Here is a 56,578-nt window from a genome sequence, read left to right on the forward strand (position 1 = left end):
CCTCCGGCACGCGCACTTGCAGCGTGCCCGCTTCCGCATCCAGCACGACGATATCGCCATCGCGCACACGTGCCAGCGGCCCGCCGTTGAGCGCTTCCGGGGTGATGTGGATGGCGGCCGGCACCTTGCCCGACGCACCCGACATGCGGCCGTCCGTCACCAGCGCGACCTTGAAGCCGCGCTCCTGCAGCACCGACAGCGTCGGCGTGAGCTTGTGCAGCTCGGGCATGCCGTTGGCGGCCGGGCCCTGATACGGCAGCACGGCCACGAAATCGCGTTCCAGTTCGCCGGCCTTGAACGCGTTGATCAGATCGTCCTGCGCGAGGAAGACGCGTGCCGGCGCTTCCACAAAACGATGTTCCGGCTTGACCGCCGACACCTTGATGACCGAGCGCCCGATGTTGCCGTCGAGCACCCGCAGGCCGCCGTCCGACGAGAACGGCTCGGCCACGCCGCGCACGATGTTGGTATCGAGCGAGGCGGCGGCGCCATCGCGCCAGACCAGCTTGTCGCCTTCCAGGAAGGGCTCTTGCGCATGACGGCGCAGGCCCTTGCCCATGATCGTCGTCACATCGTCGTGCAGCAGGCCGGCGTCGAGGAGTTCGCGAATCACGATGGACAGACCGCCCGCGGCCTGGAATTCGTTCACGTCGGCCTTGCCGTTCGGGTAGACCCGCGCCAGCAGCGGAATCACGCCCGACAGATCGTTGAAGTCGTCCCACGTGAGCAGGATGCCGGCCGCACGCGCCATCGCCACCAGGTGCAGCGTGTGGTTGGTCGAGCCGCCCGTGGCCAGCAGGCCGACGATGCCGTTGACGAACGCGCGCTCATCCAGCACGTCGGCAATGGGGGTGTACTGGTCGCCGCTGAAGACGAGCTTGAGCGCCTGGCGCGCCGACTCACGCGTGAGCGCTTCGCGCAGCGGCGTGTTCGGGTTGATGAAGGCGGTGCCCGGCAGGTGCAGGCCCATGACCTCCATCAGCATCTGGTTGGAGTTGGCCGTGCCGTAGAACGTGCACGTGCCCGGGCCGTGGTACGACTTGGATTCGGCTTCCAGCAGGTCGGCGCGCGAGAGCTTGCCTTCGGCGTACAGCTGGCGGGTGCGCGCCTTTTCATCATTGCTGATGCCGGTGGTCATCGGGCCGGCCGGCACGAACACGGCGGGCAGGTGGCCGAACGACAGCGCGCCGATCACCAGCCCCGGCACGATCTTGTCGCACACGCCCAGGTACAGCGCCGCGTCGAACATCTGGTGCGACAGCGCCACGGCCGTCGACAGGGCAATCGTGTCGCGCGAGAACAGCGACAGCTCCATCCCGTCCTGCCCCTGCGTCACGCCATCGCACATGGCCGGCACGCCGCCGGCAAACTGCGCGGTGCCGCCGGCCTCCAGCGCAGCCTGCTTGAGCCACGCCGGAAACGCCTCCAGCGGCTGATGCGCCGACAGCATGTCGTTGTAGGCGGAGACAATCCCCAGGTTCGGCCGCTCCAGCGCTTTCAGGCGGATCTTCGCTTCGCCCGGCATGGCCGCAAAACCGTGGGCGAGGTTCGTACACGAGAGCAGCGTACGCTCGACCTTGCGGCCGGCATTCTTGCGGGTCACGTCCAGATAGGCCTGGCGGGGGCTGCGGCTGCGGTCGATGATGCGTTGGGTGACGGCGGCCAAAGTGCGGTGCAGGGCCATGCGGGTTCTCCTGGAGGGGGTAGGTCCGGGCGGGACGGAATGCTGTAATTTTCCTACAAATGGGCCGGATGTGGTGCAGGGTTTTCCACAGGTACCGCATCCGACGCAGCGCCGGTAACACGGCCGAGCACGCGAATTGCGTGCCAGAAGGCGCGCGGGAGGCCATGCTTCGGCGCAAAAGATTTGCCGGAAACGCTTGCCGGGGCAGTTTCACGAACGTCTTGCTCGCGATGTAGTAATACTACAAAATGAGCTGAAAAGACGTGGCTTTGCTAGTCAGCTAGGCTAGCCTAATCGATGGCTCACACACAGGAGATGACGATGTCGGTGCCCGCATTCGACATGGTGTTGTTCGGCGGTACGGGCGATCTTGCCCGCCGCAAGCTGATTCCGGCCTTGTTCGATGCGCATCAGGGCGGCGAACTGCACCCGCGCGGGCGGATCTTCGCCATCGGCACGCAGCCGCTGGAGACAGCTGGCTACCTGGCGTTGCTGGAGCGCGAAACGCGCCCGACCATGCGCCTGTATTCCGGAGCGCCCGTCTCCGACGACGCCTGGGCCTCGTTTGCCGAGCGCATCGTCTACCAGCAGGTCGACGCCCGCAAACCCGAACAGTTCGACGGGCTGGCCGCCGCGCTGGGTGAAGACCGGGCGCCAGTGACGGTGTGCTATCTGGCGACGGCGCCGGGCTTCTTCATCGACATCTGCAAGCAGCTCGCCCGCGTCGGGCTGAATACGCCCAATGTGCGGTTGGTGCTGGAAAAGCCGCTGGGCACGGATCTCGCGTCAAACGAGCGCATCAACTCCGCCGTGGCCGAGTTCTTTGCCGAAGACCAGATCTACCGGATCGACCATTACCTCGGGAAAGAATCCGTCCAGAACCTGATGGCGATCCGCTTCGGCAACGCGCTGTTCGAGCCGCTGTGGCGCCGCGAGTGGATCAAGGACGTGCAGATCACGATTGCCGAGCAGCTTGGCGTGGAAAAGCGCGGCGATTTCTACGACGGCGTCGGTGCGCTGCGCGACATGGTGCAGAACCACCTGCTGCAACTGCTATGTATCGTCGCCATGGAGCCGCCGTCGAGCCTGTCGCAAGACGCCATCCGCGACGAAAAGCTGAAGATCTTGAAAGCGCTCAAGCCGATCCCGCTGCAAGAGGTGCCTGAGAAGACCGTGCGCGGCCAGTATCAGGAAGGCGCCATCGCCGGGCAGCCGGTGCAGGGCTATCTGCATGAGCAGGGCATTCCGCCCGACAGCCGCACGGAAACCTTCGTCGCCATCAAGGCCGAGATTGCCAACTGGCGCTGGGCCGGCGTGCCGTTCTACCTGCGCACCGGCAAGCGCATGCCGCAGCGGTTGGCGGAGATCGTCGTACGTTTCCACGATGTGCCGCACGCGCTGTTTCCCAAGCCGCTGATCCAGTTTCCGGAAAACCGTCTCGTCATCCGCCTGCAGCCGGAAGAGAGCATCCGCCTGCAGTTCCTGACCAAGACGCCGGGTGCGGCGCTGGGCCTGCAGCCGTCCACGCTGGACCTGGACTTTACCGACCACGGCGGCGTGCGCCATGCCGGCGCGTATGAGCGTCTGCTGATGGACGCCGTCAACGGCAAGCTCGGCCTGTTCGTGCGCCGCGATGAACAGGCCGAAGCCTGGCGCTGGGTCGAGCCGATCATCGAAGCGTGGAACGAAGCACGCATTCCGCCCAAGGGCTACACCGCGGGCAGCTGGGGCCCCGCGGCATCGAGCGCGCTGCTCTCGCGCGACAACGCCGCCTGGCACGAGGAGATGTAATGGCGATGCGCTGGCACGCAGTTCCGGACGCCGCCGCGCAGGTGCAAGCGCTGGCTGCGGCCATTGCCAACACGCTCACGCATGTGATCGAGGAACAGGGCAGTGCGTGCCTGGCTGTGTCCGGGGGGCGTTCGCCCATTGCGCTGTTTGCTGCCTTGCGCGTGTTGCCGCTGCGCTGGGCCGACGTGTCGATCACCCTGGTCGACGAGCGTGCGGTGCCGCCCGGGCATGCCGACAGCAACGCGCGGCTCGTGCGCGAGCACCTTTTGCAGGATGCGGCGGCAGCGGCGCGTTTCTTTCCCCTGGTGTTGTCACCGCATGTGCATGGCGATTCGGTTGACGTGGATGCATGCGTGGCGACGGCCAACGATCCGTTTCAGCAACCCGACGTAGTGATTCTCGGCATGGGCGACGATGGGCATACCGCATCGTTGTTTCCCGACGCGCCTGAATTGGAAGAGGGCATCGATCGCACGCATGCGCCGGCGTATCTGCCGGTGCGGCCCGGCGCAGCGCCGCATCGGCGCATCAGCCTGAACCTGTCTGCGCTGTGTGCGGCGCGGCGGCTGTTTCTGTCGATCTCGGGGCCGGTCAAGCGCGGTGTGTTCGACGAGGCCGCGCAAGGCGGGGCACAGCGCGCGCTGCCGGTGAGCTATGTCATTCATCAGCGGGAGGTACCGCTCGATGTCTATTGGACTGCATGACGTGAACGCGGGCACCGTGGCCGACACGCTGGCCTACCCGCGGCTGGTCGCCGACGTGGGCGGCACCAACGTGCGCTTTGCGCTCGAGATGGCGCCCATGCGCCTGGCCCACATCGGTGTGCTGGCCGGCGATGATTACCCGTCGCTCGAAGCGGCCATGCGCGCGTACCTGGCATCGCTGCCGCCGGAAATCGCGGCGGCTGGCGTGCGGCATGCCGCCATCGGCATCGCCAATCCGGTGCTGGGGGACCAGATTCGCATGACCAACCGCGACTGGGCGTTCTCGATCGAGGCGATGCGCCAGTCGCTGGGTTTCGACACCTTCGTCGTGCTCAATGACTTTGCAGCGCTGGCGCATGCGTTGCCGTATCTGCCTGCAGATGAGCTGGAACAGGTTGGCGGCGGCGCCAGCCTGGCCGATGCGCCGCGGGCGCTGCTCGGCGCCGGCACGGGCCTGGGCGTCGCGTCGCTGCTGCCGACGGCGGAGGGCCGCTACATTGCCGTGGCCGGCGAGGGCGGCCATGTCGCCTTTCCGCCGATGAATGACGAGGAGGTCGTGATCTGGCGCTTCGCGCGTGAGCGCTTCGGCCATGTGTCGGCCGAGCGGTTGATTTCTGGCATGGGCCTGGAGTTGATCTACGAGGCGCTCGGCGCGTGCTTCGATCTCTGGCAGCAAGGCCCCACGTTGCGCCGCGCCGCCGACATCACTGCCATCGCATTGGGCGAGATGGAAGATGCTGCGGGCGACCACGCACGCTGCCGCTACGCCGTCGATACGTTCTGCGCGTTTCTCGGCACCATCGCGGCCAACCTGGCGGTCACGCTGGGCGCGCGCGGTGGCGTGTACATCGGCGGCGGCATCGTCCCGCGTCTGGGGCCGGCGTTTGCCAACTCGCCGTTCCGGCGGCGTTTTGAAGACAAGGGCCGTTTCTCGGCCTATGTGGCATCAATGCCGGTGTACGTGATTCATTCACCGTACCCGGGGCTGATCGGCCTCTGTGCTGCCATGGACCACGCGGTGGCCCAGGGACACTGACGCCGCGTCGGCGTCGGCATTGGCGTTATTCAGGTTGATCGGCGTGTTGGGGCGCGCTGCCCTTGCGCAGCGCAACTTCCAGCACCAGCGCATCGAGCAGCGCCAGGTGCAACAGGCGCGCGACCATCGAGCGGTCCGCCACGGCATCGTCCACGTCGGCGGGCAGCACCACATCGGCCAGTGCCGCGAGCGGGCTGCCAGGCGTGGTGACGGCAATCACGCGCACGCCGAGTTCGCGCACGCGTTCCACCGCCGTCTGCAGTTCGGGCAACGCGCCCGATTTTGAAATGGCGATCACCACGTCGCCCGCCTGCAGCACGTTCAGCGACATCGACACCAGATACGGATCGCTATACGCATTCGCGGGAATGCCGTAGCGGAAGAACTTCGTCTGCGCATCGAGCGCCACCACGCCGGAGCTGCCGAAGCCGTACAGGTCGATGCGATGTGCGCTGTCGACCAGCGCCACCGCCGCATCGAGCGTGCGAGCGTCGAATCGTTCTTGCAGCGTGGTGAGCGAATCGATGGCGTTCCGCAGGACGCGCGTGCCCGAGGGCGACGCGCTGCGCGCCGGTGCGGCATCTCGGGCGACGTTGCCTTGTGCGAGCCGCAGCTTGAAATCCGACAGGCCATGGCAGCCCATCGAGCGGCAGAAGCGGATGACGGTCGGCTGGCTGACGCCGGCCTCACGCGCGATGGCGGCCACCGGCAGGCTCAGCACTGTTCCGGCCTGGCGCAGCACCCAGTCGGCCACTTGGCGTTCGGCCGGAGAGAGCGACGGGCGCGCCGCGCGAATGCGCTCGCGCAGGTCGGTCGGTGCATCGGGTGTGGCGGAGGAAGTGGCTTGCTGGGCGCTCATCTGCGCGCGGGTTCGAATGGCGGACCGCATCACGATAAAGGCAAGCGCAGCCGTGCGCAACCGCCCGGCGAGGGGTTGCTAGATGCCGCGCGCTCCGACTGCAACTGACTGTTTTTGCACTGTTGCGAGGCGAGCGCGTTGGCTACGGTGAACGACGCCCACGTCGCCACAAGCGGCGTGGTCCTGCAACGTCGTACCCCTCAAAAGGACATCCGATGCTCCGTACTGCTCTCCCCCTGCAGCGCTTTTCCACGCTGTGCCGTCATCTGGCGTATGCCTGGCCGCTGGTGTTCGCGGCTGGGCCGCTGCATGCCGCCACCGACTGGGTCGATACCCACACCAAGGCGTTCGTGACCGGCCCGCAGCTCATGGCCCGCGGCGCCGCCAACGAGGTCGCACCTGGTCAGACCACCGATGTGCTGGTCAGCCTCAAACTGCGCAACGAGGCCACGCTGAAGGCGCTCGCGCACGATGTGAACGATCCGCGCAGCCCGCGCTACCGCAAGTACCTGACCAGCGAGCAGTTCATGGCCGACCACGCGCCCACGCAGGCGCAGGTGGACGCCGTGGTGGGCTATCTGCGGCAGAACGGCTTTATCGATATCGATGTGGCGCCCAACCGGCTGCTGGTGTCGGCGCGCGGTACGGCCGGCACGGTCAAGGCGGCGTTCAACACGCCGCTGGTGCATTACCAGTTGGCCGGCCGCAGCGGATTTGCGAACAGCGGCAAGGCGCAGGTGCCGCGCGCGCTGGGCGGCATCGTCGGCTCGGTGCTGGGTCTGCAGAACGTGGTGCGCGCGCGTCCGCTGCTGCGTGTGGGCGATGTGGCCGAAGCGCGCACGCTGGCAGCGGGCACCGCGACGGGCCACTACCCGAAGGAATTCCCGGCGCTGTATGGCGCGACCGGTGTGCCGACGGCGGCCGGCACCACAGTGGGCGTCATCACCATCGGCGGGGTATCGCAAACGCTGCGCGACTTGCGCACGTTCACGAGCAACAACGGTTACGCCACGGTGTCCACCACCACGATCAAGACGAACGGCACCAGCGGCAACTACACCGATGATCAGGAAGGCCAGGGCGAGTGGAACCTCGACAGCCAGTCCATCGTGGGCGCGGCCGGCGGCGCGGTCGGCAAGCTGGCCTTTTACATGGCCGATCTCAACGCGCCGGGCAACACGGGCCTGACCAAGGCGTTCAACAAGGCGGTGACCGACAACACGGCCAAGATCATCAACGTGTCGCTCGGCTGGTGCGAGAACGACGCCAGCGCCGACGGCACGCTCGATGCCGAAGAGGCCATCTTCACCACGGCCGCCGCGCAGGGGCAGACGTTCTCCGTGTCTTCCGGCGACGAGGGCGTCTACGAGTGCAACAACCGCGGCTATCCGGACGGCGGCAACTACAGCGTGTCGTGGCCGGCATCGTCGCCGCACGTGCTGGCCATTGGCGGCACCACGCTCTATACGAGCGGATCGAGCTTCGCCAGCGAGACCGTGTGGAACGAGGGCCTCGACGGCAACGGCAAGCTGTGGGCCACCGGCGGCGGCATCAGTCAGATCCTGCCGGCACCGAGTTGGCAGGGCGGCAATGCGCGGCTCTTGCCCGATGTGTCGTTCGACGCGGCGCAAAGCACCGGTGCCTACATCTACAACTACGGGCAGCTGCAGCAGATTGGCGGCACGAGCCTGGCGTCGCCCATCTTCGTCGGCTTCTGGGCGCGGCTGCTGGCGGCCAACGGCAACCTGGGCTTTCCGGCGGCGCGCCTGTACAGCGCCATTCCGGCCAACGCGTCGCTGCTGCGCTATGACGTGGTGTCGGGCAACAACGGCTACCAGGGCTACGGTTACAGCGCCGCCAAGGGCTGGGACTACCCGACGGGCTGGGGCAGCCTGAACATCGGCGCGTTGAACCAGTTGATCAAATCGGGCGGATTCTGATGCGGAGGTGAGTTTGCGGGCGGTTTCGCACAAAGCGCGAGCCGCCCGCGCGGCGGTTCTACAATGAGCCTTCCCCGGCTTATTTTTGATTCGTCATGCGCGTACTGCTCGTGGAAGACGACGACATGATCGGCGACAGCGTGCGCAAGGGTTTGCGCCACGACGGTTTCGCCATCGATTGGGTGCGCGACGGCGAGGCTGCCGTGCACGCCGTGACCGCCCCCGGTGCCGCGGGTGCGGAACCGGGCACCACCATGTTCGACCTCATGCTGCTCGACCTCGGCCTGCCCAAGCGCGACGGGCTCGACGTGGTGCGCGAGCTGCGCCAGCGCGGCATCTCCATCCCCATCCTGATCCTGACCGCGCGCGATGCGGTGGCCGACCGCGTAGCCGGGCTCAATGCCGGCGCAGACGATTACCTCGTCAAGCCGTTCGACCTGCAGGAGCTGGCTGCGCGCATGCACGCGCTGCTGCGCAGACAGGGCGGCCGTGCCGATCCGCTCATGCGCCACGGCGAGGTGCTGCTCAACCCCGTGACCCGCGAAGTGCTGCGCGCGGGTGTGCCGGTCAAGCTGTCGGGCCGCGAGTTTGCGGTGCTGCATGCGCTGCTCGCGCGGCCGGGCAAGGTGTGGTCGATCGCGCAGCTGCAGGACAACCTCTACGGCTGGGATGAAGAGGTCGGCAGCAACACGGTCGAGGTCTACATCCATGCGCTGCGCAAGAAGCTCGGCAGCCATTTCATCCAGAACATCCGCGGCGTGGGGTATGTGATTCCACGTGAGGCGCCGACGTCGCCTGCGGAACCTGCCGGCGGCGACGCGCACCAATAATCCATGCAATCCATCCGTAAAACCCTGCTGTGGTGGCTGGCCGGCGGCCTTCTGGCGGGCATCGTCATCGCCACCGGCCTGATCTACGCGCAGGCGCGCCAGGAAGCCAACGCGCTGTTCGACTACCAGATGCAGCAGGTGGCCGCCGCGCTGCCGAGCCAGTGGATCGACCCGCCGCCCCCGGCGCTCGCCGGCATTGCGCGTGACGACGACGTCGTGATCCGCATCTGGGACGGCACAGGCCGCAGCCTGTACCTCTCGCACGCGCGCCCCAATCTGCCGGACCAGGCCGAGTTGGGCTTTTCCGACGCGAATACGCCCGAGGGCCCGTGGCGCATCTACAGCGTTGCGTTCGGGCCTGCCGTGGTGCAGATCGCCCAGCCGTATAGCGCGCGGCACGAGGTGGCGGCGCGCATGGCGTTGCGCACCGTGGCGCCGTTGCTCATCCTCTTGCCGCTGCTGGGCTGGATCCTCTGGCTGGCGGTCGGGCGCGGGTTGGCGCCGCTGGGCTCCGTGGCCAAGCAGGTGCAGGCGCGCGACGCGGCCGCGCTGTCGCCGTTGCCCACGCACGATTTGCCGGACGAGATCCGGCCGCTGACGAACGCATTGAACGATCTGCTGGCGCGCCTCGGCACCGCACTGGCGCACCAGCGCGCGTTTGTCGCCGACGCCGCGCATGCGCTGCGCACGCCACTGGCTGCGCTCAAGCTGCAATTGCAGGTGGCCGACCGCGCCGAGAACGAAGATGAACGCCGCGCCGCGCATGCCGATCTGCATCGCGGTGTGGAGCGCATGATCCGTCTTGTTGGTCAGTTGCTGACGCTGGCGCGGCAGGAGCCGGGCGCTGCCGATACGCAGCGTGCAACGGTTGCGCTCGACGCCGTGGCGGCCGACGTGGTGGCCGAGCTATCGCCAGCGGCAGTGCAAAAGCGCATTGACCTGGGGATCGCGCCGGAGTCGCAGCCCGCATCCGTGATCGGCAATGCCGATGCGCTGCGCGTGCTGCTGGTCAATCTGGTCGACAACGCGCTGAAGTACTGCCCGGCCGGGGCGCGCGTCGATGTGTCGACCGCGCATACGCCAGACGGTGGCGCGCAGCTCGTGGTCGAAGACAACGGCCCCGGCATCCCCGCAGACGAACGCGAACGCGTGCTGGATCGGTTCTATCGGCCTGCGCAAGCGCCCACCGGCGGCAGCGGCCTGGGGCTCGCCATCGTCCGGGAAATCGCGCAGGCGCATGACGCAACCCTCGCACTGGAAGCGCGTGAAGGCGGCGGCTTGCGCGTGGTGTTGCGCTTTCCCTTCAAGGCCAACGCGTAGAAACACTTTGTTTCATGTGATGTCGGTGTGCGGCGCCGACCTTTAAGTCTCGATTAAGTCTGCCCGCCTACGATGCCCTCAACCGATGGGCACGGCAGGCGACTCCGCAGGCCGTGACCCTCGCGCTCAGCAAGAGAGAGGACACGACAATGACGCGTCAAACCCTGGCACGCAGTGCGGCTGGCCTGGCCGCCGTGGTCGCCGTTGCAGGCGGCTATGCCTATCTTCAGAAAGACATGATCTCGCGCGCCGTGGCGGCACCCGTGGCCACCGCGACGGCAACCACCGCGGCAGCCCCGAGCACGGCGCCGATGGCTGTGGCGACGCCAATGGATTTCTCCGGCATCGTCGATCGCTACGGCCCCGCGGTGGTCAACATCAGCACCACCGCGCATGCACAGCGCACCAGCATGCAAGGACTGCCGCCCGGCATGAGCCCGGATGATCCGTTCTCCGAATTCTTCAAGCGCTTCATGCCGCAGATGCCGCAGCAGCGGGGCGACCAGATCGTGCGCGGTCTGGGCTCCGGCTTCATCGTCTCGGCCGATGGGCTGATCCTGACCAACGCCCACGTGGTGGACGGCGCCCAGGAGGTCAATGTCAAGCTGACTGATCGCCGCGAGTTCAAGGCCAAGGTGCTGGGCGTCGACAAGCAATCGGACGTGGCAGTGCTGCGCATCTCGGCCAAGAACCTGCCGGTGGTGCAGATCGGCAGCCCCGCCAACACCAAGGTGGGCGAGCCGGTGCTGGCGATCGGTTCGCCGTACGGTTTCGAGAACACCGTCACGGCAGGCATCGTGAGCGCCAAGTCGCGCTCGCTGCCGGACGACACCTACGTGCCGTTCATTCAGACCGATGTGGCCGTGAACCCCGGCAACTCGGGCGGCCCGCTGTTCAACCAGCGCGGCGAGGTGATCGGCATCAACTCGCAGATCTACAGCCAGACCGGCGGCTACCAGGGCCTGTCGTTTGCCGTGCCGATCGATGTGGCGATGAAAGTGGAGCAGCAGCTTGTGTCCACCGGCAAGGTCACGCGCGGCCGCTTGGGCATTGCTGTGCAGGAGGTCGACCAGTCGCTGGCCGATTCCTTCAAGCTGCCCAAGCCGGAAGGCGCGTTGGTGAACTCGGTGGAAGACGGCGGCCCCGCGGCCAAGGCCGGGCTGCAACCGGGCGACGTGATCCTGCAGATTGGCGATGCACGTATCGACCGGTCGGGCGACCTGCCCGAGCAGGTGGCCGACATCAAGCCTGGCACCACTGTGCCGCTGCAGATCATTCGCCAGGGCAAGCCGACCACGCTGACGGTGACCGTCGGCGCCGCCAAGGACACCAAGGTGGCAGCCAGCGAAAAGGCTGCCCCGGACCAAGGCCGCCTGGGCCTGGCTGTGCGCCCGCTGCAACCGGAAGAAAAGCGTCAGAACGGTTTGCCCGGCGGCCTGGTGGTGATGGACGTGACCGGCCCGTCGGCCAAGGTCGGCATCCAGCCGGGCGACGTGATCCTGTCGCTCAACGGCACGCCGGTGTCGTCGGTGCAGGAGTTGCGCACGCTGGTGGATCGCGCCGGCAAGCACGTCGCCCTGCTGGTGCAGCGTGACGATACGAAGATCTTCGTGCCGGTGGACCTGGGCTGACGGGGCCTGCTGACGACCTACTTTGACATGCCGCCCTGGCCGGAAGGGCGTAACGGCAGACGCCAGAGGTCGTAACGTTCTTCGCCGGCCTTGACCATGCCCGCGAAGTGCAGGTTCAGGCGGCTGGCAGTCACCACCAGAGCGCCGTCGGGAGCGATCGTCGGCGTATCGGGCCAGGAGACGTCTTCATCGGTCGCTACCAGTGCCATCGCCTTCGTGGCAGGGTCGTACCGCACGATGCCGTTGCGTGTGACGTCGGTGATGTACAGCCGGCCGTCGGCGCCGGTGGCAATGCCATCCGTGTTGCCGCCCACGTCGCCAAGGTGTTGCACGGCGGCGGCGACCTCCGCGCGATTGGCCTTCGGGTTGCGAAGCACGTGCGTGGCAATCGCATGCGCGTGCCGGCCCGTGGTGACGGTCCAATACAGCGTGCGGGCATCGGGCGAGAGCGCGATGCCGTTGATGCCCAGGACCAGCGGCTTGCCTGGCCAGACTTCCGTGCCGTGCGACATGACCTTGGCGCCCGGTTCGGGCATCAGACTCGGATGCCGATCGAGCAGGCGGCGCGCACGGCCCGACGTGAAATCCACGACGATCAGCGCCGCCTGGTTGGCGGGTGCACTGCGCAGGCCGCTGTCCGACACGTAGGCGACCTTGCGGGCTTCATCGACGACGATGTCATTGAGGAAGCTCGCCTTGCGGTCTGCCACGGAATCGAGGCCGATACGCTTGATCAGGCGGCCGGTGTCGAGGGCATACACCATGATCTTCTGCGCGCCTGCGGGGGCTTCGGTCTCGCCGGCCACGAAGCCCTGGTCCAGGGCCCACAGCCAACCGTTGCGCCGATCGATGTAGAAGCCGAGCACGTTGCGAAGGTGCTGGTCCGGCGCACCGGCCACGGCATTGCCCTCGGTGGACGGAAACGCCGTCAGCCGTGCCGGCCCCGAGGCGGTGCGGGTGTCCAGCACGCTCAACGTGGCCGGCGCATCCGCAGACACCAGCCGTGGCGTGCTGACAAACGCGCGTCCTTGCACGTCGAAGTGGATGCCTGCAATCGGTGCGTTGACCGAGCCTGCATCGGCTGCGGCGTTGCCCTCGTCGTCGGCAGCGGCCCAGGTCACGCCCGTATAGCTGCGCCAGCGTTCAAGCGATGCACGCTCGGCCGCCTGCGCGGGCTGCACCGCCGCGGCTGCCGTGCTGCAGGCGAGCGCTGCCAGCAGCGCGGCAGCCAGGGTGAGGCGATAGCGATTCATGTTCGATATCCAGGAATGGGTGGGTGGGGGGCGTTCAAAGAATCGAGCGGAAGCTGCCGCCTTCTACACGCACCGCCGCACCGTTGGAGGCCGCGCCCAAGGGGCTCGCAAGCAACGCCACCATGGCCGCCACTTCATCTGCCTCGATCATCCGGGCGATCAATGAACTCGGGCGGTACGTCTGGAAGAAATGCGCCTCGATCTGTGCGTCGGTCATGCCGGGGCGCGGCGCGGTCTGGCGCAGGTACTCGACGATGCCGTCCGAGCGGGTCGCCGCAGGCAGCACGCTGTTGACCGTGACGCCGGTGCCCTTCGTCAATTCGGCCATGCCGCGCGACACCGCCAGCTGCGCAGACTTGGTCACGCCGTAGTGCACCATGTCCGGCGGCGTGAATGCGCCGACCTCGCTGGAGATGAAGATCACCCGTCCCCAGTTCCGTTCCAGCATGCCGGCAAAGTAATGGCGCGACAGGCGCACGCCTGACATGACGTTGATTTCGAACATCTGGCGCCAGTCTTCGTCGCTGATTTCTGCGAAGGCCTTGGCTTCGTACATGCCCAGGTTGTTCACCAGAATGTCTGCGTTCGGCTGCGCTTGTATGACCGCGGCGGCGCCCTCAGCCGTGCTCAAGTCGGCGATGACCGGCGTGAGCTGGGCGCCCGGCACGGCGGCAACGATGTCCGCGATGGCGGTATCCAGCTTGTCGCGGTTGCGGCCCGTCATGGTGACGGCCACGCCTTCATTGGCCAGGGTGCGGGCGATTGCCAAGCCGATACCGGCCGTGGCCCCCGTCACGATGGCGGTTTTTCCCTTCAACTGCAGATCCATCTCTTGTTTTCCTTGTGAGTGAGCGCGCTGTGGCGCGTGGTGTCATTGCTGGCCGTGCGGGCGAAGCAGGAGGTCGCGCATGGCCGCACCCACGCCCGCGGCGGACTGCGGGTTCTGGCCGGTGACGAGGCGCCCGTCCACGACAACGTTGGCCGTCCAGTCCGGCGCCGGGTGGTGCGTTGCGCCGCGCTGCACGAGCGTGCTCGCGAGCAGGAAGGGCACCACGTGGTCGAGTTCAACCGCGCGCTCTTCGTCGTCGGTAAAGGCGCTGACGTTCTTGCCTGCCACGAGGTAGGCACCGTCGCCGAGCTTGACGTTGACGAGTGCCGCGGGGCCGTGGCAGACGGCGCCCACCACACCGCCCGCCTCGTAAATTGCGCGCGTGACGCGCGACACGGCGGGGCTGTCCGGGAAGTCCCACATCGCCCCATGGCCGCCGGCAAAGAAGATGGCCGAATACCTGCTCGGCTCGACGTCGCCCAGGCGCCGGGTCTGGCGGACGGCGCTGCGGAAGGCCGTGTCGTTCCAGTAGCGGGCGTTGACGGGATCGTTCAGGTCGAGGCCGTCCACCGGCGGCTGGCCGCCCTCGATCGAAGCGAACTCCACGGCAATGCCGGCGTCCTGGAGTTCCGCCAGCGGGTGCGTGACTTCGCCCAGGTAATAGCCGGTCGGCTCGCCCGTGCTCCCCTTGGTTCCGTGGCTGGTAAGCACGAAGAGGACGGGCCGGATGGCGGGGTGAGTGTGCATGGTTTGAGTCCTGGCTTGCATGGGTTGGATCACACTGTATTGCTGACCCACATGGCGATAAACTGCCGGCACTGACAATCATTTGTTCTTCAAGAGACAAAATGGGCCGGAAGTTTGATTACCTGGGCGATGTCGAAGCGTTCCTGGCGGTCGCCGAACACGGGTCGTTTACGGCGGGAGCGGTGGCGCTGTCGACCACGCCGTCGGTGCTGAGCCGTGCCGTCACCCGGCTGGAGGCGCGCCTCGGCAACCAGCTGCTGCGCCGGACCACGCGTCGCATCGGGCTGACCGATGCGGGCAGGCAATATCTGGAGCAGGCACGCGCCGCCTTTACGCTGCTCGACGAGGCCGAGCGCGAGGCCCAGGGGGAGGAAGGCGAACTCAAGGGCCGTGTGCGGCTGAGCGTGCCGACCACGTACGGGCACTACCGCCTGCCGCCGTTGCTGGCCCGGTTTGCGCAGAAGCACCCCCGCGTCCGTGTCGAACTGAACATCACGAACCGAAACGTCGACCTCGTTGCCGAGGGGTTTGACCTGGCCATCCGGCTCGGCCATCTGCCCGACAGCGGGTTGGTAGCGCGCAAGCTGGAAGATGCGGCCTTGTGCCTGGTGGCTTCGCCGGGTTACCTGCGGCGCTCAGGCTGGCCCCAAAGCCTGGATGCGCTCCAGCAACACGTCTGTCTGCCGTTCGTGATGCCGAGTACCGGCCGCATCGCGCCGTGGGTGTTCAAGGATGGGGGGCAGGATGTCGAATGGCTACCGCCCTCCACGCTTCAGGTTTCAGGCGACGTGTTGGGCGTCGTGTCGCTGGCGGCGCAGGGCGTGGGCATCTGCCAGAGCTACGACTTCGTCGTCCGCCAACAGCTCGAGCAGGGCAGCCTGGTCGAACTGCTGCCGGCGCTACGTGGGCGGACACGTCCCTTCTCGGTCGTCTACGCGCCGCATCGCAGGCAATCCGCTGCGACACGTGCGCTGATCGATCTGCTGACTTCGGGCGACCCGCATCGCGGCGCCTGAATGGATGCGCGACGGGCGCCGGCGCGCGGGCTCACTGCTTGACGCACAGCCGCGCTGTCGCGCGGTCCAGTGCAATGCGATGCAGCGTGTCGAGCGACTGCTCCCGCGTGACACGCTCGACTTCCTTTGCCACCTGCACCGGGCAATCCGCGCGGCCGCGTGCCGGGGCCGCGTCGCGCAGCGCCTGCAGGATGGATTTCTGCAAGCCGTCCAGCCTGGGCCGGATGACGTCGCGCAGGCTCTGCCGCTGCGCTTCGGGTGCGGCCCCGGCCCGGCGCCAGTCATTGAGCAGGGCGTACTGCACTTCCTTGTTGGCTTCGATCTGGTCGGCAAATACGTTCCCCACATCGGCGGGCGCCAGCCCGTATGCCGGCGCTTCGCCCGAGACATTGGCAATGACCTGCGCTTCGCGTGCCCCGTCGTAGACGGGTTGGCCGCTGTCCCATTTGCTCAGCGCGACCTGGTCTGCGGTGACCAGGCGATCGGCCAGATGGCGGAGCAGTGGCGCGAAGGCGCCTTCCTGGGCGTGGACCTGGGTCGCGCAGCTTGCCGCCAGCAACAGGGCGCAGGCGATTCGGGGTGTCATCAACGTGTTAAAGGCGTTCTTCATGCTGGGTAACGGTCGATTGCCGCGTGTCATGAGACTGGGAGCGGCAATCATACCGAAGCGCGTGGTGTCGGGCGTGCGCAATGTTGTTCCGATGCCCGCCGTTAGGCCGTTTGCACGTGCCGTCTGCCATAAACCCAGGTATCATGCGGCCTACGCGCCGTGTTTGTCCGCAAAGCCTGCGGCGGCGCGGCTAGCTGAGCATACGACGATGGATTTCTACCCCGATCTGGAAGGTTTGCCGCTGTTTGCCAAACCCGCTTTCGGCTGGGAGGAACCGGCGTCGGCATCGTCGGCCGACAACGCCCCCACCAAACCCCGCCGCTTGCGCCGATGGCGCGGCCCAATCACCCATTGGGAACGCGGCTACCGCTCCCACTATTACCGCGACAAGCGCGGCAAGAAGCTCGGTGAAATCCACCTGAGCCCGCGCGGTCAGGCACCGCTGCTTTACCGCTGGCTGGCCGGTACGCTCTCCGGCATCGAGGGGTCGCTCACGCACGCTCGCATGCGGGTGGAAGAGGCGATCGGGTTCGGGATGCGCCAGATGGCGTTGTTCTGAGCGGCCCCCGTCCGGCGTGTCGCCGGGCACGGCCGATGCGTCAATTCTGGGTTCACCACGAGCAGAACCCCCATGCCGACCATCGTCCGCATCTTCACAGACCATGCTGCTGCCGAGGCAGCCCGCCAAGCCGTGTTGAACACCGGCCTCACGCTGGAGCGCGTCGCGCTGTCGCACCAGGGTGACGAGGCAGGTGCCTTGTGCGGCAACTTCCTCTGCGGCGACTACGAGCCCGGCGGCGAAAACGCCGAGACCTACGAGCGCAAATTCCAGAACGTCGTGATCGGCGGGCGTTTCCTGCTGACCATCGAAGCCGAGCCTTCGGAGGTGGATGCCGCCGAAGCAGCGCTGCACTCCACCGGCGGGCGCGCCGTCGACGACTTGGGCCCGCAGCGCTGAGGGCGGGGCGGCGGCGCCGGAGTGCAGCGATCGCACGAGACTGCCGCGAGCGCTGCGGCCGCTGCTACAAGGCCAGCAAATCCTCCGGCCGGCCGAGCAGCGGCGCCCCCGCGTGTCGCTGCAACGCGTCTGGCGCCGTGTATCCCCAGGCCACTCCCCGGAACGCGATGCCTGTGGCGCGCGCTGCATCGGCGTCGCGTATTTCGTCACCCACATACAGCACGTCTTCCGGGCGCACGCGCGTCGAGGCCGTGAGCGCCGCCAGCTTGCGCGCCTTGCCGAATACCGAGATGCCGCAGCTGTAGTGGTGGACCCACCGTGTTGCCGGGCCCAGCACGGCCCGCACGTTGTCCTCGGCATTGGATGTGGCGATGGCCAGACGCACACCACGCCCTGCGAGTGCTTCCAGCGTTTCGGCAACGCCGTCGAACAGCTGGGTTTGAGCGATACGCTCGCGCATCTGCTGGCGCATCTCGAGGGTGATGGCGGGGGCCTTCCACACCGGCACATCCAGCAGGCGCATGACGTCGCGCGCCGATGCTCCGCGCGCCTGCGCCAGCCGGGCACCTTCGAGCCGGTGGAATCCGTGTTTCGTCGCTGCCGCATTCAGTGCATCAACGAACGCGTCGAAGGAGTCAGCCAGTGTGCCGTCAAAGTCGAAGGCGATGAGTCGGTAGGGCATCCGTGCCGGTGTGAGAAAAGGCGGACGCCGATTGTAGCGGCCAAGCATGCGCTTGTGCGACGGCGTCCGTTGCGCCTCAGCCGATCTAAAACTTGCGCGCTGCCGATCCCGTAGCATTGCGTTCCCTCAAACAACAACGAGAGCGCATGCCATGTCCAAGACCCAGTACTACGCCGCCACCACCCTGGACGGCTTCATCGCCACGACGGATCACTCGCTCGATTGGCTGATGCAGTTTGGCTCGCTGGAAGGCACAAGCTACGACAGCTTCATTCGCGACGTCGGCGCGCTGGCAATGGGTGCGTCCACCTACGAATGGCTGCTGCGCGAACTGGCCAAGCCCGGCCCCGCGGGCGAAGCCCAGCCATGGCCTTACGTGCAGCCCGCGTGGGTCTTCACATCGCGCACGCTGCCGGCGGTGCAAGGTGCGGAGATCCGCTTCGTGCGGGGCGATGTGCGGCCAGTGCACCGCGACATGCTGGCCGCAGCCGGTGGGCGCAATCTCTGGATCGTTGGTGGCGGTGAACTCGCTGGCAGGTTTCTCGATGCGGGGCTGCTGGACGAACTGATCGTGCAGGTGATGCCCGTCACGCTAGGTACGGGCCTGCCGCTGTTGCCGCGCCGCATCGTGCAGCCTGCGCTGAAGCTGACTTCCGCCGTGCCCTACAAGAACACGTTCGTCGAGATGCGCTACGAGGTCGTGCGCGGCTAGTGCGGTTTGGCGCCAAACGCTCGCACGGGCGACCGAAGCATCGCCGCGCATCAGCAAGTTGCTTGCCCACAGAGCCCGATATGGCGCCATTCCTGCCGCTTGGGTATGCCGCCCTTTTGCGCAAAACCTGTCGATTTGACAACGCTGTCGGCGTCTCCTTTTCTGGACTGGCTTTCCGTCAACCAGGCAGGAGATGACGATGCATCGACAGGCTCACTTTTTGATCCGGCGCCGTGTGGCGAAGGTTGCCGCATGGCTCGCGTTTGGTTTGGCGGCCTCGTCGGCGTTGGCCGATGTGGGCGTGGGTGCCGCGCTGCCGCCGTCGCCCGACAAGCTCTACGGCGACTTGTTCGTGGCGGTGCAGACCGCGCAGGTGTATCCGGACCAGAAGACGTTTGTCGATGCGGTGCCCAAGGCCGCGCCCGCGGTCATCCTGCAGGCGTATCAGGCACAGAAAGGCGTGCCCGGCTTCTCGCTCAAGGCGTTTGTCGACCAGTACTTCACGCCGCCGGTCGATACGCCCGTGACGCCGCCCGCGGGCAGTCCTTGCGCGCGCACATCAACTGGCTGTGGCCGGCGCTCACGCGCACAACGACCACCGCGCCGGACAACAGCTCGCTCATTCCCCTGCCCAAGCCGTACGTGGTGCCGGGCGGCCGCTTCCGTGAGGGCTATTACTGGGATACCTACTTCACCATGCTCGGCCTGCAGGAAGCGGGCCGCGAAGACCTGGTCGATAACATGCTCGACAACTTCGCCTATGCCATCGACCAGTTCGGCCACATCCCGAACGGCAATCGCACGTACTACCTGAGCCGCTCGCAGCCGCCGTTCTTTGCGTTGATGGTGGAGCTGGCCGCTCAACAAGAGGGCGACGCGGCGCTCAAGCGCTACCTGCCGCAGCTGCGCAAGGAGTATGCGTACTGGATGCGCGGCGCGGCCACCACGCCTGCCGGACAGGCGAGCAGCAACGTCGTCGTCATGCGCGACGGCACTGTGCTCAACCGCTACTGGGACGACCAGGACACCCCGCGCCCCGAGTCGTATCTGCAAGACGTGACCACCGCGCAGCAGACACCCGCACGCCCCGCCAACGAGATCTGGCGCGACCTGCGTGCGGCGGCCGAAAGCGGCTGGGATTTCAGCTCACGCTGGTTTGGCGACAACGCTACGCTGGGCACCATCCGCACGACGTCGATCGTGCCGGTGGATCTGAACAGCCTGATGTTCCAGCTTGAGAAGACGATCGCGCGCGGTTGCACAGCAGCGCGCGATTTTGCGTGCACGGTCGAATACTCCGTGCGCGCCGGAAAGCGTGCCGTCGCCATCGAGCGCTACCTGTGGCACCCCGCCGGCTACTACGCCGATTACGACTGGCAGCTCGGCCGCGTGCGCGACAACAAGTCCGCCGCGATGACGTATCCGCTGTTTGTGGGTGCCGCCCGCCCCGACCGCGCGTGGAAGACATTGCAATGGACGCAGCAGGCGCTGCTGCAGGTGGGCGGGTTGTCCACCACGACCTTCAAGACCGGCCAGCAGTGGGATGCGCCCAACGGCTGGGCGCCGCTGCAATGGATCGCGTTGCGCGGCGCGCAGCGCTACGGCTGGCAGCCGCTTGCCCAGGCGATTGGCGAGCGCTTTCTCGGCAGCGTCGAGCAGCTCTATGCCAGCCAGCAGAAGCTCGTCGAGAAATACATCGTCGATGGAACGGGCACCGGCGGTGGCGGCGGTGAGTATCCGTTGCAGGACGGCTTCGGCTGGACGAACGGCGTCACCCTCAAGCTGCTGGATGCGTATGGCCGCGGGCAGTAAGCTGGTGGCCTTGTCCGCCACCCCGAGCCCTGCGCATGCCCATCGAACTTGACCGCGACGTCCGCGAAGCGGCCGTCCAATCCATCCAGCGCTACTTCACCGAGCAGTTGGACGAGCGCATCGGCAACATTCAGGCCGGTGCGCTGCTCAGTTTCTTTCTTGAAGAGATCGGCCCCGCGGTCTACAACCTCGCCGTGCAGGAGGCGCAGGAACGTCTGCAGACGCGCGTGGCCGAGCTGGACTACGAGTGCCACCAGGAGCCGTTCGGGTACTGGAAGAAATTCGACAAGCGCCGATAGTTCCCGGCTACCATGCCCGGATTCCATTCCGGCCGCTTCGTTTCCATGTCTTCCTTGCGCGCATTCTTCAGCACCGCCTTTCGCTGGCAGCGCGGCCGTCAGGGCACGGGCTACGACAAGATGCTGCTGGCCACCGCGCCGTGGCCCATCCCGTTCGACAGCTACCTGATCCGCTATCCGGAGGGTTCGGAAATTCCACCGCATACCGACCCCGTTGCCAACGGCCGGCACTATCGGCTGAACATCGTGCTGAAGTCGCCACGCGCGGGCGGCGAGTTTGTCTGCGCGAAGCCGATCTTCCAGACACGGCGCATCAAGCTGTTCCGCCCCGACGCGTGCGAGCACAGCGTGACGCGCGTGGTGGGCGGCAGTCGATATGTGTTGTCGGTGGGTTGGGTGTTAGGCCGCCGGGGCTAAGTGCGGGAACTGAATCGTGACGAACGCATTCGCCGCCAATCCGTGGTTCAGGAGCCTCCCTCCGCACGTTGCCGACGCGCTGCTCGAAGCGACGGCGCCGGTGCGCATCGGCGCGGGAGCATTTCTCTTTCGACAGGGCGATCCGATGGACGCCGGTTCGCATGCGTTCTTTGGCGTGGCGAGCGGTGCGCTCAAGCTTTCCGTCTTCAATGCCGAGGGCGACGAGGCGATCCTCACCTTGGTGGAGCCGGGCAACTGGTTCGGCGGGGTCTCGACGCTAGATCAGCAACCGCGCGGCCATTGCGCAATCGCACTGGAAGATTCGGACGTGCTGGCCGTGAGCGTGGCGCAATTTGAAGCACTGATGCGCGATGCTGCATTTGCCGGCGCAATCGCGCGGCTGGTGGCAACGCGCCTTCGCCTAGCGTATGGCTCGCTGGCGAGTGCGGCGCTGCACGGCACGCGGGCGCGCGTGGCGCGGCGTATTGCTTCGCTCGCGCACGGCGATGTGTCGCTTTCGGCAGAGGGGCGCGCGAGCATCTCGACCTCGCAAGACGCGTTGGCGATGATGCTGGGCATCAGCCGGCAGACGCTCAGCAAGGAGCTGCAGGCGCTGGTCAAGCTCGGTGCGATCCGCCTGCGCTATGGCCACATCGAGATTCAGGACATGGCCCAGTTGCTGGCTGCCAGCGAAGCCGGCGCCGACTAACCCGCCGCCCGCAACTCTGCCAGCAGATCGTTGCCCGACCAGCTCGGGCGTGTGGTGGCGGATTCGGCGGCATGCACTAGCGCACACAGTTGCGCATTCACCGTTGCGCGTTGCCCGAGGCGCTCCGCCAGGCGCACAACTTCTCCGTTGATCCAGTCGACCTCGGTCATGCGCCCGGCGGCCAGATCGTCAGACATGGACGATCGCGCGAGCGGATCCATGGCGAGCATCTTTCCGCCCAGTAGCGCAAACACCGCATCGGGCGTGGCGAGCAGGCGTGGAATCCAAGCGGGCGCTATCGGCGTCAGCTTGGCAGGCCGAATGCCCGCACGCGCCAGCAGCCGGAGCGCTTCTGTTTGTGCCAGCGCGAGGCAACGCCGGTACGCACGCTGCGACAGCTCTTCCTTCAGCGGCCGGTTGGCCAGTGCATTGATGGCGTTGTTCAGGTTGAGCAGCAGCTTGGCCCATTGCACGGCTGCCATGTCGGTGCGTTCCATGAGCGGCAGACCTGCGCGGCGGAAGTCATCGAGAAACGGTTGCAGCGCGGGCGATGCCGCCACTTCCAATTCACCGGCCGTGCCTTGATGAAAGGCGCCGGGCCCGGGCTGCATCACGTTGAAGGGCACCATGCCGGCCAGCACGATCTGCTGCGGCAGGGCGGCGCGCAGCACGTCGGCATTGCGCAGGCCGTTCTGAAAGCTGATGACGATAGCGCCCGCGCGCAGCACGGGCTTCAGTTCATCGGCGACAGATTGCGTGGCGGCGGATTTGACGGTCACCAGCACGAGATCGGCATCGGCGGCGGCGCTGGGCTCGGCCATGTAGCGGATCGCCGAAGGCGGCACGTGCCACCGGCCGTTGCGGTAGTCCGTCAAGGTCAGGCCGTGCGCGCTGAGTTCGTTGCCGATGCGTGCGCGGCCCACGAGCGAGACATCGGCACCGGCCGCCAGCAGACGGCCGCCCAGATAACAGCCGATCGAGCCGGCCCCCACGATGCAGATTTTCGCCATGCGTCTCCTTGTTGTTGTGCTGACGCATCACGCCAGGCGCGGCACTTCGTACACCAAAGCCGGCTGCAGCGTATCGATGGCTTCCACCGGTTCCGGCGGGCGCCACATGAACAGCGAGAACGTCATCTTCTCGGGCGTCACGTCGATGATGGTAAAGCCGTTTTTCTCCGTCGGGCGCAACGCTTCCTGCATGGCGACCGACAACGCAGGCGTGGTTTCGATGCTGCGGAATGCCGAAGGGAAGGCGAGGTCGCCGGTGCCGAGTGTGCCGGTCATGACTGTGTGCACCGGGTGCGCGAACGCCAGATCGCCCGAACGCGACATCGACCCAGCCGCCGAAGCATGGAAGTCGCCCTGCACGATGACGGCTGCGCGTTGTTTCTGATCGGCGAGCGCAGCCACTAGGCGCTGGTGCTGTGCATGCCAGCCGCTCTGCCAGCCAGCCTTGGGCTCGTTGGCGATGAGGCGGCCGGTCTTCCTGTCGAGCAGGTCCGGATACCAGTCACCCAGCTTGCCTGACGAATACGCAAACGGCAGCGACGGCACGTGGAAGAAGTGCGTGGTGTCTTCAGCGCGGGTGCGCGCGACTAACCAGTCTTCCACCCATTGCGGGACCACGCGTGCGTGCACGCCCTTGTTGTCGAGAAAGCGTCGGCAGTCGTACAGCACGGCTTCGAGCAGCGCGCCGTAGCGCAGCGTGCCGAAGGCGCTGTTGGTGTCGCTGGGCATGCCGGCTTTGTCGCCACCAGGCAGCCACACGGGCCGGTTGGCGTCGGGCAGGAACTCCGGGTAGTAACGATGCTGTGTCAGCTCTGCGCCGACCAGGCCGTACGGCTCCGGCGGCAGGGTGGCGACCTTGTCGTCGAACTCGTCGTTCTCGAAGGTGTCGTGGTCGTCGGTCAGGAAATACGCGGGCGTGGAGCGCAGGGTGGTGCCGTACAGCCCGCTGATCTGGTAGTCGCACACGCGCGTGAAGATGGCTTCGTTCTTCGGGTGCGACATCGGCACCGATGTGTCGAGCGCGCCGCCAAACTTCGCCCACATCAGTTCGCGCACCTGGCGTGCGAACGGCTTGTTCTGCGAGGTTTGCAGATCCCAGTAGATGTGGTCGCCGTTGGCGATGACGGTGTTGGGCGCAAACGACATGCCGCGCGCGAGCAGCCGCCGGCGTGCGGTCATGTCGAGCCACGCGGTCTTGCCGGCCAGCGGCGGGCCGTCATAACCGCCGGCACAGGTGTAAGCCAGGATGCGCAGTCGCGCGGGCGTCGCATCCGGTGCCGGAAAGGTGCGCAGCGGCCAGGCGTCGGCCAGCGGCTTGCCGCCTGCGTCGACAATGCGCAGCGTGTATTGCGTGGCGGGCTGCAGGCCACGCGCATCGAAGCGCCAGAAGCGGCCTGCGGCATCGGTTTGCTCGCCGGCGACGCGCTTGCCGTTGACCATCAGCCACGGTGCACGCGCAAGCGGTGCCTGGAACGACGCCTTGATGAGAAGGCGGTCGTGGCTGGCGGCTGGGATCAGGTGCGCGAGCTGGCCGGCATGCCAGTTGGCGTCGGCGGTATGCGCGGCGGCTTGAGCGCCTTCCGGCAGGCTCAGGCCCAGCGCGCCCAGGCCAGCGGCGGCGGTGCCAAGCGTCAGGAAATCGCGCCGGCTCATGCCGTGCGAAGGGGTGTTCGGTGGTGTGCGGGAGGGCATCGTCATCCTCTGGCGTGGTGCGGAGACGCCATCGTGCCGAGCCCTGCGCAGGCTGAATGTTCAGCTTTTGACAATCTAGGGGTAGGTCCCGATGCGGGCCGCGCATCGACCGCATGACCAATGAGAAACGCCCCGATGGCCGAAGCCACCGGGGCGCTGTCATGTCATGCGATGCTGATGCGGATACCGTCGCTTAGTAGCCCCACACCTGCATTTCGTCCAGCGAGTAGCCCCACTGCGTGGCTCGCTGCGTGCCGTACATGCGCACATAGCGGCCGCTGCCCTTGAGGTTCGCCAGCGATGCATGGCCCCACGAAGCACCGCTCGACGTCGAGTAGATGTTCGTCCACGTCACGCCATCGTTCGAGGTCTGGATGTAGTACACCTTGGCGCCTGCATCCCAGTACAGGTCGACGCCGGTGATGGTGCGGGTCGAGCCCAGATCGACCATCAGCCATTGCGCGCCGGCCACGCCTTCCACCGAATCCCAGCGCGTGTTGGTCGTATTGCCGTCGAACGCGTAGGCCGGGCCCAGGCTGGCGCTGTAGCTGGACGACGCGCTGGCCGGCTTACCCTGCGAGAGCAGCGTCACCGCCTGCGCAGCGGCCGTCGGCGTGCCGGCGTAGTAGTTGGAACCAAGCTTCGCCTTGGTCGTGTCGGAGTTCACACCAAACTGCGACAGGCTCCAGCGCTGGCCCGTGCTCGCGTCGCCCAGGTAGAGCTGGTAGCCGCCGGCGCTCGTCGACGAGAAGAACACGTAGTTTGTGTTGTTCACGGGCGACGGGTCGGAGTTGTTGCTGTTGCAGTCGTTGAGCGTGAGCTGGTTGGGCGTGTCGCTCGGGTTGACCTTGGTGTAGATCTGGTCGGCCTGGCTCGTGGCGTCGTGCCAGCGGGCGTAGAAGACGGTGCCGTCGGCGCGCACGATCGGGTAGTACGTTGCCAGGCCCGCCGGCGTGTCGAACGCCACCTTGGTGGTGCTGCCCACGGTCTGCTTGTACAGGCCCATGCCCGAGCCGGTGCCGGTGGTGTAGAAGACCGCCGTGCCGTCCGGCGTGGCAAACGGCATCGAGTTTTCCAGCGTCGGCGCCGTGCGCGTGAGGTTCACAGTCGAGGTGAAGACGGGGCCCGAGCTGGTGTACGACAGCGCGGCCTGGATGACATCGCCGTTCTGCTTGAAGAACAGCGATTTTCCGTCGGTGCTGAACTTCGGGTCTTCATTGCGCGTCTGGCCGGTGCTGTTGGTCAAGTTGATCGGCATGCTGGTCGAACCGACTTGCCAGAAGAACACGTTCCACGCGTTGTTGGTGATGCCCATGAAGGCGATCCACTTGCCGTCGGGGCTGAACACGGCGTTCATCGGGTCCTTGATGCCCCAGGCCGCCTTCGACACCTGTTGCAGCGTGCGGGCAGAAAAGTCGTAGATGAAAATCTGGCTCGTGCCATCGCCGTAGCTGACGTAGCTGTGATACGCGAGCTTGCCGGTCAGGGTGGCGGGGAAGGTCGTGTTGGATTGCGTGGGCGGATTGGCAACGCAGTTGGCCTGGGCGCCGGCCGAGAACAAGCCGAGTGCGGCAGTGGCGACGAGACCAAGAGACATCAGAGTGGAGCGCATGAAACGGGACTTCCTAAACAAGTGGGTCAGTGGGGCGGAGCAACCGCCGCATTAAGTCCGCGTCACTTTTCTGAATTTGGGCAAAGCTCCGCCAATTCCGGGAAATCCGGATTTGAAAAAGCGCCACAAACCGGGGGAGTGACGAGGATGGAGACGCGCCAAAAACCCTGTTGCTTCGTACCGTCGTGTTTCTTGTCGGGGTCTCGACTACATCGAGAGGGCGAGTCGCGGACCAGACTGTAAGGGTTTCGCTGACACTGTGAAACCCCAATAAGAAAGCCGTTCTTGCCCTAATTCTTTGCCGTGGGGGCAAATCGGCACACGTGCGTGTAAATCTGACACGTCAATTTTTCCGGACGTTGATTAACCTGCACGTACACCACCGTGATTGTTATTTTTACTGCGGCGTTTTGTCGCGCGACGGCGGTGCAATCCTTGCTGGCTGTCGCGTTCTCGCACCAGGCCAATGTGGCGTCGGCGCACGCTTTGCGGCGTATTCGGCACCGCACGCGCGGAGGCGCACCTATCGAAGAAGACCGGGCCATGATAGAAGCCGCTCATACGAATTCCGCCTACGTGGCTCTGTAAGAAAAGACACCTCGCCGTAGAGAAGTTGCAATGATGGCGGCAGGCATGCCGCGCATAGGCGGAATATTTAAATACTGGTTGAGTATTTGCGTAAAGCGGATTGAATTATCAATTTATTTAGTTCTGTGTTTCGGCATTCCGGTATTCGAGAAACTCTACTAATTGCATTCACTATGCGCGGCATGCAATTCGTTTCGGATTATGTATAGTTCGAGCACGCCAACGATTGCCCTCAGCAAAACGCAAGACTGATCAGGCTTTCTATCCCTTTGGAAATCAGGAGAGCTGCTGAGCGGGTGGAGTCGGCATGGCGAATCAGCGTGTGTTCTGGAGGCCGAGGGGATGGGCACTCACAACCAATTGCCGCATGACCGCGCCACGTCTTGGCGCGCGGCATTGCTACGCGAGTTGAATGCCTTGCGCGATGCCGATGCGGTATTCCGTTGCCTGCAACCTGCGGTGGCGCTGCTCGGTTTCGACTATTGCGCTTATGCCCTACGTGCAGCCGTTCCCATCACTCGCTTCAATACCCTCTGTTGGAGCACCTATCCGGAGCACTGGTGTGAGCACTACCGCGCGCGCGGCTATCTGGCCATCGACCCGGTGCTGCAGTTTGGGCAGCGCTGCGTCAAGCCGATGCTCTGGTCCGGCATCGCCACGGCAGACGCGCCTTTCTGGAGGGATGCGCGTCAGCACGGGCTCAATCACGGGTGGTCACACACGATTCGGGATCACACCGGCATCTTTGGCACCTTCAGCCTGGTGCGCCGCGCGATGCCCATCACCGAAGACGAACTGGCGGCCAGCGAGCCAGAAATGATCTGGCTCAGCCAGCGTGCGCACACCAGCATCAGTACGCTGATGGCCGAGAAGGTGCTGCCCGATGCCGCCACGCACCTCAAGGAGGTGGAACGCCGGACATTGCACTGGACGGCCGAAGGCAAGACGGCGGCCGAAGTGGCGGCCATCCTGGAGATGACCGAGCGCAACGTGAACTTCCACATCCGCAACGCCATCACGAAGCTCAACGCCGCCAACAAGACGCATGCCGTGGTGAAGGCCGCGCTGATGGGGCTGATACCCGCGATGCTGTAGCGGCGCAGTCGCAGCGGGTCAGGCCATGGCGCGCATGGGGCCGGCAGGGTGCATGGCTTCCAGGTAGAAACCGTTGTCGCTCTGCTTGGCACGGCGCTTGGCCAGGGCGGCGGCCGTGCCGATGTCGTCGCTGTTGTGGGCAGCGCCGGGGTGCACGTGCAGTGCGCCCACCGCCATCGTCACGAAGCGGAAGAACGCCGGCAGGCCCTTGCGGTCTTCCGCATGGATGCCGCCCGCTGTGCGGTCAGCCGGCGTGTACATGGCGAGCGCGTTGGCATTGAACGCCGCCATGGCCTGCGTGATGCGCGCCTCCCAGTCGGCGCTCTGGAACAGGATCAGGAAATCGTCGCCGCCCACGTGGCCGAGAAAATCGCGCGTGGGCTCGCATGCGGTGGCCAGTACGGCAGCGGCCATCTTCAGCATCTCGTCGCCCTGCCAATAGCCGTACTGGTCGTTGAAGGGCTTGAAGTGGTTGAGGTCGACATAGCAGGCGTAGAACTCCGCGCGCGCTTCCAGCAAGCGTTCAATGTGCAGGTTCAGCGGAATGTTGCCCGGCAGGAATGTGAGCGGATTGGCGTAGCGTGCGGCCTCGATGCGGATCTCGGTCACAGTGCGCACCAGCTCCTCGCCCGTGCCCAGGCCCAAGTAGCGGCCGTGCTCCGTGATGATGAAACCGTCGGTCAGGTAGCGCTGGTCGTCGCTCATCAGCAGCGCAGACATGTCTTCCAGCGAGGCGGATTTTTCCACCAGCACCGGCTGCCGGTTGGCAAACGCCAAGGCCGGTTTCTTGCCGTACAGCTCGCGGTGATACGGCATCGCATAGCGGTCGATGAACGCGCGGCGCGCGATGAGCGCGAGCGGGCGTTCGTCTTCGTCGAGCAGCGCCACGGCGTGCAGATCGGGGTGGCGGTTGAACAGATGCAGCACGTCGTCGTTGCTGCTGCGCAAGGGCAGCGTGGGGGCGACGCGCAGCAGCTTGCTGGCCGTGATGGCGCGCCAGCCCACGCGCACGGCCTGCGGAAACACCGCAATCTGCGAAGACTGCAGCACGCGCGCTGCCTGGCTCGACATGTCGCTGGCGGGTTTGTCCTGCGGGCGCGCAAGAAAGAAACCCTGGCCGAAGCGGATGCCCAGGTCGCGCACCACGCCGAGTTCGTCTTCGGTCTCCAGCCCTTCGGCAATGATGCTGGTGGCGCCGCCCTTGAGGGTCTGCTGCAGCGTGCGCGCCATGTCGAGCTTGGCCGGATGCTTGGCAATGTCACGCAGGAAATACTTGTCGAGCTTGATGAAGTCGGGCGTGAGTTCGATCAGCAGGTTCAGGTTGGCATTGCCAGTGCCGAAATCGTCCAGCGCGCATTGCAGGCCGAAGTCGCGTGCCACCGACAGGGCGTCGGCAAAGCTGGCCAGATCGTCGATGGGCGTCTGCTCGGTCAGCTCGATGACGATGCGCGAGGGATGCAGGTCGTGATCGGCAATCGCATGCAGCAGGCGGGCATGGTCTTCCAGCAACTGCCGTACGCCCTGCGCGCTGAAGTTCAGGAACAGCTTGCCCGGCAGGCGCATCGCCGAGAAATTGGCAATGGCCAGACGCGCCGCGGTGGTCTCCAGCGCAATCGTGCCAGCGGTGTCCGAGGCTGCGGCAAACAGCGCCGCCGGCGACTCCATGGCCGAGCCCACCGGCCCGCGCAGCAGGGCTTCGTAGCCGAGCACCTCGGTGGTGGACAGTCGGAAGATGGGTTGGAACACCGTGCGCAGCATCTCGGGCGCAATGCCCGCAGGCAAGGGGAGCGGCGAAAAAGTCATGACGTTGGCGGCAGACGCAAGATCGGACATTCCGCTAATCGACCCACTGAACACAGAGTTGAATGAACTTTTTGTGACGCACGCAGCGGTGCGGGTTGGCGAGGCGTGTTCCCCACCACAGAGGGGCGTGGTTCAGAATGCACGATGCGCCTGGGTCTTCCCCGGGCGCTGCCTATTGCCGTCCATTCATGCCGCGCTTGACCCTCACACAGTGTGAGGTCCTAGCCTGTGTCCAAGCCAGAAGACAGGAGCCACCATGTTGTTGAAAGTGGGCGATCTCGCCAAACGCTGCGGCCTCTCGGTGCGCATGCTGCATCACTACGACACCATCGGCCTGCTCACGCCTTCGGCCCGCTCCGACAGCGGTTACCGGCTGTACGACAAGGCTGACGTCGCCCGCCTGCACAAGATCCAGGCGTTGCGGCGCTTCGGCATGTCGCTGGCCGATGTCGGGGCTTTCCTGGCCAATCCGGACATCCCCTTCACCACGATCGTGGAACGGCAGATTGCGATGCTCGATCAGCAGATCACGCAGGCCAGCGTGCTGCGCGATCGGCTGTCGCGGCTGCACGGCCAGCTTGTGCGCGAGGAGGAGCCCGAATTGACCGAGTGGCTCACAACCTTGGAATGGATGACCATGTACGACAAATATCTCTCGCAGGAAGAACGTGCCCGCGCCGAACGCATGGATGCCGATACCGCCCGTCATGCGCGGTGGGCGGCGCTGGTGTCGACCGTGCAGGACGCGATGACGCGCCAGGTGGCCTTACGCAGCAGCGAGGCGCAAGCGCTCGCCAGACAATGGATGGCGCTGCTCGCGCAGGACGCGGCGCTCGACCCGGTGCTCTCGGCCAAGCTGCACAAGATGCACATCAACGAACCGGCGTTGCAGGAGCGCACCGGTATCAGCTTGGAGATGCTCGACTTCATCATGGAGGCGGCCAACGAAACCAAGCTGGCGATCTACGCGAAGTATCTGTCGGCGCGGGAGCTGCAGTTCATGCGCGAGAACTTCGGCAAGCGCGCCAACGAGTGGCCGACCTTGATTGCAGAGGTGCGACAGCATCTGGCCAACGGCACACCGGCACATGCGCCTGCCATGCAGCAGCTTGCGCGGCATTGGATCGAATTGTTCCGCTCCTATGCGGGGGACGATCCGCAGACTCAGGCGAAGGTGCGCCTGGCGATGGAGCAGGAGCCCGAGCTATCCGCCAGCCCGTGGATGGGCCCGGACCTGATCGCCTATGTGCGTGAGGCGATGGAAGGTTTGAAGGCCGCAGCGTAAGCCGCCGCGTGCGCAACCTGGGGCCGTCTCCTGCTCAGACAAGTGCCTCGGGTGCGCATTGCTGTGCGTGCGAGAGGCGATCATCAAGCGCCAGCGTCTGGGCTCACACACCGCAGATCGAACAGTGCTTTCCGCCGCAGACATGGAGGACGCTGTTGCGGCGGCCGGAGCCACCCGCGCTGCCCGGCCCGGTGATTGGTTTGCCCGCCAGCTGCTCATGCAGCGAACTGGGTTGCCAGCGTGAAACTGACTTCAATGCAACGCGCCCACCGGTCGGCATTGGCGCGGCGGGTGTGTCTTCGTCGCAGTAGGGGCAGGGTGTGGGCGCGTGCAGTTTCGCAGCCGGAATCAGCCGTTCGAAAATGCCGTCGCAAGCGGTACAGCGGATGTCGTATAGCGGCATGCATGCCTCCGTTGCCGCGCCGGCCGTAGCGATGCCGCCATGGCCGGCGCGTATTGGTCATCAACGTCAAGCGGGCTTGCGGCCCCAGTGCGATTTGTCGTTCAGCATGCCCTTGGGGGTGATGTCCTGGTCGAAGATCGCCGTGGGAATCGACACCGTGCACGCGCAGTTCGGGATGTCCACGATGCCGCCGATGCGCCCCTCTACCGGCGCGGCCGTCAGCAGCATGTAGGCCTGGCTGGCGCTGAAACCAAAGTGCGTGAGGTAGTCGATGGCTTTCAGGCACGCCTGCCGATACGCGACGGTGGCATCCAGGTAGTAGTTGGTGCCGTTTTCCACGCTGATGCCCTCGAAGGTCAGCCATTGGTCGTAGCGCGGCTTGACGGGGCTGGGCATGAAGATCGGCGCGCTCAAGTTGTACTTGGCCATGCCGCCCTTGATGAGGTCGAACCCGACGCGCGTGGCGCCGTCCATTTCGATCGCGCCGCAGAAGCCGATTTCGCCGTCGCCCTGGGAGAAGTGCAGGTCGCCCATCGAGAAGCCGGCCCCTTTGACGTACACCGGGAAGAAGATGCGGGTGCCGATCGACAGGTCCTTGATGTCGGTGTTGCCGCCGTGCTCGCGTGGCGGCACCGTGCGCGCGGCCTCGCCTGCCATGCGATCGAATTCCGCGCCGGACACGCCGCGCAGCACGGCGGTGCGCGGGTCGGGCGGCTGGGCCAGGCCCTTGGCGGCCAGCGGTGCTTCACGGCGGTTCCATTCATCCAGCAGTTCGCGGGAGGGCAGGCAGCCCATCAACCCAGGGTGCGTCAGGCCTGCCAGCCGGACGCCGGGAATATGGCGCGACGTGGCATAGACGCCTTTCAAGTCCCAGATGGCCTTGTCGGCATCGGGAAAGTAATCCGCCAGGAAGCCGCCGCCGTTGGATTTTGCGAACACGCCCGAAAAGCCGATCGGCGTGACGGGCTTGATGTCGAGCAGGTCTACCACCAGCAGGTCGCCCGGCTCCGCGCCTTCAATGTAGAAGGGCCCCGTGAGTGGATGCGCGCGGGTCAGGTCGACATTGCGCACGTCGTCGACCTTGTCGTCGTCACGGATCTGCGCGTCGAGAAAATCCAGCGATTCGATGATGATCTCTTCACCGGGCTTGACCTTGGAAAGGAACGGGATGTCCGGATGCCAGCGGTTGTGGCCGAGTTCGGCCTGCTCTGCCAGCGGCTTGCCGGGCTGGATCTTGAAATGCTGCATGGTGGTTTCTCCTCAGGGAAGTGGCGTCAGGCGTGGGGGATGCCATCGATGGGGCATTCGGGCGTGCCGGCGGTGCGGCGGGTGAGGGCCTCGACCTGCGCGCGCGCGGCGGCCGGATCGTTCACCCAGGTCTTGTAGAAATCGAAGGGGCAGGCGGCCACGCCTTCCGGTGCTTCTCCGGAGTTGATGGTGCCGGTGTAGCCGCGGTGCAGCAGCTTATAAAGATGGTTTTGCGATTGCAGGTGCTTGCGCGCATCGCGGATCAGCCCGACCGACAGCTCGGCGTACTGGATGCCCATCTCTTCGGTGCCGCATTCGCCCAGCGTGCGGCCGTCGAATCCGACGATGGCCGAGTGCCCGAAGTACGAATACACGCCGTCGAAGCCGGCCGCGTTCGCCACGGCCACGTAGACGTTGTTCATCCACGCCATGGCTTTGGACACCATCACCTGCTGCTCCTTGGCCGGATACATGTATCCCTGGCAGCGGACGATCAGCTCGGCGCCCTTCATGGCGCAGTCGCGCCAGATCTCGGGGTAGTTGCCGTCGTCGCAGATGATCAGGCTGATCTTCAGGCCCTTGGGGCCTTCCGATACGTAGGTGCAGCCGCCGGGGTACCAGCCTTCGATGGGGCACCACGGCATGATCTTGCGGTACTTCTGCACGATTTCACCCTGGTCGTTCATCAGGATGAGCGTGTTGTAGGGCGCCTTGTTGGGGTGGTCTTCATGGCGCTCGCCGGTGAGCGAGAACACGCCCCACACCTTCGCCTCGCGGCATGCCGCGGCAAAGATGGCGGTCTCGTCGCCGGGGATGGTGGCCGCCGTCTCGTACATCTCCGCAGCGTCGTACATGATCCCGTGCGTGGAGTATTCGGGAAACACCACGAGGTCCAGCCCGGGCAGACCTTGCTTCATGCCGACCAGCATCCGGCCGATGTTGCGCGCGTTCTCCAGCACCTCGGCGCGCGTGTGCAGGCGCGGCATCTTGTAGTTGACGACGGCCACGCCAACGCAGTCCTGGCTGCTTGAAATGTCCCCGTGACGCATGCTTGCTCCTATGGTGTGAGATGAGTCAAACCGAGAGGTATCGGCTGATGGTGGCGGCATCGACCTTGTCGCGCGTTTCTTCGTAGACGAAGCGCCCTTTGTCGATGACGAGAAAGCGGTCGGCGATATCGAGGGTGAAGCTGAGCACCTGTTCCGACACGACGATGGTGAGCTGGCGGAGCTTGCGGATCTCCTTCAACGCCCGTGCGATGTCCTTGATGATCGACGGCTGGATGCCCTCGGTCGGCTCGTCCAGCAGCAAGACCTTCGGGTTGGTGGCCAATGCACGCGCAATGGCGAGCTGCTGTTGCTGGCCGCCGGACAGGTTCCCGCTCTTGCGCCCGCGCATGTCGTACAGCACGGGGAAGAGCGCATACAGTTCGTCCGGCACGCGACCGCCCGCGGAGGCCGGCAGGCCGGTCTGGATGTTCTCCAGCACCGTCATGCTCGAGAACATCATGCGGCCCTGCGGCACGTAGGCGATGCCGCGCGCCACGCGCTGGAACGAGGGCAGGGCCGTCAGTTCCTGGCCGTCGATCGACACGCTGCCCGAGCGCGTCGGAAGAATGCCCATCAGGGTCTTGAACAGCGTGGTCTTGCCCATGCCGTTGCGGCCCATCACGGCCACGATCTCCTGCGGCGCCACCTGCAGGTTGAGGGCATGGAGCACCTGGCTCTGGCCGTATCCGGAAACGAGGTCGGTCACGTTGAACATGTTCGGCTCCGGGGCTCAATGGCCCAGATAGACTTCAATGACTTTCGGGTCGGCCTGCACCGCATCCATGCTGCCTTCGGCCAGCACCTTGCCCTGGTGCAGCACCGTCACGCGGTGGGCGATGCTCTTGACGAACTCCATGTCGTGCTCGATGACGAGCACCGAGCGCCCCTGGCTGATGCGGCCGAGCAGTTCGGCTGTCTTCTCGCGTTCCGACACGCTCATGCCGGCAACGGGTTCATCGAGCATCACGAGTTCCGGCTCCTGCATGAGCAGCATGCCGATCTCCAGCCACTGCTTTTGCCCGTGCGAGAGCAGGTCCGCCTGCTGGTGCAGCAGCTCGTGCAGGAAGATGTCGCGGGCCACGGCTTCCACGCGTTCCACCACGTCGGGGGTGCGGCGGAAGGCGAGTGCGCCGAGCACCTTACGCCCGCGTGGAAACGACATCTCCAGGTTCTCGAACACCGTCAGGTTTTCGTAGATGGACGGTGTCTGGAACTTGCGGCCGACACCCGAGCGCACGATGTCGTGCTCGCGCATCTTTGTCAGTTCCAGGTTGTTGAAGCGGATGCTGCCGGAGGTGGCGCGCGTCTTTCCGCAGATCAGGTCCAGCACCGTGGTCTTGCCCGCGCCGTTGGGGCCGATCACCACGCGCACTTCGTTGCGGTCTACGTACAGGTTCAGGCTGTCCACCGCCTTGAAGCCGTCGAACGACACCGTCAGGTCTTCGATCGCCAGCACGGGCTTGGGCATTTCCACGCCGATCGGTTGGGTCATGATGGTCTCCGGGTTTAGCCTTGCGCGGTGGCGCCGGGCGCCGGTTTTGCCGCCGCGCGGCGGCCTTGCAGCAGCCGTGCGATCCATTTGCGGCCGTGGCTGTCGTACAGGCCGGCCAGGCCGTTGGGGAAGTACATGACCACGGCGATGAACAGGCCGCCCATCAGGAACAGCCACAGCTGCGGGAAGGACTCGGAGAAATACGTCTTGCCGAAATTGACGAGCAGCGTGCCGTACACCGCGCCCAGCAGCGAGAGGCGTCCGCCCACCGCGGCATAGATGACCATCTCGATCGACGGCACGATGCCGACGAACGACGGCGACATGAAGCCCACCTGCAGCGTGAACATCGCCCCGCCGATGGCCGACATGGCCGCCGCCACGCAGAACACGAACACCTTGAAGCTGGCGACGTCGTAACCGGAAAAGCGCACGCGCTCTTCCTTGTCGCGCATCGCCATCAGCAGGCGGCCGAGTTTGGAACGCAGGATGAAGCGTCCGAGCACGATGCAGCCCACCAGCAGGCCGGCGGTGACGAAGTACAGGATCAGCTTGGCGGAGTCGGTGCGGATGTCCCAGCCGAGCAGCGTCTTCAGGTCGGTGATGCCGTTGACGCCGCCCGTCCAGCCCTGCTGCCCGATGATGAGGATCGACAGGATCGCCGCGATGGCCTGCGTGACGATGGAAAAATACACATCGCCCACGCGCCGCTTGAACATGGCGATGCCGATCAGCAACGCAAGCAGCGTGGGCACCAGCACCACCGCGACCACCGCGAAGCCGAAGTGGCGGAACGGCTCCCAGAACAACGGCAGGGCGGTCAGCTGGTTCCAATCCATGAAGTCGGGAATGCCGGGCGTCGACTGGATCTTGGTGCTGACCGGGTCGGAGGCTTCCAGCTTGAGGAACATCGCCATGCAATAACCGCCGAGCCCGAAGAACACGCCCTGGCCGAGGCTCAGGATGCCGCCGTAGCCCCAGCACAGCACCAGGCCGACGGCCACGAAGGCGTAGCTGAGGTACTTGCCGATCAGGTTCAGGCGGAACACGTCGAACGCCAGCGGCATGACGACGAAGATGACGGCGCAGAGTACGGCCAGGCCGAGCCAGTCGCGCCTGCGCTCTAGCCATGAGTGAAGCGTGGGGTTCATGTCGGACTCCTTATTTGCGGACCTTGACCGAGAACAGCCCCTGGGGCCGCATCATCAGGATCAGGATCACGGCCGAGAGCGTCAGCACCTTGGCCATCGAGCCTGTGAGGAAGAACTCGGTGGTCGATTGCGTCTGGGCGATGGTGAAGGCCGACGCGATGGTGCCCAGCAGGCTTTGCGCGCCGCCGAACACCACCACCAGGAAGGTGTCGACGATGTACAGCGACCCCGAAGTCGGGCCGGTCGAACCGATGGTGGTAAATGCGGCTCCCGCCACCCCGGCCACGCCGCAACCCAGGGCGAAGGTCATGCGGTCGACGCGCCGTGTGTCGATGCCCACCGCACCGCTCATCACGCGGTTCTGCACCGTGGCACGCACCTGAAGACCCCAGCGCGAGCGGAACAGCAGCAGGAACAGCGCCCCGGTCAGCAGCGTGGTCAGCGCCATCACGAAGAGGCCGTTGATCGGGATATCGATGCCGCCGCCGGGCGAGAACGATCCCATCAGCCAGTCGGGCAGCGCCGGGCTGACTTCCTTGGCGCCGAAGATGGAGCGGAAAGCTTGCTGCATGGCCAGGCTCAGGCCCCAGGTGGCGAGCAGTGTGTCGAGCGGGCGGTTGTAAAGCCGCGAGATCATCAACCGCTCGACTGCGTAACCGATAGCCGCTGCCAGGACGAACGACAGCACCACGGCCGCGAAGAAGTAGTAAGGCTGCAGTGCCGGCGCGTAGCTCGCGGTGAGCGTTGACAGTAGGTACGTGGTGTACGCGCCGATGGTGAGAAACTCGCCATGGGCCATGTTGATCACGCCCATCTGCCCAAAGATGATGGCCAGGCCGAGTGCCATCAGCAGCAGCACGCAGAAGAACGACAGGCCGTTGAAGCCCTGCATGGCGAAGATCGCCCCGAATTCCGACAACGAGGTCATGGCGGCTCCACGAAGACGATGGATGCGGTGGGAAGCGGTCCGTCCGGCTTGCAAACCCTGCTGCGGCCGGACCGCGTCTGCGGCGGGTTACTGGTAACCCTTCGGGAACGGATTCGGTTCGATCAGACCGGACTCGTAGACCACCTTGAACTGGCCGTCCGTCTGCACTTGCCCGATGCGCGTCTTGCTCCACAGGTGGTGGTTGGCGTGCACCTTCACGTAGCCTTCCGGCGCGGTGTTCAGCTCGATGCCGGGCGAGGCCGCGACCACCTTGTCGACGTCAAAACTGCCGGCCTTTTCCACCGCCGCCTTCCACAGCCACGGGCCGAGGTAAGCCGCCTGCGTGACGTCGCCGATGACGGCCTTGGCGCCGTACTTGGCCTTGAAGGCCTCGACGAATTTCTTGTTGTTGGGGTTGTCCAGGCTCTGGAAGTACTTCATGGAGGCGTAGAAGCCGGCCATGTTCTCGCCGCCGATACCGAGCAGTTCATCCTCCGTGACGGACAGCGTCAGCAGCGTCTGCTTGTCGGCGGTCACGCCCGCTGCCTTCATCTGCTTGTAGAAGGCCACGTTGGAGCCGCCCACCACAGCGGCAAAAATCACGTCAGGCTTCTTCAGCTTCATCTTGTTGATCAGCGAGCCAAACTGCGTGTTGCCGAGCGGGTAGTACTCCTCGCCGACCACCTCGCCGTGCAGCACGTTTTCGATGTGCTTGCGCGCGATCTTCATCGACGTGCGCGGCCAGATGTAATCGGAGCCGACCAGATAGAACGTCTTGGCCTTCTTCTCCTTGGCCACCCAATCCAGCCCGGCCAGGATCTGCTGCGTGGCTTCCTGCCCCGTGTAGATCACGTTCTTGGATTGCTCGAGCCCCTCGTAGAACGTGGGGTAGTACAGCAGGCCGTTGTCTTTCTCGAACACCGGCAGCACGGCCTTGCGCGAGGCCGACGTCCAGCAGCCGAACACGGTGGCGACACGGTCAGCTTCGAGCAGCTTCTTCGCCTTCTCGGCGAAGGTCGGCCAATCCGATGCGCCGTCCTCCTGGATGATCTTGATCTTGCGCCCCAGCACGCCGCCCGCAGCATTGATCTGGTCGATTGCCAGGCGCTCTGCCTGGATCGATCCGGTCTCGCTGATCGCCATGGTGCCGGTGGCCGAATGCAGTTGGCCCACGGTGACCTCGGTGTCGGTCACGGCAAGCTTGGTGGCATTGACCTTGGCGGTCGGGTACGACTGCGCGAGCGCGGCGAGCGGCGCCGCCAGCAGAGGCGTGACGGCAAGACACAAGGCGAGGCGCCGAAGGCGCGAGGGGTGGCGTGACATCGTGGTTTCTCCCGGTTGCGGATGGTGGTCGGTGTGAACAGGCATGGAGGCAAGCCTAGGCGGGGGCCTCGATTGCCGGAATACGTCAACCGACGTACAACGCGGCCGCATTGCACGGCGCAGCCATCCGCAATCAAAAACACAGCGGCATCACGACAGTGAACCGGCCGAGTGCGAGGGCGGAACGGAACTTGCATCGCCCGCCGCGCCTACTCGCCTAGAGCACGAAGCTCAGGCGCGGTTCACCGAAACGGGGAGCGTTCGTGCACCAATCCGGCACCCAGCGCATCGTCAAGATCCGTCGTGACTACAACACGTGGGTCGCCGACGAGACGCTGGAAGACTACGCATTGCGCTATACGCCGCGCGGATTCCGCAAATGGTCGGAATTCCGCGTGGCCAACACCGCGCTGGGAGCCACGTCGTTCCTGGCGCTGGAGGCCATTGGCGGTTCGCTCGCCATCAACTACGGCTTTACCAACGCGTTCTGGGCGATCGTGGTGGTGAGCGTGCTGATCTTCTTGACCGGCCTGCCGATCAGCTATTACGCAGCGCGCTTCGGCGTCGACATGGATTTGCTCACGCGCGGCGCCGGCTTCGGCTACATCGGCTCGACGGTCACCTCGCTTGTGTATGCGACCTTCACGTTCATCTTCCTGGCGCTGGAGGCGGCCATCATGGCGCTGGCCGTGCAGCTTTACGTCGGGCTGCCCCTGCCCATCGCCTATGTGCTGTGCTCGCTGGTGATCATCCCGCTGGTGACGCACGGCATCACGGCCATCAACAAGCTGCAGAGCTGGACCCAGGTGCTGTGGCTCGTGTTGCTGGTGCTGCCCTACGCTGCGGTGCTGCTGCGCAATCCGCGCGCGTTTGCCGACTGGCCGAGCTTTGGCGGCCTGTCGGAATCGGGCCGCGATTTCAACCTGCTGGCCTTTGGCGCCGGCTGCACCGTGGCCTTTGCGCTGATCGTGCAGATTGGCGAGCAGGTCGACTACCTGCGCTTCCTGCCCGAAAAGACGCGCGCCAACCGCGGCAAGTGGTGGCTGGCACTGCTGGCGGCAGGCCCCGGTTGGGTGGTGCCTGGCGCGCTGAAAATGCTGGGCGGTTCCTTTCTGGTCTTCCTCGCCGTTCAGCACGAGGTGGGCACGGCGCGCGCGTGGAGCCCACGCAGATGTACCTGGTGGCCTATCAGTATGTGTTCGGCTCGCCTGCATTGGCGATGGCGGCCATGGCGTTGTTCGTGGTGGTGTCGCAGATCAAGATCAACGTCACCAACGCCTACGCCGGTTCACTGGCATGGTCCAACTTCTTTGCGCGCCTCACGCACAGTCATCCGGGCCGGGTGGTGTGGCTCGTCTTCAACGTACTGATCGCACTGCTGCTGATGGAGCTGGGCGTGTTCGAGGCGCTGAGCGAAGTGCTGGCGCTGTACGCCAACGTCGCCATCGCCTGGATCGGCGCGCTCGTGGCGGACCTCGTCATCAACAAGCCGTTGGGATACAGCCCCGCACACATCGAGTTCAAGCGCGCTTACCTGTACGACGTCAATCCGGTTGGCGTGGGCGCCATGCTGATTGCCTCGGTGGTCGCGACGCTTGCTCACCTCGGGTTGTTCGGTGCCGTGACCGAAGCGCTGTCGCCGTTCGTCGCATTGGGCATGGCGTTCCTTTGCGCGCCGCTCATCGCCGTGGCCACGCGCGGGCGGTTCTACCTCGCCCGCAAGGTGCACGCGCCCGCCGACGCCGAACATGCGCACGCCGGCGCCATGCGTTGCGTCATCTGCGAGAACGTGTTCGAGCGAGAAGACATGGCGCATTGCCCCGCCTACGCCGGCAGCATCTGCTCGCTGTGCTGCTCGCTGGACGCGCGCTGCGGCGATGCCTGCAAGCCGCACGGCCGACTGTCTGCGCAAATCGCACAGGCTTGGCGGCATTGGTTTCCAAACACTGAACTGCCGCGACTGCACGTGCGTGTGGCGCAGTACGCCGCCGTGCTGCTGATCGTGCTGGGCTTGTTGGCAGGCGTACTGACGCTGATCTACTACCAGACCGCCGTCACGCTGAGCGCGGACCAATCGCCGTTGCAATTGCTGGCGCGCGGTTACATCAAGGCGTTCTTTGCGCTGGCGCTGGTCGGCTGCGTGGGCGCCTGGTGGCTGGTGCTTGCCAAGGAAAGTCGCAAGGTCGCGCAGGAAGAGTCCAACCGCCAGACCATGCTGCTGATGCGCGAAATCGAAGCGCACCGCAAGACCGACGCCATGCTGCAGCAGGCCAAGCAAGCCGCCGAGTCTGCCAACCGGGCCAAGAGCCGCTACGTGACTGGCTTGAGCCACGAACTGCGCACGCCGCTCAACAGCATCCTTGGCTATGCGCAACTGCTGATGCGCGATCCGTCGATGGCACCGGCGCGCCGCGAAGGCCTGGCCACCATCTTCCGCAGCGGCGAGCACTTGCTGGCCCTGGTCGATGGGCTGCTGGACGTGGCACGCATCGAGGCCGGCAAGCTGCAACTCGACGTGAGCCAGGTGGCGTTTCCAGCGTTCCTCACGCAGATCGAAGCGATGATGGAGCCGCATGCCTCGGAAAAAGGACTGGCCTTCCGCATGGAGCATGTAGGCCGCATTCCCGACGCGGTGCGCATGGACGAAAAGCGTGTGCGCCAGATCCTGATCAATCTGCTGGGCAACGCGGTGCGGTTTACCGAGAGCGGCACGGTGTCGCTGCGTGTGGCCTACGCGCGTGAGCTGGCGACCTTCGAAATTCTCGATACCGGCATCGGCATTGCCTCGGACGAGCTGGAACGCATCTTCCTGCCCTTCGAACGCGGCGCCGCAGCGCACGCGCAGGACAACGGCGCCGGCCTCGGCTTGACCATCTGCCGCATGCTCACCACGCTGATGGGCGGCCAGCTGAGCGTGGACAGTGTGCCCGGCGAAGGTACGCGCTTTACCGTGCGGTTGTTCCTGCCGGAGGTGCGCGAGCCCCGCGCGGTCGACCGCATCCGTCATGTCAGCGGCTATCGCGGTGCGCGGCGGACCGTGCTGGTGGTGGATGACCAACGCGAGCAGCGCCGTATCGTGGTGGGCGCGCTCGCGCCGCTGGGCTTCACGCTCGTCGAAGCCGCCAGCGGGCCCGAGGCGATGCGCCAGCTCGGCACGCTGCAGGTCGACCTGATCGTGATGGACGTGTCGATGCCATCGATGGACGGCTTCGAGGCCAGCCGGCTGATCCGCAGGCAGGCACTCAGTGTTGCGCCGATCCTGGTGTTGTCGGCCAATGCGTTTGCGGGTGACCGCGCGCGCGGTGCCGCCGCCGGCTGCGATGACTACCTTGCCAAGCCCGTCCACCTGCCGCATCTGCTCGACAAAGTGGGCGAGTTGCTCAACCTCGAATGGATCGTCGACAGCGAAGCAGGTGCGGAAGCGCCGCCGCCGGCACGCTCGCACGCGCCGCTGCCGGCCGAGCTGGTCGCACAGTTGCGGCCGTTGCTCGAGATCGGTTACATCCGCGGGCTCATCGAATTGCTGGACGAAGCCGAACATCGCCATCCTGACCTTGCCGGCGCGCTGCAACCTGTGCGATCGGCCGCGCGGCGCTTCCGATTGACTGAACTGGATAGGTTGCTCAAAGGAGCCCCTTCAGATGAACACAGCGTGGATTGACCATGGCAGCGCGGCGGCGCTGCATCTGCCATCGGCTCCGCAGACGATCGGTGCGGCCGCTGGGGGTTCCGGCGTCGTGCTCATCGTCGACGATACGCCGGACAATCTGGCGTTGCTGTCCGATGCGCTCGACGCCGTCGGCTACACCGTGCTGGTGGCGCTGGACGGCCCCAGCGCACTCGATCGCATCGAGCGTCTGACGCCCGACATCATCCTGCTGGACGCCGTCATGCCCGGCATCAGCGGCTTCGAGACCTGTGAGCACATCAAGGCCAATGCGCGCCACGCGCAGATTCCCGTGATCTTCATGACGGGACTGACGGAGAGCGAGCATGTTGTGCGCGGCTTCCGTGCCGGCGGGATCGACTACATCACCAAGCCGATCCGCCCCGAAGAGGTGCTCGCGCGCGTCGCCGCGCATCTGGAGCGCGCCCGTGCGCACCGGCAGGCAGACGAAATCGTTGGCCTGGGCGGCCGTGCGGCGCTGGTGGCCGATGTGCACGGCGCGATCCACTGGCGCAGCTCGCGGGTCGCGCCGTTGTTTGCGCGCTTCTATCCGGACCACGGCGACATGCAGCGGCTGCCGCCGGTATTGCAGCAGTGGCTGGCGCAGAGCGTGCGGCCCGTCGGCGTACCCGAAGCCGGCCGGATGGCGGAAGACGGTGAGGGCGTGCGGCTGGTGGCAAGGCTGGCTGGCCCCGCGCCGCACAGCGCATGGGTCATCCAGTTGGAAGAGCACGACGACCGCAAGGTGAGCGATCGCCTTTGCGCAAGGTTTCGTCTGACCGCACGCGAGGCCGAGGTGCTGCTGTGGATTTCACGCGGCAAGACCAACCGCGACATCGGCGACATCCTCGGTATGCGGCCGCGTACCGTCAACAAGCATCTCGAGCACATCTTCGAGAAGCTTGGTGTGGAAACGCGCGCGGCTGCTGCTGCGCTGGCTTTGCAGGCTCAGCCGGGTTGAGGGTCCGTCGGGCTGCGCCGGCTTCGTGGCGGGCACGCTTGTAGCGCTAGCCCTGACCACGCACGTAGCGCCATTCGAAGCCGTCTCCTGAGCGCTGCACCTTGCCCGCGGACGTTTCCGGAAAATGGGCGGCGAAGACCGTCGCGTCGGTTTCAGCCGCCCGGTCCAAAAGCCAGCGCCGCGACTCACGCGCCTGCGCCTGATCCAGGCAGAACACCGAGTTCCACGCCGGCTGGTACACCTGGATCGCGCTGTGCATGACGTCGCCGGAGAAGAGCGCCGTTTCGCCACACGATCTCACCTCGATCGCCATATGGCCGAAGCTGTGCCCGAACGTGGGCACGAAGCGGATGCCGTCAAGAATCTCTTCGCCCGCGTCGCGCACCGCGCGGGCCTGCCCGGCTTCAATCAGCGGCAGCACGCTGTCTTCAAAGACCATCCGCCGCGGCTGGCCTTCCGGCATCGCGAAGAAGTCCTGCTCGCGCTGGCCGAACACATAGGTCGCGTTGGGAAAGACGGGCACCCATCGCCCGTCCTGCCAATGCGTGTTCCAGCCGACATGGTCGACATGCAGGTGCGTCAGCAGCACGTAGTCGACGTGTTCCGGCTGGAAACCCGCGGCCGCAAACCGCTCCAGCACGGGATTGTCGAGCCGGTCAAACAACGCGTTGAACGGCCGCGACTTGCCGTTGCCGATGCCGGTATCGACCACGATGGTGAGCCCGTTGGCCTGCACTACCCACAGATGGGTTTTCAGCGGTATCCGCCGGTTGGTCAGGTCAAGGCTGGCCGTGGCAAAGCGCGCTTCGAGCGTGCGGCCCGCCTCTTCGGTCCAGAGCGGAAACAGCTGTTCGGGCGTCAGCGCAAAATCGGTTTCGTCGACGCGGGTGATGGTTGCCGCGCCAACGCGATGGGCAGGGGAGGCAGATTTCACCGGCATGACGGGTCTCCGAAAATCACTGTGTGCTGGCAAGCGGCACCCGCCGCGTTGCGATGGTGTACAGGACCGCGCTGGCAAGCGCAGACACGCCGCCGACCAGCGCTAGCGCCATGCCCAAACTGGTGCCAGTTTGCCCCAGGCGCTCGTTCAGGTAACCGACCGACAGCGGCCCGACGCCACCGCTGATCGCGTTGGTCATGAACACCAGCAAGGCGAGCGACCGGCCGCGCATGCGGTTTGGCATGGCGATTTGCAGCGGCACGGGCGCCAGGCCCATCGCAATGCTGGCGGCAAACGCGCAGGCGCCGTAAAGCACCACGGCCACACTGCTCTCACCCACCAGCGGCATCGCGATGGCCGCAGGCACCAAGATCGCAACAGCGCAGGCCGAGAAGGCCAATACGCGCCGCAAGGCCGTCTCGTCAGTCACGCGCGTGGCCAGCATGCCGGCGCACGCGACCCCGAGCATGCCACCGATCATGTAAGCGGGCGCCGCCATCTGGCCGACCACATTGGGCGCGAGATGAAACCGGCGCATCAGCAGTGTCGGAAATCATGCAGCGTGCGAATAGAACAGCGTGATCAGCGCGACATACGCGGCAAAGTACGCCAGACAGAAGCGGTTGCGCACGAACAGCTCGCTCAGCACGTCTTTGAGCGATGGCACCTCGTCTTCGGCGCGCGCGGCGTGGGCCTGGACTTCGCGCCGCTGCGGCTCACGTACGGTCAGGGCGACGAGCGCAGCGAGCGCGAGCCCGGGGAGGCCCACCGCGATGAACACGGCCTGCCAGGGCGCGATGTCGTGCGCCGCCAGCCAGGCGCTTCCGCTGCCGGCCGCGGCCGCCGACAACAGCATGCCGCCGCCAAACAGCGCCAGGCCGCCGCCCACGTACGGCCCGAGCATGAAGACGCTGCTGGCACGCGCGACGCGGCGCGGCGCAAAGATGTCGCTGAAGATCGACAGTGCAGCGGGGCTTAACGCCGCTTCGGCAATGGCGGTGCCGGCACGCGCTACGAGCAGCTCCGGAAAGTTCGTCGCGAACCCGCATGCGGTGGTCGAGATCGCCCAGATGGCGATGCACGCCGCGATCAACTTGACGCGATTGGCCCGGTCGACAAGTCGCGCGACAAACACGCCCGCCGTCGCATAGCACATCGTGAAGGAGAAGCCTTGCAGCAAGCCGATCTGCGTGTCGCTCAGCGCAAGCGACTGTTTGATCGGCTGCACGAGGATGCTGACGACCTGCCGGTCCAGGTACGAGAAGGCAAAGCACACAAAGAACAGCAGGACGATGTAGACGGGGTGGCCGACATTGCCGGCCGCACGCAGCGGCGCAACGTCGTCGGGCGGCTCCGTTGAAAGGGTCTGGGTACGCATCGTGGTCTCCGTATTGTTATGTGGCGAGGTCAACCGAATGGTTGCCCGCTCAATCGAGATGGGCTTCCGAGGCGAGCAGGGCGATGCAGTCGCCCGGCTCCACGCGTGCAAACGTGCGCATGCACATGACCGTGCCGTCGCCGGCGAACGTGATGTTCTCGGGGGCTGCCCACGGGCGGTGCGGATCGAAAAGCCGCCCGGCGAGTTGACCGGCGCGGACTTGGTCGCCCAGGGCGAAGGTCGGCTCGAAGACGCCCGCATGCGGTGCGTACACGTAATGGCGCGCGCCTTCCACGCGCAGGAAGCGCGTCTGTTTTGGCGCTGGCACGGCCGGCTCCGGCATCACGCCAAGCCGATGCAGCACGCGCTGCAGGCCGGCTTCGACGATCGCAAGGTTGCCGGCGTCGCAGCCGGCATGGCCGCCAAACTCTCCGCAGAAGAACAACTTGCCGTGGCGCTCGGCGGCAGCGGCGAAGGTCCGGTCTTCGCCAAGCAGATCCATGATCATGGTGTGCGGTGCGCCAAAGTCGCGCACCAGATCCAGGTACAGCGCGCGTTGTTCACCGTGCGCCGGCGGGGACGCCAGCAGCGTTGGCAGGTGATCGAACGATGCGCCGCCCGCATGGAGGTCGATCACGACATCTGCACGCGGCAGCAGTTCGGTCTCGACATAGTGCGCAATCATTTCGGTCGGCTGCCCGTTGCGCGCACCAGGAAACATGCGGTTCAGGTTGCCCCGGTCGACGGGGGACGTGCGCGAGCCGTTGAGGAAGGCCGGGAAATTCAGCCCCGGAATCACGATCAGGCGGCCGCGCGTCGCCATGGACGGCAGCCGCTGCAGTAACTTCATCAGGGCGACGGGGCCTTCGTATTCGTCTCCATGATTTCCGCCAGTCAGCAGCACAGTCGGGCCGGTCCCTTCGCCGGCATTGCACACCGCAATGGGGATCGGAATATGCCCGTAGGCGGAGCGGTCATGTGACCACGGCAGGCGCAGCGTTCCGGTCTGGAAGCCGACGCGTTCGAAGTCGATGTCGGTGGCGATGAGCGAGGCAGACGTTGTCATGGCGGCAAGCGTGAAGACGAGGTGTCTTCACTATCGCCGACGCCGGAAAGCGCGGCCAATGCCGATTTCTGCGGCGGCCGATGCCTTGCAGGCATCGCGCCCGGAACGCGCCCGGGTCTACTGCAACTGCGCGATAAAACGCTGGAGTGCCGCGTTGGTGTGCGCCGAAAGGAAACAGAATTCCAGGGGCAGCGGCACCGACAGATCGCGCAGTTCGACAAAGCGCACGCGGGCCGGTGGCCGATGACGATTGGCGGCGTTGACGATGGCCGCGCCCATGCCGGCAGATACAAGCGACAGGATGGCGGTTTCCGTCGATGCTTCCTGGCGGATATCGAGCGTGAGTCCGCGTTCGGCACAGGCTGACAGGAGCCGGTCGTAGTAGGCGGGATAAATGCGGCGCGGAAACGCGATGAAGGGCGTACCGACAAGCTCGCTGGCGAGGACCGCGTCCTCGCTGCCAAGAGACCACGACTGCGGCACCGCCAGCACGACGTTCTGTTCCAGCACGGGCACGCCGGCGATGCCCTGCGGCAACGCGCCGAGGCGATAACAGAAGCCGCCGTCGAGCTGGCCCGCTGCAATCGCGTCAAATTGCTCCGGCGTATTCATGGGTGTGAGTTCGAGCGCGACGTCGGGCGCGGTCTGCTGAAAGGCGCTGAATGCCTGCGAGACGATGCCGATCCACGCGGCGTTCTCGACAAAGCCGAGCCGCAACTGGCCATGCACGCCATCTGCAATGCGCCGCGCCAGGCGGTTTGCTGCATCGACGCGCGTGAGGATGTCGCGCGCTTCATCAAGGTATGCAGTGCCTGCCGCCGTCAGCTTCAGGCCGCGTGGCGTGCGCTCGAACAGCGCTGCGCCGATGGCGTCTTCAAGGTCCTGGATCTGGCGCGAGATGGCCGGCTGCGTGACGTGCAACTGCTCGGAAGCCGCCCGCACGCTGCGCAGCTCGGCAACAGCGATGAAATAGCGAAGATGCCGAAGCTCCATGATGGTCCCGCGCAGTCAGGTCGTCGGCAATGATAGTGCAGCCCCTGAGTCGAATCGACGGGGTGCTGCTGACATTGCGCGGCGCCGCCATGCGCAGCATCACGCCGCCTGGTGCGAGGCATGTGCGACGGCGTCGAGTTCGCGCATCGCGTCTTCCGGCAACGTCATCGCCGCCGCGCCCAGATTCTCGCGCAGGTGGGCGACCGACGAGGTGCCCGGAATCACCAGGATGTTCGGCGACCGGTGCAGCAGCCAGGCGAGTGCGGTCTGCATCGGTGTTGCACCCAGTCGCGCTGCGACATCGTTGAGCGTGGACGACTGCAGCGGGCTGAACCCACCCAGCGGGAAGTACGGGACATATGCAATGCCGTCGCTGGCCAGTGTGTCGATCAGCGCGTCGTCGTTTCTGTGGGCGAGGTTGTAGTGGTTCTGCACGCAGACGATCTCGCAGATCCGCCGTCCTTCTGCGATCTGGTTGGCCGTGACGTTGCTCAGCCCGATATGCCGCACCAGCCCCTGACGTTGCAGTTCGGCCAGGACCGTGAGGGGCGCCTCGATCGATCCTTCGGCGGGGCCGTGCGTGTCGAACATGATTCGCAGGTTCACCACGTCCAGCACCTCCACGCCGAGGTTGCGCAGGTTGTCGTGCACTGCTTCGGTCAGCGCCTGCGCAGAAAACGCCGGCAGCCACGCGCCCTTCGCGTCACGCCGGGCACCGATCTTGGTGACGATGAGCAGGTCGTCGCGATACGGATGCAACGCTTCGCGGATCAACTGATTCGTGATGTGCGGGCCGTAGAAATCGCTCGTGTCGATATGGTTGACGCCCGAGGAAACGGCCTCGCGCAATACGGCAAGCGCCGCGTCGCGGTCCTTGGGTGGGCCGAAGACGCCCGGGCCGGCGAGCTGCATGGCGCCATAGCCGAGACGGTGCACCTGGTGCCCGCCGATGGAGAACGTGCCGGACTGAACGATGAGAGACATGGTCACACTCCTGTGTCGAAGATCGAAGAAGAACAGCGCATGACGGCAGAGTAGGCGCAAGCGCGGTGCGCGATAAGAGGACATAATCCGCACGGGTTGTACGAAAAGGCGAACAATGAAAGTCGATCTGGGTGACCTCAATGCCTTCGTGGCGGTGGCGCAGGCCAAGGGCTTTCGCGAAGGCGCAAGGCTGATGGGCGCGAGCGCATCCGGGCTGAGCGAGGCGGTGCGGCGGTTGGAGACGCAGCTCGGTGTGCGCCTGCTGAACCGCACGACGCGCAGCGTCTCACCCACTGAAGCTGGGCAGCGTCTGTTGGGCCGGCTGCGGCCCGCCTTGAGCGAGGTGGAAGCCGCGCTCGATGTCGTCAACAGCTTTCGCGAAAGGCCCGCCGGCACGCTCAAGCTCAATGTGCCGATGAGCGCCGCGCGGCTGGTGCTGCCTGCCATCATCCCGGGCTTTCTCGACGCCTATCCCGAGATACAGCTGGAGGTCGTGGCCGAAGAGAGCTTTGTCGACATCCTGGCTGCAGGCTTTGACGCAGGCATCCGTTATGACGAGCGGCTCGAACAGGACATGATCGCCGTGCCGATCGGGCCGCGATCGCAGCGGTTCGCAACGGCAGCGGCGCCCAGCTATCTTGATCGACACGGCCGGCCTGCGCATCCGCGCGACCTGCTCGACCACGCCTGCCTGCGCGGCAAGTTCGCAAGCGGTGCGATGCCGCCGTGGGAATACGAGCGCGATGGTGAAGTGGTTCGGGTGGAGCCGTCGGGCCCGCTGCTCGTTCGCATTGGCGGCGCGACCGATCTTGTCGTGGACGCGGCCTTGGCCGGCGTGGGCGTTGTCCATCTGTATGAAGACTGGCTGCGTGCGCACCTGGCGAGCGGTGCGCTCGAACCCGTGCTCGAGGATTGGTCGCGGCCGTTCCCGGGGCCGTATCTCTACTATCCGGGGCGGCGCCTTGTTCCGGCGCCGCTCAGGGCGTTCATCGATTTCATCAGGGCCAGTTCAGACTAAGGCGGAGCCTGCTGTTTCGCAGCAGCGTCGCCTGACTGCTCGCGCAAGACTGCGCCACGCCAGGTCGCGCGCCACCGCAGCGATGTTCGGGGGCCGTGCGTTCCATCGAGTTTCCGTGATGGCTTCGTAGCACCTGCCAGCCGTTCCCCCAATCCACGTAGTACGCGGTGCCTGTCATGGCTCTCACACTGAGGCCGTTGCCTGGCGTGCACCGCATGTGTCCCGAGAAGCCGTGCCTGCAGGCACCACCGGGCGCAGCGGCATACGCCCGCCCGTAGTTGCCGGGTGCCGCCGCGTTTCGATACTGAAGCGACAGACGTTTTCCCAATCCCCCCAACACGACGCCACTCCGGCGTCAGGAGACGGTCATGACAATTGCGTCAGTGGCATCGGTATCGGTCAGCGGCCCGAGCTGGTCCGGCGATTTCCTGCGCACGCTGCAGGCCCCCGCGAGCGATGTGGGGCGGGTGCGCGGCGATGCGTGGTTGCGGGTCGAGCAAGGTCGCGCCGATGCGCCGCGTGCCGACGAAATCGTCGTCAATGACGTGATGTTCGCGGTCGATGACGTTGCCGTCGCGCATGGCCGTGCCGTGCGTGCAGGCGCTGCCGATCTTGCACCGCCGCACTGGGACGTCGTGTCTACGCCGGCTGGGGAGCGCCCTGTGCGCATGGCGCGTGTGGGCGGGATCGGCCATGTCACGCACACGTTTGTCGAGCACGATCCAGCGGCCGGCGATGCTGCCTTCGATGGAGCGCAGGGGCTGGACCACCTCGCGCTGTGCCTGCCTTGCGGCACCATGGGCGCAACGGTTGCGCGTTACGAAGCGGGCTTTGGCCTGCATGTCACGCAAACGGAGCATATCCAGACGCGCAGCCTCGGCATGATCAACACAGTGCTGCAGAACGCCAGCGGCAGCGTGAAGCTCGTGCTCTCTGCGCCTACAGCCAGCAGCCAGAGGACGCAACTGCACCGCTTTGTCGACGTGCACGGCGGTGCGGGCATCCAGCACCTGGCGCTGCGTGTGCCTGCACTGTTGGCGCATAGCCTCGGGCTCAAACGCCACGAGGTGAACTTCGCGGGCTCCATGCCCGAAGTGTTTGACGCCATGCTGGCGCGCATCGGCCATTGCCCGGTTCCGCGCGACGCGGCGCTGGCGCTTGGCATCATGGCCGATCGCGATGCCGATGGCCTGCTGTTGCAGTCATTCCTGGCGCCATCTCGCACGGCGGAGCCGGTGTTCTTTTTTGAGCTGATCGAGCGCCAGGGCGCGCGTGGGTTTGGCGCGGCAAACATCCGCGCCCTGTTCGAGGCGGTGGAGCGTGTGCAAGGTGCCGCCGTGGCGGTAGCCGAGCCGCAGGAGCAGCCGGCTACGGCCTAGCGACCAATCGATGGCTCATTGGGTCGACTTGCGCTGGCGCCATTTGCGCCGCAGCTTGATGAACAGCGCCACCACGATCGACAGAACGATCGCCCACGGCAGCAGGTAAGCCACCGCCTCGATCACGCTCGCACTCGCGCGCACCAGCGAAGGCAGGAATTCGCGGAACGCATTGCCGATGGGCGCCCACAGGCTGCGCGCTGCCGTCTGCCGCGTGCTGAGGTCGATCGACAGCACCTCGCGGTTCACGCGGTCCATGAGGTGCATGTTCTGGCCGGTGGCGGCCTCCAGCTCCGATTGCGTTTCCGCCAGCTTTTCTGCGATCAGGATGAGGTCTTCCACCTTGGTCGCCTTGCGCTGCAGGTCGAGCAGGCTCGTGCGGTAGTTCTTCAGCATCTCCAGGCGCTTGCCGACTTCGGCAATCGGCTGGCCGAGGTCGTCTACGTGGGTGCCCTGGCTGACGACGCCACCGCTGTCCGCCAGGCGTTTGCGCATGGTGCGCACGCCCTCCGGGCTGGCGCGCAGATTCAGATGGGCGGTACCGCCGCGCTGGTCCCGTTCGAGCTGGATGCTGGCATCCATGACCGTGCAGTGCCATGTGGCTTCGTTCACGCAGGCGTCCTGCAATTCGCGGTACAGGCGCTCGAGTTGCGGCGCGTCGACTTCCAATGAGACGCGGTGTTCGTAGGCGAGAAAGCGCCGCTCGGCGCGATCGGCCATCTTGGCGCTTTCCGCAGCCGCGGGCGCGGCAGCCATCATCGCGGGCGATGCACCGCCGCCCGGGCCGGATTCTTCTTTCTTGCTGCAAGCGCTCAGGGACAGCGCGATCAGGATCAGGCCGAGGAGTCGAGTCATGGGCAAATGAAATGGCGTGAGGTTGTACGCAAAGTCCGGGGGATTGCGGCGCAGTCTAGCGCACACAGCTGAGCAGATCTCACAGCCCGCAGACAAGAAAAAACGCCCGCCGGCAGAACCGGTCGGGCGTTTTTTTTGCAGCGTGCAACCGTGGCGTCAGGCGCCTTGCGGGACTTCGCGTGCGGCGCGCTTGCGGTCACGCACTTCGGTTTCTTCGTGCACGCTGTCCACCTCGTCCAGGTAGCGCGTGTGCCAGCCGCTGGCCACGCCCCAGTGGTAGAAGAACAGCGAAAGCACTGCGACGATGCCCATGTCCCAGCCGTAGGGGATGTAGCCGTGGCCGCCGAACTCCGTGCTGCCGCAGTACGACAGCGCGGCGATGGTCGGCAGGTAGGCGATCATCCACCACGCGCCCTTGAGTTCCGTCTTGAAGTCGGGCCAGCCGGCCTTGGCCTGGTAGTAGAAGTACACGGGCAGGGCCACCAGCATCAGCACGATGATCTCGCCGGTCAGCGGCCACTTGGCCCAGTACAGGATGAGCGATGCGCACACAAACGCGAACGGCGCGACGAGCGAGAGCCCCGGCAGACGCAGCGGGCGATGCAGCTGCGGCGACGTACGGCGCAGCGACATCACGCTGATCGGGCCGGTCAGGTACGAAATGACCGTCGCCACCGAAATGACCGCCGCCAGCGCACCCCAGCCGCGGAAGAAGAACAGGAAGATGAACGACACCGCCAGGTTGAACCACATGGCCGGGCGCGACACGCCAAACAGCGGGTGCACGCGACCGAAGATGGCCGGCATGGTGTTGTTGCGCTCCATCGCGTAGATCATGCGCGTGGTGGTGGCCATGTACGTGCTGCCGGTGCCCGACGGGCTCACGAACGCATCGATGTACAAGACGATCGCCAGCCAGTTGAGGTTCAGCGCAATCGCGAGCTGGGCGAACGGCGAGTGGTAGTCGATGCCGTGCCAGCCGTTGACGAGCGACTCGGGCGGCACGGCGCCCAGGAAGGCCACCTGCAGCGCCACGTAGATCACCGCCGCCAGCAGGATCGAACCGATCACCGCGATGGGCACGTTGCGGCCCGGGTTGCGCGCCTCCCCCGCCAGGTTGATCGGGCTCTGGAAACCGTTGAACGCAAACACGATGCCGCTCGTGGCAATGGCGGTCAGCACCGCAGACCAGCCGTACGGCGCAAAGCCCTGTCCCGCCACATTCGCGGCCGAGCTGCCACCAAAGTTGCCCGGGTGAAAGCCTGCTGCAACAAGCGCCACCGCCGTTGCGGCCGGAATGATGAACTTGAAGATCGTGATGGCGTTGTTCGCCTTGGCAAACACCTTCACGCCCCAGTAGTTCAGCAGGAAGTACACCACGACCAGCACCGCCGACAGCACCAGCCCGGGCGGCGTCAGCTCACCGTGCTGGAAGAGCGACTGCGCCCAGGGCCACGGCCAGCTGCTCATGTACTGGATGGAAGCCTCGGCCTCGATGGGGATGACGGTGACGATGGCGATCCAGTTGGCCCAGGCCGCCACGAAACCCACCAGCGAGCCATGCGAGTAGCGCGCATAGCGGACCATGCCGCCCGATTCCGGGAACATCGCGCCCAGTTCGGCATACGTCAGGGCAATGGCGAGGATGACGACGGCGCCGATGACCCAGGTGAAGATGGCAGCGGGGCCCGCGACCTTTGCCGCGTGGCCGGCGCCAAACAGCCAGCCAGAGCCGATGATCGAGCCCAAGCCGGTCAACATCAATGCCCAGGCGCCGAGATTGCGTTGTACGTTTTTTTCCAAGAGGAGTCTCCGCCCCGGCGAGTCGGAAGTTCGACAGGGCATCGCGGTTTGCTTACCAGTCCGCTTAGTTCTACCGAGGCGACGCTGTTTGGGCGCCGCCCGCCGTCCTATGTGGTGGGTGTCACCAGCCCAGGACATGCGTGTGCTGGCTGACGCGTAGCATCAACCGCACCCGTCCGGCCGCGATGAAAGACAGAACACGGTGTCTGCCTTCCGGGGGGATTCGCGTATAGTCATCGGCGACGTTGTGCGGGGTGCCGCACTTGCCGCCCGATTCCGGAGCCCGCAATGGGGCGCAATGATAGCGAAATCGTGAGCGGTTGCACCGCCTTTTTCATCGTTCCTCGCAGTTTTTTCTCCCCATGGAGTCCTCTTTCGCCACTTCGGTTGCACCTGCGTCACCTGCGCAGTGGCACCGGCGCGTGCTGACGCTGGCGTTTCCCATCGTGCTGGCCAACCTGACGCAGCCGATCCTCTCGGCGGTGGATACGGCCGTGGCGGGGCATCTGCCGGGGCCGGAATACATCGGCGGCGTGGCCCTCGGCGGGGTCTTCTTCAACTTCGTCTTCTGGGGGTTTGGCTTCCTGCGCATGGGCACCACGGGGCTGGTGTCGCAGGCGCACGGCGCGGGCGACACGCAGGCGTTGCGGGCGAGCGTGGTGCGCGCGCTGCTGCTGGCCCTTGCCATTGGCGCGGCATTGCTGGTGCTGCAGGTGCCGGCCATCCGCATCACGCTGGCGCTGCTGGGTGGGAGCGAATCCGTCACGCGCATGGCGGAGGTGTATTGCCATACGCGCATCTGGTCGGCGCCGTTTGCGCTGGCCAACTACGTGGTGCTCGGCACGCTCCTCGGCCGGCAGCAGGTGAGGCGGGCGCTTCTGCTGCAGGTGTTCATCAATGCCGTCAACATGGTTGCGGTGCTGAGCCTGGTGCTAGCCGCCGGGATGGGTGTTGCCGGTATCGGTGCTGCAACGGCGCTGGCCGACATTGCCGGGTTCGGGCTCGGCATGTTGCTGCTCTGGCTGCAGCGGCCGACGGGCCTGGCGCCGCTGACCCGCGCCGAACTCCTCGCCCGTGACGCCTGGCGCCGCCTGATGGGACTGAACACCGACATCTTCCTGCGCACGCTGTGCCTCCTGGCCGCCTTCGGCTGGTTTGCGCATGCCGGCGCCAAGCAGGGCGATGTGGTGCTGGCCGCCAACGCGCTGCTGCTCAACTTCCTCACTTTCATGGCTTATGGGCTGGACGGCTTCGCGCACGCGGCCGAAGCGTTGGTGGGTGCCGCCATGGGCGCGCGCGACCGTGCTGCGCTGCGCATGGCCGTGCGCGTGTCGACGTTCTGGTCGGTGCTTGGCGCGGGGCTCTTTGCGGCCGTGTACGCGCTGGCGGGTGCCGGCATCATCGGCGTGCTGACCGATCAGCCTGCCGTGCGCGAAGCCGCGCGTCACTATCTGGTGTGGGCGGCGCTGCTCCCCGTCGTGTCGGTATGGGGCTTCCAGTTTGACGGCGTGTTCATCGGCGCGACGCGCACGCGTGAACTGCTGGTGACGATGGCCGTGGCGGCGGCTGCGTTCTGGGGCTTGTCGGTCACGCTGCAGCCGCTGTGGGGCAACCAGGGGCTGTGGGTGTCGATGCTGGGGTTCATGGCGCTGCGCGGGCTGATGCTTGGGATGCTGCTGCCGCGCGTGTGGCGCGCGCCTGAAGTGCAGACATCCTAGGCGGCGTCAATCTGCGGCGCTTACTGCTGCGCGTATTCCACCACCAGCAATGCCGTCGCCATCGTCTTGCCGGCGTTGGAGATGGCGTGCTGCACATCCCCCGGGTAGCGCGCCGATTCCCCATGCCGCACCTTCTTCTCACTCGCGCCGGATTGCACCGTCACCGTGCCGCTCAGCACGGAGATGTGCTCCTTCGAGCCCAGCTCGTGCGGCTCTGACGCCAGCACGCCGCCGGGCTGAATCGCCAGTTCATACCATTCAAAGCGCGCCGCCAGGTCCACGGGGCCAAGAATCTTCAATTCGCACTTGCCATCCGGGCTTTTGATGACTGGGATGGAGTGTGCGGGGATGACTGTCACCGCGGGCGCCGCATCGGCCGCGCCGTCAGGCGAGAGGAAATCCGCGAGCCCGACGCCAAGCGCGGTGGCCAGGCGCCACAGCACGGCGACGGTGGGGTTGGCCAGGTTGCGCTCGACCTGCGAGAGCATCGATTTGGACACCCCCGCGCGCCGCGACAGTTCATCGAGCGAGAGCTTGCGCGCCTGGCGCAGCGCTTGCAGCTTGGCACCCACGGCGGGCGGGCCGTCGGCGAGGACATCGGTGGCGGGGGCTTGTGCCATCGGTTGGTATCTTGTAAATTGAACGAATTATTCGATATATCGAACTTGTTCGATTTATCGATCAACGCAGTCTACAGGAGCAGCATCATGGGGACAACGCAAGCCAATGCTTCCACCGACGCCTTCTACGCGCACATCCGCCGCGAACTGGAGGCGATCGAGGAAGCCGGTCTCTACAAGACCGAGCGCATCATCACCTCGCCGCAGGGCGCTGTGATCCGCACGGCTGACGGCAAGGAGGTCATCAACCTCTGCGCCAACAACTACCTCGGCTTGTCGTCGCACCCGGAGGTGCTGAAGGCCGCGCACGAAGCGCTCGACACGCATGGCTTTGGCCTCAGCTCGGTGCGCTTCATTTGCGGCACGCAAGACCTGCACAAGACGCTGGAAGCGCGGCTGGCCAAATTTCTCGGCACGGAAGACACCATCCTCTACGGCTCGGCCTTCGATGCCAACGGCGGCCTGTTCGAAACGCTGCTGGGCGCGGAAGACGCCGTCATCAGCGATGAGCTGAACCACGCGTCGATCATCGACGGCATCCGCCTGTGCAAGGCGCAGCGCTATCGCTACAAGCACAACGATCTGGAGGATCTGCGCGCGCAATTGCAGGCGGCCGATGCGGCGGGCGCACGCTTCAAGCTGGTGTTTACCGATGGCGTGTTCTCGATGGACGGCACC

General features: G+C 65.7%; 48 protein-coding genes and 3 pseudogenes (1 of these 51 cut by a window edge). 23 read left to right on the forward strand and 28 right to left on the reverse strand.

The window, feature by feature from the left end; all coding sequences use genetic code 11:
- Positions 1–1,684, reverse strand: a 1,684-nt coding sequence (edd, locus tag FUT88_RS20015) for a phosphogluconate dehydratase (RefSeq protein ID WP_147217722.1), incomplete at its 3' end; no start/stop codon positions are given.
- Positions 1,685–2,005: 321 nt separating this feature from the next.
- Between edd and zwf the strand changes: the two genes are divergently transcribed.
- From zwf to FUT88_RS20030, 3 genes are read left to right on the forward strand one after another with little or no spacing between them, the layout of a single operon-like run.
- Positions 2,006–3,475, forward strand: a complete 1,470-nt coding sequence (zwf, locus tag FUT88_RS20020; RefSeq protein WP_147217566.1) for a glucose-6-phosphate dehydrogenase — start codon at positions 2,006–2,008, stop codon at positions 3,473–3,475.
- Positions 3,475–4,179, forward strand: coding sequence for a 6-phosphogluconolactonase (gene pgl, locus FUT88_RS20025; protein WP_147217724.1), 705 nt, complete (start codon positions 3,475–3,477; stop codon positions 4,177–4,179). The genes zwf and pgl overlap by 1 nt, the downstream gene beginning before the upstream one ends.
- Entirely contained in the window at positions 4,160–5,215 is a 1,056-nt protein-coding gene (locus FUT88_RS20030) for a glucokinase (protein WP_147217726.1), read from the forward strand. Before pgl ends, FUT88_RS20030 begins: the two co-directional genes overlap by 20 nt.
- A 25-nt stretch (positions 5,216–5,240) precedes the next feature.
- On the opposite strand, the gene FUT88_RS20035 is transcribed toward FUT88_RS20030, so the two are convergent.
- Entirely contained in the window at positions 5,241–6,074 is an 834-nt protein-coding gene (locus FUT88_RS20035; protein ID WP_147217727.1) for a MurR/RpiR family transcriptional regulator, read from the reverse strand.
- 215 nt (positions 6,075–6,289) lie between these two features.
- On the opposite strand from FUT88_RS20035, the gene FUT88_RS20040 reads away from it, so the two are divergent.
- The 4 genes from FUT88_RS20040 to FUT88_RS20055 all read left to right on the forward strand — a co-directional run bounded on the left by FUT88_RS20040 (position 6,290) and on the right by FUT88_RS20055 (position 11,795).
- Positions 6,290–8,014: a protease pro-enzyme activation domain-containing protein gene (locus FUT88_RS20040; protein ID WP_147217729.1), complete on the forward strand. Its 1,725-nt coding sequence runs from the start codon at positions 6,290–6,292 to the stop codon at positions 8,012–8,014.
- Positions 8,015–8,109: 95 nt separating this feature from the next.
- Complete coding sequence (locus FUT88_RS20045; RefSeq protein WP_147217731.1) at positions 8,110–8,844, forward strand: response regulator transcription factor; 735 nt, start codon at positions 8,110–8,112, stop codon at positions 8,842–8,844.
- Between the two features lie 3 nt (positions 8,845–8,847).
- A complete protein-coding gene (locus FUT88_RS20050) occupies positions 8,848–10,164 on the forward strand; it encodes an ATP-binding protein (protein WP_147217733.1) in 1,317 nt (438 codons plus the stop codon).
- A gap of 149 nt (positions 10,165–10,313) precedes the next feature.
- Entirely contained in the window at positions 10,314–11,795 is a 1,482-nt protein-coding gene (locus tag FUT88_RS20055; RefSeq protein WP_147217735.1) for a DegQ family serine endoprotease, read from the forward strand.
- Between the two features lie 17 nt (positions 11,796–11,812).
- On the opposite strand, the gene FUT88_RS20060 is transcribed toward FUT88_RS20055, so the two are convergent.
- From FUT88_RS20060 to FUT88_RS20070, 3 genes are read right to left on the reverse strand one after another with little or no spacing between them, the layout of a single operon-like run.
- The gene (locus FUT88_RS20060; protein WP_147217737.1) at positions 11,813–13,048 is read right to left on the reverse strand and encodes an L-dopachrome tautomerase-related protein; all 1,236 of its coding nucleotides are present in this window, start codon (positions 13,046–13,048) and stop codon (positions 11,813–11,815) included.
- A 34-nt stretch (positions 13,049–13,082) separates the two neighbouring features.
- Positions 13,083–13,877 (reverse strand): SDR family NAD(P)-dependent oxidoreductase, encoded by a 795-nt coding sequence (locus FUT88_RS20065; protein WP_096746321.1) that lies wholly within the window; start codon positions 13,875–13,877, stop codon positions 13,083–13,085.
- A 42-nt stretch (positions 13,878–13,919) separates the two neighbouring features.
- Positions 13,920–14,624 carry a type 1 glutamine amidotransferase domain-containing protein gene (locus FUT88_RS20070; RefSeq protein ID WP_147217738.1) on the reverse strand — a complete coding sequence of 235 codons (705 nt, stop codon included), beginning with the start codon at positions 14,622–14,624 and terminating at the stop codon, positions 13,920–13,922.
- A 101-nt stretch (positions 14,625–14,725) separates the two neighbouring features.
- On the opposite strand from FUT88_RS20070, the gene FUT88_RS20075 reads away from it, so the two are divergent.
- A complete protein-coding gene (locus tag FUT88_RS20075) occupies positions 14,726–15,640 on the forward strand; it encodes a LysR family transcriptional regulator (protein ID WP_147217740.1) in 915 nt (304 codons plus the stop codon).
- Between the two features lie 31 nt (positions 15,641–15,671).
- Here FUT88_RS20075 and FUT88_RS20080 read toward each other — a convergent pair whose 3' ends face one another.
- Entirely contained in the window at positions 15,672–16,250 is a 579-nt protein-coding gene (locus FUT88_RS20080) for a chorismate mutase (protein ID WP_186829352.1), read from the reverse strand.
- Positions 16,251–16,458: 208 nt separating this feature from the next.
- Between FUT88_RS20080 and FUT88_RS20085 the strand changes: the two genes are divergently transcribed.
- Together FUT88_RS20085 and FUT88_RS20090 are read left to right on the forward strand one after the other, a co-directional pair.
- Positions 16,459–16,809, forward strand: coding sequence for a hypothetical protein (locus FUT88_RS20085; RefSeq protein WP_147217742.1), 351 nt, complete (start codon positions 16,459–16,461; stop codon positions 16,807–16,809).
- A gap of 72 nt (positions 16,810–16,881) precedes the next feature.
- Positions 16,882–17,208, forward strand: coding sequence for a hypothetical protein (locus FUT88_RS20090; RefSeq protein ID WP_186829353.1), 327 nt, complete (start codon positions 16,882–16,884; stop codon positions 17,206–17,208).
- 64 nt (positions 17,209–17,272) lie between these two features.
- Here FUT88_RS20090 and FUT88_RS20095 read toward each other — a convergent pair whose 3' ends face one another.
- Positions 17,273–17,890, reverse strand: a complete 618-nt coding sequence (locus FUT88_RS20095; protein WP_147217744.1) for an HAD hydrolase-like protein — start codon at positions 17,888–17,890, stop codon at positions 17,273–17,275.
- Positions 17,891–18,041: 151 nt separating this feature from the next.
- Between FUT88_RS20095 and FUT88_RS20100 the strand changes: the two genes are divergently transcribed.
- From FUT88_RS20100 to FUT88_RS20120, 5 genes and pseudogenes are all read left to right on the forward strand, one after another.
- Positions 18,042–18,602 (forward strand): dihydrofolate reductase family protein, encoded by a 561-nt coding sequence (locus FUT88_RS20100; protein WP_147217746.1) that lies wholly within the window; start codon positions 18,042–18,044, stop codon positions 18,600–18,602.
- Between the two features lie 193 nt (positions 18,603–18,795).
- Positions 18,796–20,414: pseudogene (gene treA, locus FUT88_RS20105) on the forward strand (alpha,alpha-trehalase TreA).
- Between the two features lie 35 nt (positions 20,415–20,449).
- Positions 20,450–20,713, forward strand: coding sequence for a DUF2164 domain-containing protein (locus tag FUT88_RS20110; protein WP_147217748.1), 264 nt, complete (start codon positions 20,450–20,452; stop codon positions 20,711–20,713).
- 45 nt (positions 20,714–20,758) lie between these two features.
- Positions 20,759–21,130, forward strand: coding sequence for a 2OG-Fe(II) oxygenase (locus FUT88_RS20115; RefSeq protein ID WP_147217750.1), 372 nt, complete (start codon positions 20,759–20,761; stop codon positions 21,128–21,130).
- 16 nt (positions 21,131–21,146) lie between these two features.
- Complete coding sequence (locus FUT88_RS20120) at positions 21,147–21,839, forward strand: Crp/Fnr family transcriptional regulator (RefSeq protein ID WP_147217751.1); 693 nt, start codon at positions 21,147–21,149, stop codon at positions 21,837–21,839.
- Here the strand turns inward: FUT88_RS20120 and FUT88_RS20125 are convergent.
- The 4 genes from FUT88_RS20125 to FUT88_RS26460 all read right to left on the reverse strand — a co-directional run bounded on the left by FUT88_RS20125 (position 21,836) and on the right by FUT88_RS26460 (position 26,714).
- Complete coding sequence (locus FUT88_RS20125) at positions 21,836–22,849, reverse strand: 2-dehydropantoate 2-reductase (protein WP_147217753.1); 1,014 nt, start codon at positions 22,847–22,849, stop codon at positions 21,836–21,838. The genes FUT88_RS20120 and FUT88_RS20125 overlap by 4 nt on opposite strands.
- 27 nt (positions 22,850–22,876) lie before the next feature.
- A complete protein-coding gene (locus tag FUT88_RS20130; protein ID WP_147217755.1) occupies positions 22,877–24,541 on the reverse strand; it encodes an alkaline phosphatase D family protein in 1,665 nt (554 codons plus the stop codon).
- 193 nt (positions 24,542–24,734) lie between these two features.
- On the reverse strand, positions 24,735–26,153 hold the full coding sequence (locus tag FUT88_RS20135) for a discoidin domain-containing protein (protein ID WP_147217757.1): 1,419 nt from the start codon (positions 26,151–26,153) through the stop codon (positions 24,735–24,737).
- Between the two features lie 363 nt (positions 26,154–26,516).
- Entirely contained in the window at positions 26,517–26,714 is a 198-nt protein-coding gene (locus tag FUT88_RS26460) for a hypothetical protein (protein WP_222614282.1), read from the reverse strand.
- 369 nt (positions 26,715–27,083) lie between these two features.
- On the opposite strand from FUT88_RS26460, the gene FUT88_RS20140 reads away from it, so the two are divergent.
- Entirely contained in the window at positions 27,084–27,836 is a 753-nt protein-coding gene (locus tag FUT88_RS20140) for an autoinducer binding domain-containing protein (RefSeq protein ID WP_147217759.1), read from the forward strand.
- A gap of 18 nt (positions 27,837–27,854) precedes the next feature.
- Here FUT88_RS20140 and FUT88_RS20145 read toward each other — a convergent pair whose 3' ends face one another.
- On the reverse strand, positions 27,855–29,639 hold the full coding sequence (locus tag FUT88_RS20145; protein ID WP_186829354.1) for a phosphodiesterase: 1,785 nt from the start codon (positions 29,637–29,639) through the stop codon (positions 27,855–27,857).
- Positions 29,640–29,895: 256 nt separating this feature from the next.
- On the opposite strand from FUT88_RS20145, the gene FUT88_RS20150 reads away from it, so the two are divergent.
- On the forward strand, positions 29,896–30,924 hold the full coding sequence (locus FUT88_RS20150; RefSeq protein ID WP_147217763.1) for a MerR family transcriptional regulator: 1,029 nt from the start codon (positions 29,896–29,898) through the stop codon (positions 30,922–30,924).
- A 103-nt stretch (positions 30,925–31,027) separates the two neighbouring features.
- On the opposite strand, the gene FUT88_RS20155 is transcribed toward FUT88_RS20150, so the two are convergent.
- From FUT88_RS20155 to urtA, 8 genes are all read right to left on the reverse strand, one after another.
- Positions 31,028–31,327, reverse strand: coding sequence for an FmdB family zinc ribbon protein (locus FUT88_RS20155; protein ID WP_092970957.1), 300 nt, complete (start codon positions 31,325–31,327; stop codon positions 31,028–31,030).
- Positions 31,328–31,393: 66 nt separating this feature from the next.
- Positions 31,394–32,575: a formamidase gene (gene fmdA / locus FUT88_RS20160; RefSeq protein WP_147217765.1), complete on the reverse strand. Its 1,182-nt coding sequence runs from the start codon at positions 32,573–32,575 to the stop codon at positions 31,394–31,396.
- 26 nt (positions 32,576–32,601) lie between these two features.
- Positions 32,602–33,624: an aliphatic amidase gene (locus tag FUT88_RS20165; protein WP_092970959.1), complete on the reverse strand. Its 1,023-nt coding sequence runs from the start codon at positions 33,622–33,624 to the stop codon at positions 32,602–32,604.
- A 25-nt stretch (positions 33,625–33,649) separates the two neighbouring features.
- Complete coding sequence (gene urtE / locus FUT88_RS20170; RefSeq protein ID WP_027679771.1) at positions 33,650–34,339, reverse strand: urea ABC transporter ATP-binding subunit UrtE; 690 nt, start codon at positions 34,337–34,339, stop codon at positions 33,650–33,652.
- A 15-nt stretch (positions 34,340–34,354) separates the two neighbouring features.
- Positions 34,355–35,116, reverse strand: coding sequence for an urea ABC transporter ATP-binding protein UrtD (gene urtD / locus FUT88_RS20175; RefSeq protein WP_027679772.1), 762 nt, complete (start codon positions 35,114–35,116; stop codon positions 34,355–34,357).
- 14 nt (positions 35,117–35,130) lie between these two features.
- The gene (gene urtC, locus FUT88_RS20180; protein ID WP_037026664.1) at positions 35,131–36,267 is read right to left on the reverse strand and encodes an urea ABC transporter permease subunit UrtC; all 1,137 of its coding nucleotides are present in this window, start codon (positions 36,265–36,267) and stop codon (positions 35,131–35,133) included.
- Between the two features lie 10 nt (positions 36,268–36,277).
- Entirely contained in the window at positions 36,278–37,195 is a 918-nt protein-coding gene (urtB, locus tag FUT88_RS20185) for an urea ABC transporter permease subunit UrtB (RefSeq protein ID WP_027679773.1), read from the reverse strand.
- A gap of 87 nt (positions 37,196–37,282) precedes the next feature.
- On the reverse strand, positions 37,283–38,518 hold the full coding sequence (urtA, locus tag FUT88_RS20190) for an urea ABC transporter substrate-binding protein (RefSeq protein WP_027679774.1): 1,236 nt from the start codon (positions 38,516–38,518) through the stop codon (positions 37,283–37,285).
- 263 nt (positions 38,519–38,781) lie between these two features.
- Between urtA and FUT88_RS20195 the strand changes: the two are divergent.
- Together FUT88_RS20195 and FUT88_RS20200 are read left to right on the forward strand one after the other, a co-directional pair.
- Positions 38,782–42,179, forward strand: a pseudogene (locus tag FUT88_RS20195) (ATP-binding protein).
- Positions 42,160–43,146: a response regulator transcription factor gene (locus FUT88_RS20200; RefSeq protein ID WP_147217767.1), complete on the forward strand. Its 987-nt coding sequence runs from the start codon at positions 42,160–42,162 to the stop codon at positions 43,144–43,146. Before FUT88_RS20195 ends, FUT88_RS20200 begins: the two are co-directional and overlap by 20 nt.
- 46 nt (positions 43,147–43,192) lie before the next feature.
- Here the strand turns inward: FUT88_RS20200 and FUT88_RS20205 are convergent, their stop codons facing one another.
- From FUT88_RS20205 to FUT88_RS20225, 5 genes and pseudogenes are all read right to left on the reverse strand, one after another.
- On the reverse strand, positions 43,193–44,086 hold the full coding sequence (locus FUT88_RS20205; protein ID WP_147217769.1) for an MBL fold metallo-hydrolase: 894 nt from the start codon (positions 44,084–44,086) through the stop codon (positions 43,193–43,195).
- A 16-nt stretch (positions 44,087–44,102) separates the two neighbouring features.
- A pseudogene (locus FUT88_RS20210) lies at positions 44,103–45,464 on the reverse strand (MFS transporter).
- A gap of 49 nt (positions 45,465–45,513) precedes the next feature.
- A complete protein-coding gene (locus tag FUT88_RS20215) occupies positions 45,514–46,530 on the reverse strand; it encodes a succinylglutamate desuccinylase/aspartoacylase family protein (RefSeq protein ID WP_147217771.1) in 1,017 nt (338 codons plus the stop codon).
- A gap of 117 nt (positions 46,531–46,647) precedes the next feature.
- A complete protein-coding gene (locus FUT88_RS20220) occupies positions 46,648–47,523 on the reverse strand; it encodes a LysR family transcriptional regulator (protein WP_147217773.1) in 876 nt (291 codons plus the stop codon).
- Positions 47,524–47,622: 99 nt separating this feature from the next.
- Positions 47,623–48,507, reverse strand: a complete 885-nt coding sequence (locus tag FUT88_RS20225) for an aldo/keto reductase family oxidoreductase (RefSeq protein WP_147217775.1) — start codon at positions 48,505–48,507, stop codon at positions 47,623–47,625.
- A gap of 115 nt (positions 48,508–48,622) precedes the next feature.
- Between FUT88_RS20225 and FUT88_RS20230 the strand changes: the two genes are divergently transcribed.
- Both FUT88_RS20230 and FUT88_RS20235 read left to right on the forward strand, forming a co-directional pair.
- The gene (locus FUT88_RS20230; RefSeq protein WP_147217777.1) at positions 48,623–49,525 is read left to right on the forward strand and encodes a LysR family transcriptional regulator; all 903 of its coding nucleotides are present in this window, start codon (positions 48,623–48,625) and stop codon (positions 49,523–49,525) included.
- A gap of 368 nt (positions 49,526–49,893) precedes the next feature.
- Positions 49,894–50,904, forward strand: a complete 1,011-nt coding sequence (locus tag FUT88_RS20235) for a VOC family protein (protein ID WP_147217779.1) — start codon at positions 49,894–49,896, stop codon at positions 50,902–50,904.
- 15 nt (positions 50,905–50,919) lie between these two features.
- Here the strand turns inward: FUT88_RS20235 and FUT88_RS20240 are convergent, their stop codons facing one another.
- Complete coding sequence (locus tag FUT88_RS20240; RefSeq protein ID WP_147217781.1) at positions 50,920–51,759, reverse strand: DUF4349 domain-containing protein; 840 nt, start codon at positions 51,757–51,759, stop codon at positions 50,920–50,922.
- A gap of 156 nt (positions 51,760–51,915) precedes the next feature.
- Positions 51,916–53,562, reverse strand: coding sequence for an APC family permease (locus FUT88_RS20245; protein ID WP_147217783.1), 1,647 nt, complete (start codon positions 53,560–53,562; stop codon positions 51,916–51,918).
- Positions 53,563–53,924: 362 nt separating this feature from the next.
- Between FUT88_RS20245 and FUT88_RS20250 the strand changes: the two genes are divergently transcribed.
- Positions 53,925–55,280 carry an MATE family efflux transporter gene (locus tag FUT88_RS20250; protein ID WP_147217785.1) on the forward strand — a complete coding sequence of 452 codons (1,356 nt, stop codon included), beginning with the start codon at positions 53,925–53,927 and terminating at the stop codon, positions 55,278–55,280.
- Positions 55,281–55,300: 20 nt separating this feature from the next.
- Here FUT88_RS20250 and FUT88_RS20255 read toward each other — a convergent pair whose 3' ends face one another.
- Positions 55,301–55,900 carry a helix-turn-helix domain-containing protein gene (locus tag FUT88_RS20255; RefSeq protein WP_147217787.1) on the reverse strand — a complete coding sequence of 200 codons (600 nt, stop codon included), beginning with the start codon at positions 55,898–55,900 and terminating at the stop codon, positions 55,301–55,303.
- 87 nt (positions 55,901–55,987) lie between these two features.
- Here FUT88_RS20255 and kbl point away from each other — a divergent pair, with 87 nt between their 5' ends.
- On the forward strand, positions 55,988–56,578 hold the beginning of the coding sequence (kbl, locus tag FUT88_RS20260; protein WP_147217788.1) for a glycine C-acetyltransferase. It continues 627 nt past the right edge of the window; only the first 591 of its 1,218 coding nucleotides appear in the window; the start codon lies at positions 55,988–55,990; its stop codon lies beyond the right edge, outside the window.

The sequence above is a fragment of the Ralstonia sp. TCR112 genome (genome assembly GCF_007997035.1).
Classification (GTDB): domain Bacteria; phylum Pseudomonadota; class Gammaproteobacteria; order Burkholderiales; family Burkholderiaceae; genus Ralstonia; species Ralstonia edaphi.

Excerpts from the sequence above, each read along its gene's own strand:
- urtA (WP_027679774.1), bottom strand. The coding sequence starts at position 38,518 with ATGTCACGCCACCCCTCGCGCCTTCGGCGCCTCGCCTTGTGTCTTGCC.
- FUT88_RS20230 (WP_147217777.1), top strand. The coding sequence starts at position 48,623 with ATGAAAGTCGATCTGGGTGACCTCAATGCCTTCGTGGCGGTGGCGCAG.
- FUT88_RS20085 (WP_147217742.1), top strand. The coding sequence starts at position 16,459 with ATGGATTTCTACCCCGATCTGGAAGGTTTGCCGCTGTTTGCCAAACCC.
- FUT88_RS20255 (WP_147217787.1), bottom strand. The coding sequence starts at position 55,900 with ATGGCACAAGCCCCCGCCACCGATGTCCTCGCCGACGGCCCGCCCGCC.
- FUT88_RS20080 (WP_186829352.1), bottom strand. The coding sequence starts at position 16,250 with ATGAAGAACGCCTTTAACACGTTGATGACACCCCGAATCGCCTGCGCC.
- FUT88_RS20045 (WP_147217731.1), top strand. The coding sequence starts at position 8,110 with ATGCGCGTACTGCTCGTGGAAGACGACGACATGATCGGCGACAGCGTG.
- FUT88_RS20075 (WP_147217740.1), top strand. The coding sequence starts at position 14,726 with ATGGGCCGGAAGTTTGATTACCTGGGCGATGTCGAAGCGTTCCTGGCG.
- FUT88_RS20125 (WP_147217753.1), bottom strand. The coding sequence starts at position 22,849 with ATGGCGAAAATCTGCATCGTGGGGGCCGGCTCGATCGGCTGTTATCTG.
- FUT88_RS20040 (WP_147217729.1), top strand. The coding sequence starts at position 6,290 with ATGCTCCGTACTGCTCTCCCCCTGCAGCGCTTTTCCACGCTGTGCCGT.
- FUT88_RS20135 (WP_147217757.1), bottom strand. The coding sequence starts at position 26,153 with ATGCGCTCCACTCTGATGTCTCTTGGTCTCGTCGCCACTGCCGCACTC.
- FUT88_RS20200 (WP_147217767.1), top strand. The coding sequence starts at position 42,160 with ATGAACACAGCGTGGATTGACCATGGCAGCGCGGCGGCGCTGCATCTG.
- FUT88_RS20235 (WP_147217779.1), top strand. The coding sequence starts at position 49,894 with ATGACAATTGCGTCAGTGGCATCGGTATCGGTCAGCGGCCCGAGCTGG.
- FUT88_RS20070 (WP_147217738.1), bottom strand. The coding sequence starts at position 14,624 with ATGCACACTCACCCCGCCATCCGGCCCGTCCTCTTCGTGCTTACCAGC.
- FUT88_RS20205 (WP_147217769.1), bottom strand. The coding sequence starts at position 44,086 with ATGCCGGTGAAATCTGCCTCCCCTGCCCATCGCGTTGGCGCGGCAACC.
- urtC (WP_037026664.1), bottom strand. The coding sequence starts at position 36,267 with ATGAACCCCACGCTTCACTCATGGCTAGAGCGCAGGCGCGACTGGCTC.
- FUT88_RS20150 (WP_147217763.1), top strand. The coding sequence starts at position 29,896 with ATGTTGTTGAAAGTGGGCGATCTCGCCAAACGCTGCGGCCTCTCGGTG.
- FUT88_RS20100 (WP_147217746.1), top strand. The coding sequence starts at position 18,042 with ATGTCCAAGACCCAGTACTACGCCGCCACCACCCTGGACGGCTTCATC.
- FUT88_RS20055 (WP_147217735.1), top strand. The coding sequence starts at position 10,314 with ATGACGCGTCAAACCCTGGCACGCAGTGCGGCTGGCCTGGCCGCCGTG.
- FUT88_RS20165 (WP_092970959.1), bottom strand. The coding sequence starts at position 33,624 with ATGCGTCACGGGGACATTTCAAGCAGCCAGGACTGCGTTGGCGTGGCC.
- pgl (WP_147217724.1), top strand. The coding sequence starts at position 3,475 with ATGGCGATGCGCTGGCACGCAGTTCCGGACGCCGCCGCGCAGGTGCAA.
- FUT88_RS20090 (WP_186829353.1), top strand. The coding sequence starts at position 16,882 with ATGCCGACCATCGTCCGCATCTTCACAGACCATGCTGCTGCCGAGGCA.
- urtB (WP_027679773.1), bottom strand. The coding sequence starts at position 37,195 with ATGACCTCGTTGTCGGAATTCGGGGCGATCTTCGCCATGCAGGGCTTC.
- FUT88_RS20140 (WP_147217759.1), top strand. The coding sequence starts at position 27,084 with ATGGGCACTCACAACCAATTGCCGCATGACCGCGCCACGTCTTGGCGC.
- FUT88_RS20225 (WP_147217775.1), bottom strand. The coding sequence starts at position 48,507 with ATGTCTCTCATCGTTCAGTCCGGCACGTTCTCCATCGGCGGGCACCAG.
- FUT88_RS20115 (WP_147217750.1), top strand. The coding sequence starts at position 20,759 with ATGTCTTCCTTGCGCGCATTCTTCAGCACCGCCTTTCGCTGGCAGCGC.
- fmdA (WP_147217765.1), bottom strand. The coding sequence starts at position 32,575 with ATGCAGCATTTCAAGATCCAGCCCGGCAAGCCGCTGGCAGAGCAGGCC.
- urtE (WP_027679771.1), bottom strand. The coding sequence starts at position 34,339 with ATGTTCAACGTGACCGACCTCGTTTCCGGATACGGCCAGAGCCAGGTG.
- FUT88_RS20220 (WP_147217773.1), bottom strand. The coding sequence starts at position 47,523 with ATGGAGCTTCGGCATCTTCGCTATTTCATCGCTGTTGCCGAGCTGCGC.
- FUT88_RS20130 (WP_147217755.1), bottom strand. The coding sequence starts at position 24,541 with ATGCCCTCCCGCACACCACCGAACACCCCTTCGCACGGCATGAGCCGG.
- FUT88_RS20145 (WP_186829354.1), bottom strand. The coding sequence starts at position 29,639 with ATGACTTTTTCGCCGCTCCCCTTGCCTGCGGGCATTGCGCCCGAGATG.
- FUT88_RS20030 (WP_147217726.1), top strand. The coding sequence starts at position 4,160 with ATGTCTATTGGACTGCATGACGTGAACGCGGGCACCGTGGCCGACACG.
- FUT88_RS20215 (WP_147217771.1), bottom strand. The coding sequence starts at position 46,530 with ATGACAACGTCTGCCTCGCTCATCGCCACCGACATCGACTTCGAACGC.
- zwf (WP_147217566.1), top strand. The coding sequence starts at position 2,006 with ATGTCGGTGCCCGCATTCGACATGGTGTTGTTCGGCGGTACGGGCGAT.
- urtD (WP_027679772.1), bottom strand. The coding sequence starts at position 35,116 with ATGACCCAACCGATCGGCGTGGAAATGCCCAAGCCCGTGCTGGCGATC.
- FUT88_RS20035 (WP_147217727.1), bottom strand. The coding sequence starts at position 6,074 with ATGAGCGCCCAGCAAGCCACTTCCTCCGCCACACCCGATGCACCGACC.
- FUT88_RS20110 (WP_147217748.1), top strand. The coding sequence starts at position 20,450 with ATGCCCATCGAACTTGACCGCGACGTCCGCGAAGCGGCCGTCCAATCC.
- FUT88_RS20065 (WP_096746321.1), bottom strand. The coding sequence starts at position 13,877 with ATGGATCTGCAGTTGAAGGGAAAAACCGCCATCGTGACGGGGGCCACG.
- FUT88_RS20060 (WP_147217737.1), bottom strand. The coding sequence starts at position 13,048 with ATGAATCGCTATCGCCTCACCCTGGCTGCCGCGCTGCTGGCAGCGCTC.
- FUT88_RS20250 (WP_147217785.1), top strand. The coding sequence starts at position 53,925 with ATGGAGTCCTCTTTCGCCACTTCGGTTGCACCTGCGTCACCTGCGCAG.
- FUT88_RS20155 (WP_092970957.1), bottom strand. The coding sequence starts at position 31,327 with ATGCCGCTATACGACATCCGCTGTACCGCTTGCGACGGCATTTTCGAA.
- FUT88_RS20240 (WP_147217781.1), bottom strand. The coding sequence starts at position 51,759 with ATGACTCGACTCCTCGGCCTGATCCTGATCGCGCTGTCCCTGAGCGCT.
- FUT88_RS26460 (WP_222614282.1), bottom strand. The coding sequence starts at position 26,714 with ATGAGCGGCTTCTATCATGGCCCGGTCTTCTTCGATAGGTGCGCCTCC.
- FUT88_RS20050 (WP_147217733.1), top strand. The coding sequence starts at position 8,848 with ATGCAATCCATCCGTAAAACCCTGCTGTGGTGGCTGGCCGGCGGCCTT.
- FUT88_RS20095 (WP_147217744.1), bottom strand. The coding sequence starts at position 17,890 with ATGCCCTACCGACTCATCGCCTTCGACTTTGACGGCACACTGGCTGAC.